This window comes from Ohtaekwangia koreensis (genome assembly GCF_900167975.1).
Taxonomy (GTDB): domain Bacteria; phylum Bacteroidota; class Bacteroidia; order Cytophagales; family Cyclobacteriaceae; genus Ohtaekwangia; species Ohtaekwangia koreensis.
In genome coordinates, this window is record NZ_FUZU01000002.1 from 1333941 (window position 1) to 1389734 (window position 55794).

At 40.4% G+C, this 55794-nt stretch carries 64 protein-coding genes (2 of these 64 running past the window's edge); 27 read left to right on the forward strand and 37 right to left on the reverse strand.

Annotated elements, in window-relative coordinates; genetic code table 11:
• From B5Y40_RS18860 to B5Y40_RS18900, 9 genes are all read right to left on the reverse strand, one after another.
• A protein-coding gene (locus B5Y40_RS18860; protein ID WP_079688338.1) for a TonB-dependent receptor crosses the window boundary here: on the reverse strand, positions 1-1362 show its beginning. 1395 nt of this gene lie to the left of the window's left edge; the window shows 1362 of its 2757 coding nt (coding positions 1-1362); the start codon lies at positions 1360-1362; the stop codon falls past the left edge of the window.
• A complete protein-coding gene (locus B5Y40_RS18865; protein ID WP_079688339.1) occupies positions 1359-2084 on the reverse strand; it encodes a hypothetical protein in 726 nt (241 codons plus the stop codon). The genes B5Y40_RS18860 and B5Y40_RS18865 overlap by 4 nt, the downstream gene beginning before the upstream one ends.
• 242 nt (positions 2085-2326) lie before the next feature.
• On the reverse strand, positions 2327-3553 hold the full coding sequence (locus tag B5Y40_RS18870; protein WP_079688340.1) for an RNA polymerase sigma factor: 1227 nt from the start codon (positions 3551-3553) through the stop codon (positions 2327-2329).
• A gap of 43 nt (positions 3554-3596) precedes the next feature.
• Positions 3597-3950: a YciI family protein gene (locus B5Y40_RS18875; RefSeq protein WP_079688341.1), complete on the reverse strand. Its 354-nt coding sequence runs from the start codon at positions 3948-3950 to the stop codon at positions 3597-3599.
• A 94-nt stretch (positions 3951-4044) separates the two neighbouring features.
• Complete coding sequence (locus tag B5Y40_RS29400; RefSeq protein ID WP_143785820.1) at positions 4045-4242, reverse strand: hypothetical protein; 198 nt, start codon at positions 4240-4242, stop codon at positions 4045-4047.
• A gap of 135 nt (positions 4243-4377) precedes the next feature.
• The gene (locus B5Y40_RS18885) at positions 4378-5469 is read right to left on the reverse strand and encodes a DUF695 domain-containing protein (RefSeq protein WP_079688343.1); all 1092 of its coding nucleotides are present in this window, start codon (positions 5467-5469) and stop codon (positions 4378-4380) included.
• 246 nt (positions 5470-5715) lie between these two features.
• Positions 5716-6138: a DUF6326 family protein gene (locus B5Y40_RS18890; RefSeq protein WP_079688344.1), complete on the reverse strand. Its 423-nt coding sequence runs from the start codon at positions 6136-6138 to the stop codon at positions 5716-5718.
• A 7-nt stretch (positions 6139-6145) separates the two neighbouring features.
• Complete coding sequence (locus tag B5Y40_RS18895; protein WP_079688345.1) at positions 6146-6847, reverse strand: DUF4386 domain-containing protein; 702 nt, start codon at positions 6845-6847, stop codon at positions 6146-6148.
• A 208-nt stretch (positions 6848-7055) separates the two neighbouring features.
• On the reverse strand, positions 7056-8030 hold the full coding sequence (locus B5Y40_RS18900; protein ID WP_079688346.1) for a hypothetical protein: 975 nt from the start codon (positions 8028-8030) through the stop codon (positions 7056-7058).
• A gap of 518 nt (positions 8031-8548) precedes the next feature.
• Between B5Y40_RS18900 and B5Y40_RS18910 the strand changes: the two genes are divergently transcribed.
• Both B5Y40_RS18910 and B5Y40_RS18915 read left to right on the forward strand, forming a co-directional pair.
• Positions 8549-8941 carry a hypothetical protein gene (locus B5Y40_RS18910; protein WP_143785821.1) on the forward strand — a complete coding sequence of 131 codons (393 nt, stop codon included), beginning with the start codon at positions 8549-8551 and terminating at the stop codon, positions 8939-8941.
• Between the two features lie 46 nt (positions 8942-8987).
• Complete coding sequence (locus B5Y40_RS18915) at positions 8988-9383, forward strand: hypothetical protein (RefSeq protein ID WP_079688349.1); 396 nt, start codon at positions 8988-8990, stop codon at positions 9381-9383.
• Positions 9384-9488: 105 nt separating this feature from the next.
• Here the strand turns inward: B5Y40_RS18915 and B5Y40_RS18920 are convergent, their stop codons facing one another.
• From B5Y40_RS18920 to B5Y40_RS18935, 4 genes are all read right to left on the reverse strand, one after another.
• On the reverse strand, positions 9489-9881 hold the full coding sequence (locus tag B5Y40_RS18920) for an ACT domain-containing protein (RefSeq protein WP_079688350.1): 393 nt from the start codon (positions 9879-9881) through the stop codon (positions 9489-9491).
• Positions 9878-10306: a hypothetical protein gene (locus tag B5Y40_RS18925; protein ID WP_079688351.1), complete on the reverse strand. Its 429-nt coding sequence runs from the start codon at positions 10304-10306 to the stop codon at positions 9878-9880. Before B5Y40_RS18925 ends, B5Y40_RS18920 begins: the two co-directional genes overlap by 4 nt.
• Positions 10307-10350: 44 nt before the next feature.
• Entirely contained in the window at positions 10351-10890 is a 540-nt protein-coding gene (locus B5Y40_RS18930) for a DUF4240 domain-containing protein (RefSeq protein WP_079688352.1), read from the reverse strand.
• 97 nt (positions 10891-10987) lie between these two features.
• Positions 10988-11965, reverse strand: a complete 978-nt coding sequence (locus B5Y40_RS18935; RefSeq protein WP_159453736.1) for a DUF4272 domain-containing protein — start codon at positions 11963-11965, stop codon at positions 10988-10990.
• Between the two features lie 374 nt (positions 11966-12339).
• On the opposite strand from B5Y40_RS18935, the gene B5Y40_RS18940 reads away from it, so the two are divergent.
• The 4 genes from B5Y40_RS18940 to B5Y40_RS18955 all read left to right on the forward strand — a co-directional run bounded on the left by B5Y40_RS18940 (position 12340) and on the right by B5Y40_RS18955 (position 15602).
• The gene (locus B5Y40_RS18940) at positions 12340-13752 is read left to right on the forward strand and encodes a type III secretion system effector protein (RefSeq protein ID WP_079688354.1); all 1413 of its coding nucleotides are present in this window, start codon (positions 12340-12342) and stop codon (positions 13750-13752) included.
• An 11-nt stretch (positions 13753-13763) separates the two neighbouring features.
• Positions 13764-14357 carry a hypothetical protein gene (locus B5Y40_RS18945; RefSeq protein ID WP_079688355.1) on the forward strand — a complete coding sequence of 198 codons (594 nt, stop codon included), beginning with the start codon at positions 13764-13766 and terminating at the stop codon, positions 14355-14357.
• Positions 14358-14453: 96 nt separating this feature from the next.
• Positions 14454-14708, forward strand: a complete 255-nt coding sequence (locus tag B5Y40_RS18950) for a hypothetical protein (protein WP_079688356.1) — start codon at positions 14454-14456, stop codon at positions 14706-14708.
• Between the two features lie 312 nt (positions 14709-15020).
• Entirely contained in the window at positions 15021-15602 is a 582-nt protein-coding gene (locus B5Y40_RS18955) for a hypothetical protein (protein ID WP_079688357.1), read from the forward strand.
• 321 nt (positions 15603-15923) lie between these two features.
• Here the strand turns inward: B5Y40_RS18955 and B5Y40_RS18960 are convergent, their stop codons facing one another.
• From B5Y40_RS18960 to B5Y40_RS18995, 8 genes are all read right to left on the reverse strand, one after another.
• Positions 15924-16811: an alpha/beta fold hydrolase gene (locus B5Y40_RS18960; protein ID WP_159453737.1), complete on the reverse strand. Its 888-nt coding sequence runs from the start codon at positions 16809-16811 to the stop codon at positions 15924-15926.
• A gap of 95 nt (positions 16812-16906) precedes the next feature.
• The gene (locus B5Y40_RS18965) at positions 16907-17470 is read right to left on the reverse strand and encodes a dihydrofolate reductase family protein (RefSeq protein ID WP_079688359.1); all 564 of its coding nucleotides are present in this window, start codon (positions 17468-17470) and stop codon (positions 16907-16909) included.
• 161 nt (positions 17471-17631) lie between these two features.
• Entirely contained in the window at positions 17632-18045 is a 414-nt protein-coding gene (locus B5Y40_RS18970; RefSeq protein ID WP_079688360.1) for a YybH family protein, read from the reverse strand.
• A gap of 221 nt (positions 18046-18266) precedes the next feature.
• Positions 18267-18821, reverse strand: a complete 555-nt coding sequence (locus B5Y40_RS18975) for a toxin-antitoxin system YwqK family antitoxin (protein WP_079688361.1) — start codon at positions 18819-18821, stop codon at positions 18267-18269.
• An 838-nt stretch (positions 18822-19659) separates the two neighbouring features.
• On the reverse strand, positions 19660-20157 hold the full coding sequence (locus B5Y40_RS18980) for a hypothetical protein (RefSeq protein WP_143785822.1): 498 nt from the start codon (positions 20155-20157) through the stop codon (positions 19660-19662).
• Between the two features lie 356 nt (positions 20158-20513).
• Entirely contained in the window at positions 20514-21011 is a 498-nt protein-coding gene (locus tag B5Y40_RS18985; protein ID WP_079688363.1) for a hypothetical protein, read from the reverse strand.
• Positions 21012-21212: 201 nt separating this feature from the next.
• Complete coding sequence (locus B5Y40_RS18990; protein WP_079688364.1) at positions 21213-21995, reverse strand: hypothetical protein; 783 nt, start codon at positions 21993-21995, stop codon at positions 21213-21215.
• A 518-nt stretch (positions 21996-22513) separates the two neighbouring features.
• Positions 22514-22936 carry a helix-turn-helix domain-containing protein gene (locus B5Y40_RS18995; protein ID WP_079688365.1) on the reverse strand — a complete coding sequence of 141 codons (423 nt, stop codon included), beginning with the start codon at positions 22934-22936 and terminating at the stop codon, positions 22514-22516.
• A 134-nt stretch (positions 22937-23070) separates the two neighbouring features.
• On the opposite strand from B5Y40_RS18995, the gene B5Y40_RS19000 reads away from it, so the two are divergent.
• Positions 23071-23376, forward strand: a complete 306-nt coding sequence (locus B5Y40_RS19000; protein WP_143785823.1) for a hypothetical protein — start codon at positions 23071-23073, stop codon at positions 23374-23376.
• A 234-nt stretch (positions 23377-23610) separates the two neighbouring features.
• Here B5Y40_RS19000 and rny read toward each other — a convergent pair whose 3' ends face one another.
• From rny to B5Y40_RS19045, 9 genes are all read right to left on the reverse strand, one after another.
• Positions 23611-25182: a ribonuclease Y gene (rny, locus tag B5Y40_RS19005; RefSeq protein ID WP_079688367.1), complete on the reverse strand. Its 1572-nt coding sequence runs from the start codon at positions 25180-25182 to the stop codon at positions 23611-23613.
• 66 nt (positions 25183-25248) lie between these two features.
• The gene (locus B5Y40_RS19010; RefSeq protein ID WP_079688368.1) at positions 25249-25536 is read right to left on the reverse strand and encodes a cell division protein ZapA; all 288 of its coding nucleotides are present in this window, start codon (positions 25534-25536) and stop codon (positions 25249-25251) included.
• A gap of 23 nt (positions 25537-25559) precedes the next feature.
• The gene (locus B5Y40_RS19015; protein ID WP_079688493.1) at positions 25560-25856 is read right to left on the reverse strand and encodes a hypothetical protein; all 297 of its coding nucleotides are present in this window, start codon (positions 25854-25856) and stop codon (positions 25560-25562) included.
• A gap of 115 nt (positions 25857-25971) precedes the next feature.
• A complete protein-coding gene (pheT, locus tag B5Y40_RS19020) occupies positions 25972-28386 on the reverse strand; it encodes a phenylalanine--tRNA ligase subunit beta (protein WP_079688369.1) in 2415 nt (804 codons plus the stop codon).
• A 110-nt stretch (positions 28387-28496) separates the two neighbouring features.
• The gene (locus B5Y40_RS19025; RefSeq protein ID WP_079688370.1) at positions 28497-29117 is read right to left on the reverse strand and encodes a DUF1684 domain-containing protein; all 621 of its coding nucleotides are present in this window, start codon (positions 29115-29117) and stop codon (positions 28497-28499) included.
• Positions 29114-30394, reverse strand: coding sequence for a serine hydrolase domain-containing protein (locus B5Y40_RS19030; RefSeq protein WP_079688371.1), 1281 nt, complete (start codon positions 30392-30394; stop codon positions 29114-29116). The genes B5Y40_RS19025 and B5Y40_RS19030 overlap by 4 nt, the downstream gene beginning before the upstream one ends.
• A 126-nt stretch (positions 30395-30520) precedes the next feature.
• The gene (gene radC / locus B5Y40_RS19035) at positions 30521-31225 is read right to left on the reverse strand and encodes a RadC family protein (RefSeq protein ID WP_079688372.1); all 705 of its coding nucleotides are present in this window, start codon (positions 31223-31225) and stop codon (positions 30521-30523) included.
• Positions 31226-31386: 161 nt separating this feature from the next.
• Entirely contained in the window at positions 31387-31641 is a 255-nt protein-coding gene (gene rpsT, locus B5Y40_RS19040) for a 30S ribosomal protein S20 (protein WP_079688373.1), read from the reverse strand.
• Positions 31642-31707: 66 nt separating this feature from the next.
• The gene (locus tag B5Y40_RS19045) at positions 31708-33342 is read right to left on the reverse strand and encodes a M1 family metallopeptidase (RefSeq protein WP_079688374.1); all 1635 of its coding nucleotides are present in this window, start codon (positions 33340-33342) and stop codon (positions 31708-31710) included.
• Between the two features lie 56 nt (positions 33343-33398).
• On the opposite strand from B5Y40_RS19045, the gene B5Y40_RS19050 reads away from it, so the two are divergent.
• Positions 33399-34382, forward strand: a complete 984-nt coding sequence (locus B5Y40_RS19050) for a zinc dependent phospholipase C family protein (RefSeq protein WP_079688375.1) — start codon at positions 33399-33401, stop codon at positions 34380-34382.
• Positions 34383-34404: 22 nt separating this feature from the next.
• On the opposite strand, the gene B5Y40_RS19055 is transcribed toward B5Y40_RS19050, so the two are convergent.
• On the reverse strand, positions 34405-34695 hold the full coding sequence (locus tag B5Y40_RS19055) for a hypothetical protein (protein ID WP_079688376.1): 291 nt from the start codon (positions 34693-34695) through the stop codon (positions 34405-34407).
• A 476-nt stretch (positions 34696-35171) separates the two neighbouring features.
• Positions 35172-35696 carry an SRPBCC family protein gene (locus B5Y40_RS19060; protein ID WP_159453739.1) on the reverse strand — a complete coding sequence of 175 codons (525 nt, stop codon included), beginning with the start codon at positions 35694-35696 and terminating at the stop codon, positions 35172-35174.
• Between the two features lie 107 nt (positions 35697-35803).
• Between B5Y40_RS19060 and B5Y40_RS19065 the strand changes: the two genes are divergently transcribed.
• The 3 genes from B5Y40_RS19065 (at position 35804) to B5Y40_RS19075 (ending at position 37208) form a co-directional block, all read left to right on the forward strand.
• Positions 35804-36274: a DUF4199 domain-containing protein gene (locus tag B5Y40_RS19065; protein WP_079688378.1), complete on the forward strand. Its 471-nt coding sequence runs from the start codon at positions 35804-35806 to the stop codon at positions 36272-36274.
• Positions 36275-36366: 92 nt separating this feature from the next.
• Positions 36367-36837 carry a DUF4199 domain-containing protein gene (locus B5Y40_RS19070; RefSeq protein ID WP_079688379.1) on the forward strand — a complete coding sequence of 157 codons (471 nt, stop codon included), beginning with the start codon at positions 36367-36369 and terminating at the stop codon, positions 36835-36837.
• Positions 36834-37208, forward strand: a complete 375-nt coding sequence (locus B5Y40_RS19075; RefSeq protein WP_079688380.1) for a VOC family protein — start codon at positions 36834-36836, stop codon at positions 37206-37208. Before B5Y40_RS19070 ends, B5Y40_RS19075 begins: the two co-directional genes overlap by 4 nt.
• Here the strand turns inward: B5Y40_RS19075 and B5Y40_RS19080 are convergent, their stop codons facing one another.
• Positions 37209-38525 carry an alpha-L-fucosidase gene (locus B5Y40_RS19080; RefSeq protein WP_079688381.1) on the reverse strand — a complete coding sequence of 439 codons (1317 nt, stop codon included), beginning with the start codon at positions 38523-38525 and terminating at the stop codon, positions 37209-37211.
• A gap of 61 nt (positions 38526-38586) precedes the next feature.
• Here B5Y40_RS19080 and B5Y40_RS19085 point away from each other — a divergent pair, with 61 nt between their 5' ends.
• From B5Y40_RS19085 to B5Y40_RS19095, 3 genes are all read left to right on the forward strand, one after another.
• Positions 38587-39882: an aminopeptidase P family protein gene (locus B5Y40_RS19085; protein WP_079688382.1), complete on the forward strand. Its 1296-nt coding sequence runs from the start codon at positions 38587-38589 to the stop codon at positions 39880-39882.
• Between the two features lie 12 nt (positions 39883-39894).
• Complete coding sequence (locus B5Y40_RS19090) at positions 39895-40701, forward strand: DUF4198 domain-containing protein (RefSeq protein ID WP_079688384.1); 807 nt, start codon at positions 39895-39897, stop codon at positions 40699-40701.
• Between the two features lie 116 nt (positions 40702-40817).
• Positions 40818-41225, forward strand: a complete 408-nt coding sequence (locus tag B5Y40_RS19095; protein WP_079688385.1) for a RidA family protein — start codon at positions 40818-40820, stop codon at positions 41223-41225.
• A 6-nt stretch (positions 41226-41231) separates the two neighbouring features.
• Here the strand turns inward: B5Y40_RS19095 and B5Y40_RS19100 are convergent, their stop codons facing one another.
• Positions 41232-42506 carry a metal-dependent hydrolase family protein gene (locus B5Y40_RS19100; protein ID WP_079688387.1) on the reverse strand — a complete coding sequence of 425 codons (1275 nt, stop codon included), beginning with the start codon at positions 42504-42506 and terminating at the stop codon, positions 41232-41234.
• A gap of 29 nt (positions 42507-42535) precedes the next feature.
• Positions 42536-42940, reverse strand: a complete 405-nt coding sequence (locus B5Y40_RS19105; RefSeq protein WP_079688388.1) for a hypothetical protein — start codon at positions 42938-42940, stop codon at positions 42536-42538.
• Between the two features lie 106 nt (positions 42941-43046).
• On the opposite strand from B5Y40_RS19105, the gene B5Y40_RS19110 reads away from it, so the two are divergent.
• Positions 43047-43637, forward strand: coding sequence for an acyl carrier protein phosphodiesterase (locus tag B5Y40_RS19110; protein WP_079688389.1), 591 nt, complete (start codon positions 43047-43049; stop codon positions 43635-43637).
• 49 nt (positions 43638-43686) lie between these two features.
• Positions 43687-44052: a hypothetical protein gene (locus B5Y40_RS19115; protein ID WP_079688390.1), complete on the forward strand. Its 366-nt coding sequence runs from the start codon at positions 43687-43689 to the stop codon at positions 44050-44052.
• Here the strand turns inward: B5Y40_RS19115 and thiL are convergent.
• Together thiL and mce are read right to left on the reverse strand one after the other, a co-directional pair.
• A complete protein-coding gene (gene thiL, locus B5Y40_RS19120) occupies positions 44049-45095 on the reverse strand; it encodes a thiamine-phosphate kinase (protein WP_079688391.1) in 1047 nt (348 codons plus the stop codon). The two genes, B5Y40_RS19115 and thiL, sit on opposite strands and share 4 nt — an antisense overlap.
• A 132-nt stretch (positions 45096-45227) precedes the next feature.
• Complete coding sequence (gene mce, locus B5Y40_RS19125; RefSeq protein ID WP_079688393.1) at positions 45228-45638, reverse strand: methylmalonyl-CoA epimerase; 411 nt, start codon at positions 45636-45638, stop codon at positions 45228-45230.
• 78 nt (positions 45639-45716) lie between these two features.
• Between mce and B5Y40_RS19130 the strand changes: the two genes are divergently transcribed.
• From B5Y40_RS19130 to B5Y40_RS19180, 11 genes are all read left to right on the forward strand, one after another.
• Positions 45717-46127, forward strand: a complete 411-nt coding sequence (locus B5Y40_RS19130) for a hypothetical protein (protein WP_079688394.1) — start codon at positions 45717-45719, stop codon at positions 46125-46127.
• Positions 46127-46453, forward strand: a complete 327-nt coding sequence (locus B5Y40_RS19135) for a HesB/IscA family protein (protein ID WP_079688395.1) — start codon at positions 46127-46129, stop codon at positions 46451-46453. The genes B5Y40_RS19130 and B5Y40_RS19135 overlap by 1 nt, the downstream gene beginning before the upstream one ends.
• Positions 46410-47048: a redoxin domain-containing protein gene (locus tag B5Y40_RS19140; protein ID WP_079688396.1), complete on the forward strand. Its 639-nt coding sequence runs from the start codon at positions 46410-46412 to the stop codon at positions 47046-47048. The genes B5Y40_RS19135 and B5Y40_RS19140 overlap by 44 nt, the downstream gene beginning before the upstream one ends.
• 5 nt (positions 47049-47053) lie before the next feature.
• Positions 47054-48349, forward strand: coding sequence for a cytochrome c (locus tag B5Y40_RS19145; RefSeq protein ID WP_143785824.1), 1296 nt, complete (start codon positions 47054-47056; stop codon positions 48347-48349).
• Between the two features lie 128 nt (positions 48350-48477).
• Positions 48478-50262: a translation elongation factor 4 gene (lepA, locus tag B5Y40_RS19150; RefSeq protein WP_079688398.1), complete on the forward strand. Its 1785-nt coding sequence runs from the start codon at positions 48478-48480 to the stop codon at positions 50260-50262.
• A gap of 16 nt (positions 50263-50278) precedes the next feature.
• Positions 50279-51166, forward strand: a complete 888-nt coding sequence (locus tag B5Y40_RS19155) for a bifunctional 5,10-methylenetetrahydrofolate dehydrogenase/5,10-methenyltetrahydrofolate cyclohydrolase (protein ID WP_079688399.1) — start codon at positions 50279-50281, stop codon at positions 51164-51166.
• Between the two features lie 37 nt (positions 51167-51203).
• Positions 51204-51830: a 7-carboxy-7-deazaguanine synthase QueE gene (locus B5Y40_RS19160; RefSeq protein WP_079688400.1), complete on the forward strand. Its 627-nt coding sequence runs from the start codon at positions 51204-51206 to the stop codon at positions 51828-51830.
• Entirely contained in the window at positions 51785-52801 is a 1017-nt protein-coding gene (locus tag B5Y40_RS19165) for an aminodeoxychorismate synthase component I (RefSeq protein WP_245840634.1), read from the forward strand. Before B5Y40_RS19160 ends, B5Y40_RS19165 begins: the two co-directional genes overlap by 46 nt.
• Positions 52785-53381, forward strand: coding sequence for an aminotransferase class IV (locus tag B5Y40_RS19170; protein ID WP_079688403.1), 597 nt, complete (start codon positions 52785-52787; stop codon positions 53379-53381). The genes B5Y40_RS19165 and B5Y40_RS19170 overlap by 17 nt, the downstream gene beginning before the upstream one ends.
• 54 nt (positions 53382-53435) lie before the next feature.
• A complete protein-coding gene (locus tag B5Y40_RS19175) occupies positions 53436-55355 on the forward strand; it encodes an OmpA family protein (RefSeq protein ID WP_079688404.1) in 1920 nt (639 codons plus the stop codon).
• A gap of 211 nt (positions 55356-55566) precedes the next feature.
• Positions 55567-55794, forward strand: partial view of a SusC/RagA family TonB-linked outer membrane protein gene (locus B5Y40_RS19180; protein WP_079688405.1) — the beginning only. 2892 nt of this gene lie beyond the right edge of the window; the window shows 228 of its 3120 coding nt (coding positions 1-228); the start codon lies at positions 55567-55569; the stop codon falls past the right edge of the window.

The following is a 55794-nucleotide window of genomic DNA, read 5'->3' on the forward strand; positions in this document are numbered from 1 at the left end:
CAGCTTGAAACGGTCTCTGCTCATATAGCCTGAGATATACACATTGTTGTCATCATTTATTTTATGACTGATGCTGGCATTCAGATCGTAGAAAGATGCATCGCTGTTTTTAAGCTCTTTTGTTTTTACACGATCGAGAATCCAATCCGAGTATGTAGAGCGAACTCCTAACAGGAAGGAAGTTTTATCTTTTATGATCGGGCCTTCAAGACTAAATCTTCCGGTTATAGGACTGATCCCCCCGGAGCCTGAAATCTTTTTAAGATTCCCTTCGCGCGTGTGTACATCGAGTACAGAAGAAAGTCTTCCACCATATTCAGCATTGATGCCGCTTTTATAGAGCTCTACATTTTTAAGAACATCGGGGTTAAAGGTTGAGAAGAAGCCAAATAAATGCGAAGGGTTATATACCGTTGCGTCATTATAGAGGATCAGGTTTTGATTGGTGGCACCGCCACGAACATTCAACCCCACCGTGCCTTCACCTACAGTTTGTACTCCGGGGAGTGTAAGTACTACTTTCATGATATCCGTTTCACCTAACGCGAGCGGCATTTGCTTCATGGTTTTGATATCAAGCTTTTCCATTCCCATTTGCATGCCGGTTACCCGTGCATCGCGATCAGACTCTACTACAACTTCTTTCAACGGAGTAATATCTTCATCAATTTCAATGTCCAATCTTCCGTTGTTATAGAGCATGATTTGCCGATGTGTATTTTTCATGCCTATACTTTTTATCTTCAGAATGTGCTGCCCCTTCGGGAGCGTAAGCGAGTAGTGCCCAAACTGGTCAGTAGAGGCACCAATCATCGGGTTCTCGACAAATACAGAAGCTCCGATTACGGGCTCTCCTGATTTTGTATCGCGTATTGTACCTGCCAGTGTTGCTTTACCTTGCAGGTTATCACTCTTTGGCCCGATGTTATATAGTTTTTCTTCAGCCAGCTTTTTCTTTTTCTCCCGTTGCTCGAAGTCCGTATAGTCAAATGTAGCAGTAGGTCTTGCGGTGACATTTCCTTGTCCAAAGAAATCGAGCGGAAGCTCCGTGAGTATCTGCCGCTCGCGGGTAATGTAAATATTGTCCTGATATATATTATAGTGAAATTCCGTATCAGCAAAGATCTTACTTAATACACTGGCCACTTCTTCATTGGACACCGAGAGATTAACAACAAGGCTGTCTGTCCACGAAGGATTGAACGCGAGACGATAATTCGTCTGCTCTTCAATTGTAGTAACAACTTGTTGAAATGTAGCGGACGTAAATTCTGCGGTAATGCGCGTACTTCGCTGGCTGAATGCAGTGGCTGTCAGCAGGAATATAAAAATGAAAAGGAGAGACGGTAATTTTCTAGTCATGGGTTTGTCTGGCTACGGTCATAGAATTCAGCTAACCTGGTAATGTATTGTTCACGATTCTTACGAAACCGTATTTTACTTTTATTCATATACTGACTGACTTCCCGCTTCCGATCACCAAACACGTCCAATACAGATCCTTTACTCTTTACATGAAAATATATATTGTTTTTGTAGATATAGTATCGTGTTTTCTCTTCGAATGTGTGAATGATTTCCTGCGATGAGAGCGTTTCCTGCAACAGTTTGCTGTGCCGGGCATATACTTTTGTTTTTCCATCGTATAATAATTCATAGAAGCCGGGGGAAATAGTAGTATCGGGCTGATTAACGAATTTCTTGCCGGGCAATGTGAAGTATGTGATCTTGTCCTTGATCAGCTTCATAATACTGCTGCTATAGTATGTTTCAGTAAGCAGTTGGTCGGTGCTTATATCGTATAGCAGCGGTACGTTTTCGTACAAGTATCCATCATAGAATACAGTTCCGTACACCCAATCGTCAGTGGCAAAATAGGGGTGTTCATCTTGCAGTGAGCGATATTCAGCATAATCGCTTCCGTTGTAAAGCTGTCCTTGTCCCTGAATAGCGTTGGTGTAGAACTTAACGGCATGGCTAGTGGCCGCAGCCACAAAGGAAGTATCGCTTTTGAAGGGTTGAGACCATGCTGCCGTAGCTGCCAGCAGCAGCACAATAGACAAACAGAGTGCGAGGTTTTTCATCAATGGGGGTTTGATATTTACTAAAATATATTTTTAATAAATAAGTATCTACACCGTTTGAATAAAAAGTGTATTGCATTATTTTTTGGACAGTTCAAATTGCTCGTGTCAGAGCTGGATGTCTCCAGAGATGTCGATGATTTTAAGGATTATGTCCGGTGTATATAGGATAACGTCCTATTATTCAGCAAATCGTACGGAACGTTGAACTCGGAAGATATTATAGCGCTCCCTTTGGCGGGTCAGAGATCATCAATCTGTTTTTTAATCGTCAGCTTGTCAGTTTGGGTTTTCGCCAACGTATAGGCTGTCTCAAAATTGAGCCTGGCTTTTTTTGTATCGACATCTTTATAGAGTTCGCCAAGCAGCATGAAATAGAAATGGTTGTCTGTTAATTTTAACTTTTCAGCTTCAATGATCGCCTCTGCTTTGCCATTCGCTTTCGATAATGCAAATGTCCGGTTGAGGGCTGCAATAGGCGAGTACTCCAACTGCAGCAATTGATTATATAGTTGCAGTATACTTTCCCATTTTTCTTTTGTATCGGCTTTGATCGTATGCCAATAGGCTATGCTTGCTTCTATGTGATACTTGGACAGCGTATTGCCGTGAGACGCTTGCTTAAGATAATATACACCCTTCGCTATGAGTTCGTAATTCCATAAGCTTTCATCCTGATCCTGATATAAAATAATTTCTCCCTGTGTATTTTTCCGGGCAGCAAATCGTGAAGAATGAAAGCACATTAAAGCAAGTAAAGCATTTACTGACGGAAGGTTGGTTTGCTCGTTGCCAAGAAGTATATAGGTCAATCGCATGGCCTCCAGGCAAAGATCTTCCCGCAAAACGCTATCCTGGCTTTCGGAATAATAGCCTTCGTTAAAAAGTAAATATAGTGCTGTGAGTACGGTGTCTAACCGCTTTGGAATTTCATCTTTGGAGGGAAATTCGATTTGAATTCTTTCAGTACGTAATTTTTCTTTCGCCCGAAAGAGTCTTTTGTTGATAACCTCTTTGCTGGTTAAAAACGCATTGGCAATTTCATCGATACCAAAGCCACACAGAATACGAAGTGATAAACCTATTTGGGATTCAATGGGGATAGCCGGATGGCAGATTGCAAATAACATTTGCAATTGACTATCCGTAATGTTCTTTTCTGATAGGTCGATTTCTGTCTCTATACTTTCGGATGAAGTATCTTTTAACTGGTCGGCAATTTTCTCCGCGAAGATGTGATTGCGCGCGATGTGATTTTTGGCTTTATTTTTTGCAACGAGATATAGCCAGGCCGTTGGATTTTCCGGAATGCCTTTATAGGTCCACGTTTCCAATGCCAACACAAATGTATCGCTGGCCATATCTTCTGCCACCTCGAGGTGCTCAATACCAAAACGTTTACAGATCACAGCGGTGATCTTGCTGAACTCTGTTCTGAATAAGTGTGGTATTAATTCGGGCTGCTCCATAGAGAAAAAGCGTCTCTGTATTTACAGAGGCGCTATATAGTTCTTAGTGAACACCATCACCTTTTGCAATTCTCCTTACCTCAACACTATTACCTTCGCCTTGTAAAACAGGAGAACCCTTAGCAAATTCAACCGCTTCGTCAACGGAGTTTGCTTTCACAATAATATACCCGCCAATGGTTTCCTTGATTTCACCAAAGGGACCGTTGGTAACAACATTGTTCGGCCTTACAACCCGGGCATCATCAAATGGTAAACCATTGCCTCCGCTAAATTTGTTTTGGGCTGCAATGCCACCGATCCAGTCCATGGTTTGTTTCATCCAGGCCTGGATCTGTTCCGGTGAAGCCGTTTTTTTACCATCCTCGTGTCTGAAAATTAAAATGAACTCTTCCATTTTTTTGATATTTAGTTATTGAATGTTTTTGAAATACACCCTATAACAAATGAGATTTTGGAAATTGGACATCGTGAATCGAAAATGTTTTTTATTACCTTACCAGGTCCTCAATGACAGACCATTCTTGATAACTCATTCCACATTCCTTGATCGCTTCCTTTGCAAGGTCAAGTCCGGTTTGATCGATAGTAAAACTAATTTCGTAGATATTCTCTAACAGATTTTCAAGGCCAACCCCATGCTCGTTATACTCCACGAGTTCGCGCGTACTAAAAATAAATTCTCTCATTAGTTCTTTCTCCGTCTTTTGATACCCAATAATATCTCTGTCAGAGCGGCGTTGTGCCAACAATTCAATGTGACTTACAAATTTCTTTGTAGCTATTTTTTCTTTGTATCCAAACATATAATACAACTGCTCTTTTCAATTTACATTGAATCGCTTAAACGTTTGCCAGTATTTATCCTTATAGATCTCGAAGCTGATATTTTGGTTGGTTTCATTGCGTTGTATTTGGTCCATTACCTTCGAGGGTTTTCGAAAGTCTTTGCAGGCAAAATATATCTCGCGAACACCATCGGCAGTCTGTCGCGCTATATTCAGATATCCTTCAAAATCTTTAAGTTCACTTGTAATTCGGTTTTCGATGCCTTCCAGGTAATGATAAGTTTCCTGATCGGGCATCCCGTGATTGTTTTCTCCGTTATACTTTATTTCGATATTTAAAATCCAGGGATGTGATGCCTTGGAATCCCACTGAAGTATATCTGTATTGACTATTGCTACCAGCGGCTTGCCGTTGTTTAGTTCTGCTTCAAGTCCTGAGTAATTATCATTTTCAGTATCATACCGGAGGCCGTCATATTTTTCAATAAATTCTTTTTCACGCCAGATTAAAAAATCCTTTAGTTTCTCAACGGGCACAAGGTCCTTTTCAGCCTCTGCTTTACCTATAATTTTTAAATTATCGATCGTGGTGGCAAAATTCAATTCACCCAAATAATTATCCAGAAATATATAGGTTCCCTTAACGATCGTTTCCTTGTTTTCTTCCGTCAGGTCGTGATGTACTATAGTAATATCAATTTCATCCGGGTACTCCGGATAATCGATGGAGTAGAAGCTTATATTCTTATCATTAAAATTGCAGTCACCCATGATGAGGTTCAAGTCCTTGATGTTGAATTCAGGTTTCAGTGCTGTAAATTTCCAGCCTTCTATAGCGGGTGCAGCAGCGACAAGTTCTTCTACAAAAACAATGTGCTTTATAGCGCCCTCTACCGTAAATTTTAATTCTGCTGTATTGCTGTCAAACATACCTGCAGTAAAGAAGTATCCGTCTCTAAGTTCTTCAAGCTTCGGTGTCAGCTTGTCGAAGAAGTCTCCTTCAATATCCCCTCGCTCTTTGAGAACTTTAAAGAAGGCCTTTTCATTTTTCTGAAACCACTTCCAGAAATCGGCATACGAATTTATGGGTTCGTCTTTTTTGCTGAATAGGTTTTTGAGGAAACTCATTACAGTATTTGTATTCGTTGAAGGATTGAGAATGAAAGATTAAAATTTCTTGAATTTTCTAAGATAAGAATTATGTTTCGTTTGATGTATAGCTTCCGACCAACGAAACGTTTCGCGCGCTAATACCAGTAAATAAAATCTAAAATTTAATGGGAACATCTTGCCAAAGATTAAAACACACAACACAAGTTGTACAAACTTATTTTGTAATCCTATATTATAGCTATGCGATTTTTTTTAGAGATTTTATATCCGGGGCCATTTCCAGGCATGCCAAACGATTAGGGAAGTAACTAAGATTTCAACAATCCCCAGATAGGTATAAAAAATCATCCAGTCGCTAATTGACGTTGCCACTACTAGGATCATAATCGCGGTAAAGAATATTCCCATCACTATATTTAGCCAACGATTTAGTGTTGCTTTCAACGCGACTGATAAGAATACCATAATGGAAGGGAGCGTCATGAGTATTGCAAACATGAGTAATTTCTGCGGTGTGGTGGTGCCTACGCCAGACTTTCCATCCATCAAACTCTGTATTTTGCCCGGTACAAATAGAGCGAAGAAATCACCATAGATATAGCAGAACATTACGGCAGCCCATAATGCAGCGAGCTTGAGCTTTACATTTATCTTGACGTCTTCGAGGGTATATTTTTTCACCATGATCAGGTTAGTTTATTCCACTGGTTTTACGTGTTCTGATGCCAACGATCAGGAGCCATAGGCAAATACCGATCTCTCCGATAGCAGAGGGTAATGATATATAGGATGAAATACCAAGCGCACTATAGCCTGGAAAAAGAAAGCTGCCGGTAAATTTTATGAGATAACCGAAGCATCCTGCCATTAAAAATATACCCAGAATTTTAGGAAGGAAGCCAGACTTGAATACCAAATACCCAAAAGGGAAAAGCCAAAGGCCCCAAAATATAGAAGCAAGATCAATACCGTTGTTATAGTGTTCGAGATTTAATAATACCTGCGATTGGAGTTCGTCTGTGTTAAGTTCTTTGAGGTAATCGGCTTTACTGATTAGCGTAAGCACAGCAAACTTGTTGAGTAAATTAACCAATGATATAGGAACGCTGATCACTGCCAATATTACCATCGCTACGGCATGGGTTTTATTCACAGCGTTGAGTAACGTATATAAAACGAATGGCAGAAGTAAAAAAGCTGTATAACAAATTATACCTGCGAAAATGCCAAGCCTGAAAAGCGTTTCGGATGCTACTATATTATTGAAGGTTTCAGACGCGTTGCTCCAGACTATCAGCTTGGAAGGTACGTACAAGAGGCTAAACATGCCCGTTAATACAACAATCAGGTATAGAAAACCTGCTATTCTCGCGGTCCGCTTTTGAGGGGTCATTTTTATCAGGATTATCTATAGTGACGACCAATCGTTAAAAATGTTACAAAGCGAACTGTCGATTTGCCGTTTTTTTTTAAATTCTTGTCATTTTAATGGTATTCAATGCTCTTTGTTGGGTTGGATATAAATACTGGACCTTGACGGTGCCGGAGTGTTGCTAGATAATATATCGGTTTGTAACGGTTATACGTTGACTATATAATCATTAAAGCCCTGAAGACACTTGGCCGGATGGAGATTGTGTCCGGTACTCAAAAATCAGTTCACACTTTTTATCTTCATACGTGTGTGTAATGCTTAGCAATAGTCCTTCATCGCTATACGTATATACATCGGTGTACGTGCCATTGTCAGGACATTCACTGGATATTTCAAATGCCTTCGTTTCATAGCGAGTCATTTTACCTTGCAAATTGTATTCATATAGAGTTTGGAAAGATATTTTGTCACCCTTGGCGTTGTAGCCTGTCTCACGTAAAGGCTTCCACTGTTTGGTATATTGTGTCTTTGTTGTGAGGATTACTTTATTATCGGCGATAGTCTGCGATTCACCCGATAGCTTTTTGTCTTTATAAGTATAGGTAGTGACACTCGAGGATGACTCGGGGACATGGTTGTCATAGTAATATTGTATCGTCCTCTTTGTTATCCGGCTGCTCTTGTCGTACGTATATTTTGTAAAGTCGCTCATGATGTCGGGCATGACAATTCCTTTTGTGTTTCGCTCTTTCATTTTTATCAGCCTGTTTTTTAAATCATAGTAATAGTCAGTGATTTCAGGAGAGGAAAAATGATTTATGACTTGCTCTGTGCTGTCCAGATAGTTAAACGTTTCTCTGAATACTTTGCCAGTACCGTTCCGTTCGAACTCGTAAATGGAATGTGGCTTTCCGTTTCTGTTATAATGTGTTCTTGCAATGATTTGTCCACGCTGATTGAATTTGAATGTCATCTCTTTATAGCGGTTAAGTGACGGGTTTTCAGCGATACTTGCCTGCGTGTAAACAACAACTTCGGTGATATTCTTTTTCTTAATCAAAGCTGGGAAGAAGATTGTTTCATAATCCTCTCTGAACTGTAAAGACGAGTATGCGCAACATTCGCAGATATTCTCTTGCGCCAGGGTCGATTCTACTATAAATGAAAAGATTACAACAAGGATCAGGAGGCAGGGTTTCATGAGTGGTTAAAGGTATATGCGGATTCGTTCTATGTACAAAGAAATACTTTTTCTTTTGATTGTCGAAGTACGGTTTCGTTTTAGGTGCCAAGCTTTTAAAAGCATGGTTTGTTTTTTAAAAAGCACCTTGCTTGAAATCCCAAAGCGTGAAGGTTGATGACTCGATGAAGGCTAAGTCTCTACACCAGTAAAATATCAAGACCGCTCGCGTTAATGGGGTATTGAATATATGTACTGTGAAAAACAATTTTTTAAGATGCTTTAATTGTTAAGTATTCTATTTACGGAGTGAACGATCCGTAAATCCACCGAGGTGTCTGTTTGCGATAACACATACAGCTTTATACTTTTTTATCAATACACATATAAATCTTACAATGATGTTGATGATGGTATTTGCATGCATACAGTTCGCCTTGATTTCTGACTTTTGCGACTTGTTGAAAATATATATTATAAATGATATATATAGTATCAGCATGCAATCGCTAAACAACAGTCAGTCAAAGCATAACAACATGCAACCATACATTGATACAGAATGCGCCTCTATACGCTACGATGCAGACAACCATGCATTAGTTACCCTATGGAAAATGCCGCCTCTCCCAAGTGAATTCAGAGAGCATATGCTTGACTTGCTATCGGCGATGGAGCATTTTAAGACAGGTAAAGTCGTGGCAGACACTGCAAAAATGGGAACGCTTCATCCGGTAGACCAGGAGTGGGCATCTACTGAGTGGGCGAGTATGGCGGTGCGGGCAGGGTATTCGCACGCTGCTATATTATTGTCAAAAGATATTTTTTCTAAAATGGCAATAGAGGATACTATGAACTCGGCAGCAGATAATGTCACCTTCTCGTATTTTGAGAATATGGAAACGGCTTTGGCCTGGATAAAATCAGTTTAATATATCATCAATGCATCGTGTAAATACATTATAGATTAACAGAAATATGCAAGTTTATTTTGAAGCCGATTTTTTTATTATCAAGTATAGCGAAGCTAATCATGTTGTTGTAAATAAATGGACAACAACTCCTACCTCAGATGAATTCAGAGAAGCTATGGAAGTTTTGCTGCGGGCCATGATAGATTTTAAAGCCAGCAAGGTAATTTCTGATACTACCTGTATGGGAGCTCTTTTATTGGAAGACCAGGAGTGGGCTGCATCAGATTGGTATATGCGTGCAATAGAGGTTGGCTTTTCTTATAATGCTATAATAATATCCTCCGACTTATTTTCTGAAATGTCTGTGCAGGGTACATTGGATTCTGTAGCGGACAGTGTAACCGTTAACCGCTATTTCAGCAGCATGGAAGATGCCATGGTATGGATAAGTAAATTTTAATAACTGGTGCAAGCCTCACGGGCTTGCACCATAATGTATACAAACCCGGCTATACTATTCTCTGATATTCTCTTTTCAGTGACAATCTTTCATAACAGAGAAAAATTACTCTGAGAGTTTTGAAAGCGTTTCCATAGCTTTTGTAACATCGGGCTTTGCTACAAAAATGTGATCGTGATAATATCCGGCAACAACATTACAGCTTATTCCTTCTGCTGAAAGAGCTTTTGAAAACGCTTCCGTTAAACCCACCGCGCTGAGTGATGAATGAACTGTTAGCGTAATCCACCCTGCTATATATGAGTATGTAAGGTTGAGGCTGTCTGCTAGTTCTTTTTTAAGAATGATAGTATAACCTTCATTTTCGCGAAACATCATTACGGCATCACTGATATTTATTTTAGCAAGGTCTTGAATAACACAAAAAACATAATCGCCAGGAGTATGCACTGGTTTTAATGTCTTTAGCATTTTTACTAAATCTGTTTCGCCTGTCATTGGTTTTTGTTTTTTAGGGAACTTTGTAAAGCCATTACAAGCAAACGGAAACCCAATGAGATAGGCATAAATATTTTAATTGATTTTTTTGTTTCAAACACGGCTTCATGAAATGAGGCAATGAACCACCCGGTAGATATGCAATATACTATAAGTCCGATAATCATTGATATCAATGGTTTATAACAGGCAAGTATAGTAAGTCCTAAGGAAATCACTGCGCAAATAATAAGCATAATTCCGAGTGTAGGATCTTTATCGTCCAGTTTAATAACACCTGCAGTGATGATAAAAAAGAACAGTATAAGAAACGCTGTTATAGTAAGTTCAAGGGCTTCATTTCTAGACTTTGAATTTTTTCTTTCGCTGTCCATGCTTTTTTTCTCCTCTTCGGACCATAATTTGTCGTTAATGATATTCTTCATTATAATGTATAAGTATAGTTAGAGGAGTGGCACACTATCATTGATTAACTAAACTTCACCCAAAGCTTGGGAAGTAAGGAGGGTAATTGATCTTCAGTCCAATCGTTACCTTTTGTTGGTGGCGCACCAAAATCATAATCTAAGCCCATGGATATTGCTGTATCTCTCGGGAAAGTTTCGTCTTCTTTTTTGCCAGTCTTTAAGGAGTATGCTTTTGTGGCAACATACATTATCTCTTCAAAATTACACGTGTCGCCTTTATTCACAACGGTAGATAGATAGTCTGCGTTTTTTAACGATTCAGTATATATTGTTTTCCCTTGCCCAATCAGCCAGCAGCGGAAATATAGGTATGTATCATCCGACACGTAGCCATCAATTATTTTTTGCGCAGCCATCACTTTAAAATCATCAGCATCTATTACACATTTACGAAATGAAATCTCAAAGTCCCTGATGTCATCCAGTGAAAGTTTGGTGAGTTCAGTAGTTAAATGTCTTTCCTTTGCTGAGTCATTGCCATTCGATGCTTTAACAGCATTGTCAATAAGTATCCAGAATTTGTCGGTGTTGATCGTTTGCATAGAGTAGGTTATTGTTGTGGCTAAGGGATTGATGTTTTAGGTATATGAAATTTAGAAGGAATATTCTTACCGTTGCGTTTATATTCAAATGTTCAGGTTATGTTGATGTGTCAACATCGTCCCACAGCTCACCTGTAACAATCAAGGATTCATCTACATATTGTGTGTTCAGCCAATTCAAAACCTTGTGTCTTTCATAACTGATGATGCGGTTTATTTTGGTCTCATCTTTCTTGCCATTAAATAATAAGTCTCTGAAATAAGTAGCAGCCATCTCGTTGAGTAAGTTTTCTTCGTAAATCTCATCCAGACTTCTATACTCTAAAGTACTCAGAAAGAAAGCCAGCGGTTCGCCAAGAGCAGGAACATTCTCTTGAAATTCATCCATCGTTTTATCATCTCCTTCTATATCGAGTCGTGGCAGGGAGCTTACTTTCGTTAAACACCATGCTAATGTTATAGCAGTCTCAATATACCACGACAAGTTTTGTCGAGTTTCTTCGCTGGGAGATGGATCACTTAGAAATTCTTTCTCGCTGGGCGATACTTTATCCCAAAGATTTTCGCTTTGCAGCCAGTTGCAAACCGCAGGCCTGTCTTCCAGTTTATGTGCCAAATAAGAGATGGCATACAGAATTATCATTCTGCAACCGGCATCGTAGGGCGAATGGAGTTTTGCTTTGGAATAATCGAGATATTCTAAATGACTTACCCTATAGTTTTTTATACCATAATCAATAAGTCGTGATTCAAGACTTTTCTTTTTCGCTCGCAATACAGTATTCGCTGATTTTTCTACAGCCTCAATTTCTTCTGGCGTTTTATACCAGTCCTTATGTGGCGACATCTGGCCGCAGCCTGGACATCGAGTATCGGCCCACTGCTTTTTACAACTCGGGCATTTACCTTTTGTTTCAAAAGTATTCCACGAGTATCCACAGCCACAAGCCCAATGCTTTTCTCCATCAGGTTGCCACTCACAACGAGGGCATTGTATAATTGTTTCAGGTTTCTTTTTCCAGAAAAGCATAGGAGACGATTTATAGGCTTGTTGTAGCAATATATTTTCCTTCAAGATAACGATTTTGTTACTAAGCATTCAGAGTCCCGGAGTTGGCAGGCGCGGGAGACTCTGCGGAAACTAAAGGCAATTATCTGTTGCTACACTTGATGCCTTCTAACCATTATGTAGGTATATATATAAGCGCCTCATAACTGTAATGTATACCTATATTTTTTATTTTCACTATCTCACCATGAGACATGGTTGATGTTGATAATATATACTACTTTGGCGTAAAGGTGGAGACGAAATTCTGAATAGCTGAATAGAGTAGAGTTCTGTTGCCAGTATTTGGGCTAATGAAGCGCTGTTCCTTTTCATCCTATGGACTGTCTAAAAGCAAATGAGCAGCTAATACGAATCCATTTATACTATAAATATATATTATGAAAAAACATTTAGCTGTTTTCTTTATCATTCTTTTCCTATGGGCTTCGTCTTGCAATGAAGAGACTCCCGTTTCGAAAACTTCCCAGGAAAAAATTGTCGTTACAGATCTTGACCATGAACCAATCGCCAAAGATCTCTTATCGAAACTACAGGGCAGAGCTTCAAACGGAAGAATAAACAGCCTCGAAATTAAAGACGCATTTTTTAAATACGAAAATCCTGATAGTGGAGTTCTGAATTATACTTTCCCGCTCCCTTACGAATCTCCGGATTATTTTGAAAATATGATACTATCAAAGTATGATGACGGGTTTTATGGCTTTATATACCGCTATATTCCGGACGAAAGTTATATCAAAGGTGAATCTTTTAGAGGGACTCTCCAGCAATTTGATTTGGAAGAAAACCTGATCGGAGAATTTTCAATTCCCTTTAAACAAGATAGTATATATAAAAGTGGAAGAACACAAATGGTTAATCAATGTGTTAAAAGTATTGAGCAAAACTGTGTAACCACCTATAAAGTCGAGACTGTTACCGATTACCCCTGCCATTGTCAATATGATCGTAAGACGCAATTGAGTAGCGTGTGCACTTTTTCATTTAACATGGGAATGTGTGATGACATGATAGCTGTACCGCCGGCTGGCGGTGGTGGTACGTATGTAGCAACGGGTAGCGGACCATCTCCTAAAGCAGGTGGAGGCAATACTACGGGTACCACAAAACCCAAGACAAAACCTGTAGTAATAGTGGTTCCTGAAAACGATTTATACGTAGGAGACGAATGTGTGGCCTGCATAGAGAATTTGTTGAAGAATCCTTGCCTGAAAATGGTCGCTAAAAAAGTATTGAATCCCGCACTTGCCAGCAGTTATAATAAATTGATACAAGATATGTTTAACAAGAATGATAAAGTAAACCTAATCATTCGGGAAGGCGATGCAGAAGATATGAAGATACCGGAGAAGAAAATGGCAAATGGATGGACAGAACCTGTAGAATCACACAACGGTATAGTAGATGTTATTATAGAATTGAATACAGAAAACCTTAATGAAAATGATTCTCAGGAGTATATTGCCTCCGTTATATATCATGAAGCCTTTCATGCTATAGTGCATTACTTTGACAAGGATAAGTGGTTTTCTGAAAATACTCCAACAGACGATCATGTTGCTATTTTTTATACTTACCTCGATCTAATAGCATCAGGGCTTCAGAAGGCATATCCTAATTTGACTTTGCGAGAAGCTCAGGGATTAATTTTGAAAGGAATGATGGCTTATGAAAAGCAATGGGGCGATTTGTTTAACAAAATTCTTGATAAAAAGAACTTCACTAAGGAACAAATAGATACCATAGTAAGACGCTATGAAAATAAAACTTCTGGAACATCTTGTGATTAAAATATTACACTATGAAAAAAAATCTAATTATAATTCTTTTAACTCTGACATGTTGTTCTAAAACCACTGAAAAAGACAACTATAATCCAGAGTTTACCGCCAATGCCAGCATCGATGAAATCCACCAGAGTATTCGATGTGTTGTTTCTGAGTATGATTTTAGCGTCATCTTTTTTTTGCGGAATGATTCTAACCATAGCTGGTATAAAATGTTCTCTAGGCGGATTGGCTATTGGGAAAAAATAGAAATCCGGCAAACAATAATAGACGAAGATCAATTAAAAAAGGAACCTGATTACTATATATCAAGAGATATTACAACAAGAAAACTCTGTAAACCAGAAGAAGCTGAATCTTTTTTAAATAAATTAAAAGCCTTCAATGTATTTGAGTTACCAGAAGAAAGCGTGCTATTTAAAGATTGTAAAGATAGCGGTGTGACCGATTTAGGAAGTACATATATAGAAATAGTCGCTGGTAATAAAGTGAGAACTCTTACATATTCTGGAGCGTATGACTGTGCTGACGGAAACGAAAAAGAGAATATCTATAAAATTCAAGAGTTATTTGAAAAGGAATGGTTTGAGAATGAAAAAGGTAGATAAATCATCAATTGATTAAAAAAGGTTTTACAGAATCTGAACTAAACACACTATAGAATACCATATCAAAAGTCGGGAACTTCGTGTAATTAAATTACGATGATGAAATATTTATTTATACTCCTGACTGGTTGTCTCAAAGGCTCTAACAGCATAATTCTTCCATTCTCACCTAATGGAAACAAAAAAGATATATACCATGAAGTAAGAAACGTAGTGGCAGAAAAGGACTTTAGCGTAATTTATACTGTAAGCACTCCATACAATAATGTAGTACATAAAGTATTTTCCCTCAAGGATGACATTTGGGAGAAAATTGAAATAAGAAATGGTGTAGCTGAGGGGATTCTATAGAAATAATAATTAAAAACACAACCCTAACAAAACAATGTGAAGAAAGAGAAGGCAGGCTTTTTATAGATGAGCTTGAGAAACATCATCTATTCGAAATGAGCGATGAAGATGCTCTTTTAGACAAATGTAAAAAACTCTACAGCAAGGGTATATTTAGTGAAGGCGCTGACGCACTGACTTACATTTTCAAATAGTTTCGAAAAATAAGGTTAGGACTTTAAGTTATTACAACGTTTATGAGCGAAGTAATAGCTGCCCGGATGTGCCTGAATGGATAGATATTCTTGAAATAGAAAAATTATTTAATAAAAAATGGTATCTCAACAAGCATTAGAAATAATTAAAATTTCAATACCTATGAGAGGGTTGCCTTTATTAATTGCTTTTACGTTATCCTGCTGCTCTCAGCAGGATAATGAGTTTCCAAATTTTGATAAAAACGGCAGTATAAATGATATAGATAGATATGTAAAAGATATAGTACTGGAAAAAGATTTTAGCGTTGTTTTTTGTAGTAGGGCTGAAGCAAGTTATGGTTGGTACAAAATCTTCTCAAAACAAGGCGAGAATTGGGAGAAAATAGAAATCCGACAATGGATTTTTAATGAAAAACAACTCAGGAGTGATCCAGAATATTATATAGCAAGAGATATAACAACAAGAAAATTGTGTAAGCCAGAAGAAGCAAAATCTTTCTTGACAAAATTAATAAGTTATAGACTATTTGAACTACCGGAGGAAGATGAACTATTCGAGGACTGCAAAAACACTGGAATTGCAGATTTGGGAAGTACATACATACAAATAGTGGCAGGAGAAAAGGTAAGGAACCTCAAATACTCAGGTATGTACAAATGTGAAGGTAATGAGCGGGAAAGCATAAGGAAACATTGACCATCTTTTTAAAGATGAATGGATTGATGATTCAATGGTTGGAATAGCAGTGTATAATAAATAAGAGGTCAGTACAAGATGATCTTCGAAACAAAGTGACTTCTGAAAAAAAATGAAGTCAGAGGACTCTTATGGATAGAGCAGAGGGGGCAAAGAATTGCTAACGGATATATAGATAAGATTTCGGTAACATCTTGCAACTAACTAATGCAGCCATGAGAATTTTTCAAATCTCAATTTTGACCTGTTGCTGATAAGTTGTTCTAAAACCGATTCAAGATGGACGAAGGACGATATAGGACCTAGTGATCAAGCACAATATTACCAATTTTCAACTATATACTTTATAGTATTAATCACAGCTTTTGGATCGTCTCGTTGTATATAATGGCCGCTTTTAGGGAGATAGATAAGTGCGCCTCCTTTACCGGAGGAGTCTATTACCTTTCGCCACCGCTCCATATTTTGGTTTGACTTTACTTTAAAAAAATACTCCTGATCAAAGTCTTTGCTTCTTCTTTCGGGAGGAACGTCAAATCTTCCGCCAACCAGGAAGTAGATAGGAACGTTGGGCAGGGGTAAATTATTGATCTCGGCAAAATCGGTTCGTCTTAAATCTGCCAGAACCTGGGCTTCACTCCAAGGCCCAAAGTTCAGCGAATCAACTTCGGACTTTGTATAAAGACGGTTGTATAACATCTCGTCAATTTTCTTTTCAGGAACTCCTATAGCTCTGAATATGGAATTCCATTGTTGTTTTGTTTCTGTGAAATCAGCCGGGTCTACAAAAACAAGGGCAGCGATGTCGTTCGGATAAAAACCTGCAAAGGCTCTTATATATACTCCACCCATGGAATGCCCGACTAGAATATAGGGTGGAGAAATGTTCAACGTAGTAAGCAATGATTTCAGGTTGTCTGCTACTACCTTAACCGTTGGCATTTGATATACTTTATCTGACTTCTCTACACCAGACCTGTCGTAAGCGAACACAGGGGCAAACTTTGCTATTTGATCAATTACAGTATCCCAATTACCCAGACCAACGCCCATGCCATTTTCAAAGATAATTGCCGGAGCGTTCTTCTTCCGGTTTTCAAATCCCTTTTGGTATATATTTAAATTATGGCCATTTACTTTTATTAATTTCTGCTGAGCATGTGAAAGAAATGCCGTTAAGATCACGATCAGCGTTAAATATACTTTCATATTCATATATACTTATTAGTGCTTACCCTCTTGCATATTTTTAAATTGAAAGATCTTGCTACTCCGCAAAGAATAGATCTTTCCTCAAAGACAAATCATTTTTTTATAGGCTCATAGTATAGCACTATTTGGCCACCGCCAAGTGTTTTTGTTTTTGCAAGCTTAAGAACAATGCTATCGTTTATGTTTTTAAAGAGAGGTAAACCCTGTCCGGCTATAACAGGGTGAACACAGAGTTGGTATTCATCAAACAAATTAAGTTTTGTTAACGCTGCAATTAAACTCGGACTGCCCACTAAAATATCTTTATCCTCGCGATTGTTCGATTGCTTGAGTTCTAAAACTTCTTCCTCAAGGCTTCTCTTGGCAAGTTTTACATTTTTCCAATTTACATTACTCAGCGTGCGGGAGAAAACAATTTTTGGAATGTTCTCTATGATCACAGCAAAGTCGTCTGTGCGTTTGTTGCCGGTGGGATTTTTAACTACCGTTGGCCAGTAGCTTTCCATAAGTTGGTATGTTATCCTTCCGTATAGAAGATCGCCTCCGCTAAGTAGTAGGTCGGTATAGTGTTGATGCAGTTCGTCATCTGCAATGGCAGATGTGTGATCACAAAACCCATCAAGTGTCATATTGATTGATGCAACTAGTTTTCTCATAACTTTTTGTTTTAATCAATTGTCAAAAATTTTATGCCGGAGGAGGTCGGATTTAGGACTATATATCTTTCTCAATATAACGATTCTGCTACTTAGCATCAGAATTCCGAACGCCATTCTTATCTAGTCCCGGTCTCGGGAACTCTGAGTGAATGTTAATCTTAAAAATTCAAAATAGCCTTGAGTTCAGAATTGATAGGAGCGGAGGTGTGTTGATGAACAACTTTCCATTCATCTTTCTGTTTGATAAACCCAAGGGTAACTCTATTTTTCATGCTTCTTACAATAGCATTGCTGATCGAAATTGCTTGATAGGTAATCAAAGCACTTCCAAATCCAACATCGTTACTTTCGTGTATCTCTATCATTTCAAATATCACATTTAACTTTTCGTCTCCAAGTGAACCTAGCCAATCTTTTATAACAACAGACCATTCTTTCAGACCTGTTTGATAGCCTTGATTCCACATGTCAAAAATCACAATATTGTCGTCATATAATCCAATCATACTTTCTGTGTCCTTATCCCATGCCGATTGCTTGTAAATCGTAAAGAAGTCTTGCGGTCTTTTCATTGTGAATACTTTTATCACTTTTTGTAAATTGATGCGTATTGTGAGTGTGTGCTTCCGACAGAGTCCTCCGAGACGGGAGACTCTGCGGAGACATATTTACAATTGCCGTTAACGCTAATATATATAGGCAACGAGGGGTTCAAAATCGAGCTTGCCGTTAATTGAATGTTGAACGAAGATAAATACTTGAACTTGCACTCCCCTGATGGGTATATTTGGAGTCACCGAACAGGTTTGTCGTTTTTATATTCTACGACACTTTGTATTACACCTGCCTCACTATAATATTCCCATCGGCCTTCCTTTTTAGCTTGGTCGTTAATAATTATTTTTTTTCCCTGCTCTTTAAGTTGCCCATTGCTATATCTATTTGTGTATTCGCATGTTAGACGAATCTGACCATTAACGGTGTCTTTTTTACAATTGGTTTCACCAGTCGGTGGCATTCCCTCATATCCTAAAATTCTTTCGTCTATAACATAGCCGAATTCGTCAAAATTTGTAATTGTATAAAGTTCTTGTCCATCTTTAGAGGTCTGTCTCCATTCTCCAATTTGCCTAATGTCAAAACCTTTTTCAGTATTTTTTACGATGAGATTGCCTTTCCAATACTGTTTATACCAGTTTGATTTTCCGGAAAACCTTTTTATTAAAGTGACATTGTCTCTCAAATACGTTTTTTCTGCTTTTGAAAGTGACTTTTTAAAGTAATGTTCCTCCGCTCCACAGGAGAATACAAAAACTACTATGACTATTAATATAAATGATCGCATCATTCTTTTAGAATAGATATACAAGTATAGATATAGACTTCCCTTCGGAAATTATATGTTATAAATTTAAAGGATTCTATTGTTTAATGATGCCATCCTTAATGACATTATTTGTTTGTGTTTTTCATCTAAGTCAAAGCATATCTCCGTTTTGCGGATGTATAAAGTCCAGGCATAGTCTCCATTTCAGTGCTATATGCTCCGTACAGCTTCTTTCTCCACTCTTCTTCCACACTCTGTCCACTCCTGGTGCACGGTTGTCAAGGCGTTGGTATTTGCATAATAGGGTGCTGGGTTGGTGTTCTTTTATGAATGCCGCCCAAATATTATTGGGGTGAAGTGCAGCCCGCAGATAGGCTGCGGGCTGCCAGGGTATACTTGCGCTATAAATCAATTTTATGGCAACACCCTATGGTAACTGCAACGAAACGTGATTGGATATTTACTTTGGCCCAAAGAAGCGATGCAGCTCGGGGCTGCTGTAACGATTGAAGATAATGTGGGGTTAACCTGGTATATAGATATACCTCCACTTATTGTTTAAGGTAAGTAAAGGCAGTCATAATAACGCCCTTCATTAATTTGGCGTCATTGTCACCCGATGAACCAGCTCTGTATTTTCCGATGAATTTAATCGCTAACGTGTCCGGGAAATATGACTTCATTTATGATTTCAAATCATAATGAATCGAAGGACACTCATGTTCAAATGAAACTTTCTTTGTCATGGGTTAAGTGGCCTACAACGTTCGCATATAAAGTTTGCAGGCAGTCCAAATTAATAATTAAATCAACAATTCTGCTGGCATGATTTATATGCATTGTTGTGCGTTCGTGCCTTTCAACTGCTCTCTCCCAGATGCAAAATGAATATTTTTCTATTTGTCACAAATAAATATTCCTCGCTCATATGATCTCCCCAGTGCCATGTTCCCCAGTCTGGTAACATTTTATACACTTCTACATTTTCTTTTTTAAAAAATTCTTTTAGTAGCGAATTGATTAAGCACTCGGAGAGTAAAAATCCATTTTTCCCATGCAATCCCGAAAGATCTTTGTCACATGTCCAATTTTGAACTAATCCTTGTAAGTTCTTCTCCCAATTATCAATCTTTATAATAGATATTTTATTCAGTGTGTTCTCAAAAAAATTATCATCCGAACTATTTTTGTAATAGTTTTTGTTTTCTGTCATAAAGTCTTTGATGTTGGTCAGTACGTCACCGTTAAGGTTTCTATCAATAGAAAAAAACTGGTTGAATCCACCAACATGTGGAGTTAAAATGTCTTTTACTCTGGAAACACATTCTAGAAATCCGTTTATGTAGTCCTCTGTCATTTTTAGTCTTTTTGGCATGACGCACAACATTCTAATATAAGAATACCATTGCTATATATGCGTTTGTAGAACGGATATATTGTATCTTTTGCTGGCGTGAGTCTTATGACTTGTGCCTTGAATTTGACGGTCTTCAGACTATCTTCATTTATATACTATATGGCACAAAAGTCACCCGCATGCTGTCCTCGAGGCGAGAAACTCTGCAGATATATACCCTCACTTTTGTTGATATTAAAGTCGAAGCATAGTCTCCGTTTCGGGACTATGTGTTTTGAAATACTGTCCGGTGCTAAAGTGTGTGGTTCCGCCAGAGTCCTCGAGGCGAGAGACTCTGCGGAGACAAGGGATTTCCACTATTTTATTTTTAAGACTTGTCTGCCATAAACTGGACTATTGTATTCAATCCAATCTTTAAATTCTTTTGACTCTGTTGGTGGGTCGATTGGAACGGAATCAATCTTGTCTCCATTAAGTTTAGTTGATTCCGCTTTTAAATCGTCCTCGATTAATATGTAATCCCCTCTATTATGAATAAATGGCTCCCACATAGAGCTTTCATGTCGCTTTAATGTTTTATTTTCAATGTCTATTGCTCCCCATTGATTTTGTGACCTGAAGAAAAGAGTAGCAGTCTCTGGGATATAAAGAAAGTCTGACTCCTCAATTCCACTATCTTCTTTCCATTCGAATTTAACTCTTAAATCCTTTTTTCCATTGTCCAACGTAATTGTTGCCAATGAACAATTCGTAACTTTGTCTATGTGCTCAATCTTTTCGACACAAAGCAAATCAAAGTCTGTCGCGTCTAGATCTTTTTCGCAATTCTCAATGACTATACTTATTTCTTTCATTGTTTAATCTGTCCAGGCTGTTGCTATAACATCTTATATTGGAATATATTTCATATATATACTTTTCTTCGACAGTATTGGCTCACGCAGGTGGGAGTTGAGATTTATATACTATATCTTTATTAGGATAATGATGTCTGCTAAGCATCAGAGTCCCGGAGGCCGGTGACTCTGATGGGGCATCAAATGTTGCCGTTTGATCTAATCAAGTCTTGTATAATAAATATCCTCATCTCCCCAGCAACCGCAAGAGAGAAATTGACGGCCACACGAAGGGCACTCCTCAACATCACATTGGCTTATATGAAATTGTCCTTTCAAGCACCCACAATCGTGACATGGGTCTGAAGACCACTCGAACTTCTCTTTGCCATAAGGAATCCTTCGGTACTCTTTTCCTGCAATGATCAAACCGTTAAATTTTTGAAATTTTACGATTTCTGAAGGGATAGATTTGAAAACTTCTATTCCGTGATAATGAACAAATTCTTTTTTGAAGCTATTCATTAGCTCTCCTTCGGTTGACCATAAAGTCTTTTCTATGAAGCCGTGGAGTTCTTCCTCAATATGCTTTTTATGGAAATAATGAGCGAATTCAAAGAGTTGGATATAGACGGATTTCAGTTCAAAATGATTATAGGACAACTCATAGTGCAGGACAAGATTTCTATAGTTAATTGCTTTATTGATGAGCCGTTTTTCCTTATCGTCAATCTGTATTTTTGATATTGAGGTTAGTCTCTCCAGTGCCTGGGAAAGTGAAACGGTATTTTTAGGCTTATCTACATTTTCGTAGATCAAAATTGGGTGTTCTTTTCTCAGAACGTGTTTCATCAGCAACTCTAGTCCTTGGATAATCAGGAAGATGGTAAATGGCCAGTAAGTTGGAGCTTTTTTTGTCCTTCTATAATATCTCAATGATTCGTTAATGAATTGATATGAGTTGTCGAGAATTGAAATCGATTTTGGTTTGACTTTTCTCATCCAGCTAAAATAATTTCTTGCGTGGTAAAATTAGCTATTTTGCTTGCTTTGGTGCCGTAATGGAATATGCGCAAGCAAATGTGCAAATGTGCGGTGGTCGCTACTCTGTCCGCGCGGCACTGTGCATAACATTTCTAATATAGGAGTATTATTGCATATATTAATTGTACCTCGTGCGAAAAGGATAAGCTACAGGTATATGTTCATAATAAAGATACCCAACATTATGATCGCTATGTAACAGAAAAACGCGTGACCTAAAGAATGTATAATTCTGCTAATAGTTTTGCCTTCTTTTCGTCTATAGCTTCTCCAACAATAAAAAATACCAAGGGGTGATATTATGAAAACTGTCAAGAGAGGGAACCCTATTATCAATTCGGTAAAACTTGTCGAGCCATTTGGCACCAAGCTCACTATTGTGGATACTAACATCGAGAATAAAAACAATCCACAATAAATCTTGTAGAGCATGGCAGATTTCTTGAGATAGGCTTTACTATCTTCAGTCTCCATCTCTACCTCCCCTCCAACATCTTCTTCAACAACGCAATCTTTTCATCCTTCTCTTTCAAAAGAGATTCATATAGTTTTTTATTCTCTTCACTCAAGCGTTTATTTTCTTTTACTTCATTCCTATACTCATCAAGAGGATTGAAAGTACATTGATATTGTTGAACTGTATTATTAGAAGCGTTTTCGTAGTTGTTCTGTATGTTATAGATAACAGACTCCTCACTAAAGTTTTCAATCACTTCAGATGTTATACCCAACGCTTTAGCGATCCTTGCTAAAGTAGTATCTTCTATACTCTCACTCTGCTCCAGTTTAGAAACAGCCTGCTGGCTTATACCTAGCTGCTCGGCCAACGTTTCTTGTTTTATACCGCGTAACTCGCGCAGGCGTGCTACTTTTCTGCCAATATGAAGTTTCTCTGTCATACTCAAATGTAAAAAATAAGTTGATTAGGTAAAAAACAACGTGGTAGGGTTGTTATATACTCGAAGCGGGGGTGTGGTACATCTTTAAAGAATTGCTATTTGCGGCCGTAAATCTTGAACGTTATATGTCACATATGGATTCCCGAGTTGTTAGTGAGCGGTTGGCCGAGGCCTTCCGTCATTTTATGCTATATACGCCTCCCGATAGGGTTAATCGCTGCCTGCGGACTTTATTGATCGAATATATAGGGCATAATAAAGACTTTTTGTCGCCCGAGTTTGATGACTGGATGGATGATTTATCGTTGTTATTCAGCTTGCTGGACACGGCCGCAAAGGAAACGCGGGGATGGTACGATACGGATGACAATGAAATTCAATTGCACAAAGGGCCCGAAGAAGGCACAGAGGCGCACGAAGAAAATGCAGAAGGTATATAAAATAACATAGCCTGATATCAGGCTGTTTCGCGTAAGCTTTGGAGCCTAAATATAGCTGTGGATAAATTAAAAGACTGGCTACGTCAAGATAAACGAATAAGACAGTATATAAACAAACATGCCCCGATATTACGGGGCATGTATATATATGGGTTGGTGGCCTCATTCCAACCCTTCTCCAAAGGAGAAGGGTTTAAAAGTCCCTCTCGCCTGGAGAGGGATTTAGGCTAAGGCTTATTTCGCGTAAGCAACACTTCTCATCTCGCGGATCACGGTAACTTTTACCTGTCCTGGATATTGCATGTCGCGTTCTATTTTCTGGGAGATGTCGAAGCTCAATTGACTTGCACGATCATCGGTTGCTTTCTCTGCATCTACGATCACGCGCAGTTCGCGGCCGGCTTGTATAGCATAGCATTTCTCTACACCATCAAAGCTTAGTCCGAGTTCTTCGAGTTCTTTCAAGCGCTTGATATATTGTTCCATCACCTCGCGTCTTGCCCCAGGGCGTGCGCCGCTTATAGCATCGCATGACTGAACTATAGGTGAAAGTATACTCGTCATTTCAATCTCATCGTGGTGAGCTCCTATAGCGTTGCAGATTGCCGGGTGTTCTTTATACTTCTGCGCAAGCTCCATACCTACTATAGCGTGTGGCTTCTCCAATTCTTCAGGCCATACCTTGCCTATATCGTGAAGGAGCCCGGCACGTTTCGCTTGTTTTACATTGAGGCCAAGTTCGCTCGCCATAATCGCGCACAGGTTGGCAACTTCGCGTGAGTGTTGCAATAAGTTTTGTCCGTACGAAGAACGATAGCGCATGCGGCCTACCATACGCACTAACTCCGGATGCAGACCATGTATACCCAGGTCGATCACAGTACGTTCACCGATCTCTATAATTTCGTCTTCTATATTTTTTGTGGTCTTGGCAACGATCTCTTCGATACGTGCCGGGTGAATACGACCATCTTGTACAAGTCTGTGTAATGATAAACGTGCGATCTCTCTTCGCACCGGATCGAATCCTGAAATGATAATCGCTTCAGGCGTATCGTCTACTATAATTTCAACACCGGTAGCAGCTTCGAGGGCGCGGATGTTTCTTCCTTCGCGGCCGATTACTTTACCTTTAATATCATCGCTTTCGATGTTGAAGATTGATACGCAGTTTTCAACAGCATGTTCAGTAGCAGTACGCTGAATCGTTTCAACAACAATCTTTTTGGCTTCTTTGGTAGCAGTAAGTTTCGCCTGCTCCATAATGTCTTTGATATAGCTTGAGGCACGGGTCTGTGCTTCATCTTTCAGAGAGGCGATCAGTTGCTCGCGGGCTTCATCTGCAGTGAGCTTGGATATATTTTCAAGTACCTGAATTTTCTGCTGATTGAATTTGTCGAGCTCTTCCTTGCGTTTCTTAACGTGCTCAAGTTGAGCGGCAAGGTCTGTACGGATGTCATCAAGCTCGCCTTCCTTGCGTTTCAGGCTTTCAATTTCCTTGCTCAGAGTTTGCTCGCGTTGCTTGATCTTTTGTTCGTTGGTGATGATTACGCTCTTCTTCTTGTTTGCTTCATCTTCAAACTCGGAGCGCATCTTCAGGATCTTTTCTTTGGCTTCCAGAATTCTATCTTTCTTCAAATTCTCGGCTGCGATTTCGGCTTCTTTAAGAATAAGCTTGGCACGGTCGTCTGCATCTTCCAGACTGCGTTTCATTTTTTTTCCGGAAAGAATAGAACCGATAATAATGCTCAGTACGATGGTTGCCACTAAACTGCTGGCAATAACTATGACGTAAAAGAGAGACATAAAAAAATAAGGGTTATATATACCCCGGTATGCCGCCTTGGCTCAGAAAGGAAGGAGTAAAAGAAATTACAGAATGGATTGCGATACCAGGTGGTTGAGGTGATTTACTTTCTCGAACACGGTCTGGTCAATAACCTGGTGTGTTTCGTCCGCAGCCATTTTATCTACGAGGCAATCGAACGCTACCATAGCTAATAAATCTTGTTTGTCGTCAATCCCAAATTGTTCCCGATAAGATTTTAACTTCTCATTGATGAGTTTTCCCGCCAACCGAACCCGTTCTTCATCAGATCGCTTCACCTTCATGGGGTATTCACGGTCGGCTATCTTAATTTTTATAGAAAGTTCCTCCATCAATTTCTTACGGGGTTGCCTTTTTATCTGCTTAAGTGAGCGATGCACTTGTCAATCTCACGAATGTATTCGTCCACTTTTTTCTTTAACTCCAGAACACTTCCGTCTTCCGGGTTTAAATTATCTACAATTTTAGTGATTTTCAATTGATTATGAAAACCGTTGATTTGCTCATCGCGGACTTTAATTGCGGACTTCAGTTCCTGATTTTCAACTTTCAGGTTTTTTATTTCCTCTTTAAGATTTTTATGCTCGTTAATGAGCACCACAAGTTTGCGCTCCAACCCCGTAAGGTTAGACTTTAAGAGTTCTTGGTCCATTTCCATTCTTTTCGCTGCGGGTCTGTAGCCCTATAGCCGTTGGGTAAATTACACTTATCGTTGAGCGCTGGCATAAATACTATACCAATAAAATCCAATGCTTCATCTATACCAATTACTTTCTGATGACAGCACCTAGTTTTTCTTCAAACGCTTTTATTAACCGATTCATAGTCTTGTCAATTTCTTCATCGGTTAGCGTTTTGGTTTCATCCAGCAAAGTAAAGCCCAGTGCATAAGCCTTTTTTCCTGGTGGGATATTTTCGCCTTCATAGACATCAAACGCAATGATGTTTTTGATCAGCCGCTTTTCGGTACTTAGTACTACGTTGTTTATTTCGTTGAAGTTTACCTGCTTGTCGAGCACAAGCGACAGGTCACGCCTTACTTCAGGAAACTTTACAACTTCTTTAATTACTAACTTAGGGTTTGCCGCTTGGAAAAGCAAGGATGTATTTAGCTCCGCATAAAATATTTCCTGCTTCACTCCAAAATCTTTCAGCAACGCAGATTTTACTTTTCCGAGCTTTCCTATTTCTTCATTTCCCCTCGAAAGTTTCAAACCATATTCCAGCAACTGATCGTTAATTGTTTCCTGCTTCAGGTTTGTAACCCCGCTCTTCTGCAAGATATTCTGTACGTGCTGTGCCAGGTCGTAATACGAAACAGGCTGCGTTTTATGTCGCCAGTTTTCGGTTTCAACGTTACCGGTGATGTATAGCACCAGGCGTTCTTCCTCGCGGTACTTGCCACTATCTTTATAGTATATTTTACCGAACTCGTAAAGCTTCAGATCTTTTTGCTTCCGGTTTATATTATAAGCGCAAACCTCAAGTCCTGTAAACAGTAAAGTCTGGCGGAGAATGCCCTGCTCTTCACTCAGCTTGTTCAGTATCTCAACAGGCTCGCCTTTAAACGTAAGCTTATGTTTCTGTTGATAGGAGTGATTCGTCAGCGAGTTCGTCCAGATCTCATAGAAACCATTGCCGGCCAGTAATTCGCCAATGCTGCGTTTATACTTGTCGATGCTTTTTACAGGGAACTCCGCTACATAATCGGTACCTGCTATATCTGAAAGCTCAATGTTGTTGAATCCATAGATGCGCAAGATCTCCTCAATGATGTCTGCCTCTTGTAATACATCTACACGGTAGGGTGGAACCGATACTGTGAATGAATCTTCTTTCTTTTCTGTGATCTGTATATCCAGGCGCTCGAGTATACCAAAGACTTCTTCACGCGGAATGATTTTGCCGATCAGTCTCGCTACATGTTTATCTTTTACTTCGATCGTTCTATTCTCAATTTTAGAAGGGTATATATCTACGATCTCTGAAGAGATTTGTCCACCGGCAATTTCTTTTACCAATAGAGCAGCACGCTTCAATGCGTATACAGTGATGTTGGGATCGGTGCCACGTTCATAACGGAACGATGCATCTGTCTTCAACTGGTGATGAAGCGATGTTTTACGGATATAGTCGGCAGAGAAATAAGCACTCTCCAGGAATATATTCTTTGTGTTTCCGGTGATCCCGGATTTAGCGCCTCCGAACACCCCCGCTATACACATACCTTCTGCTGCATTGCAAATCATGAGGTCGTTCGCGAGTAACGTTCTTTCTTTGTTATCCAGGGTTGTGAATTTAGAACCAGCTGGTAATGTTTTTACAATTACTTTTTTGCCGGTAATCTGATCAGCATCAAATGCATGCATCGGTTGCCCGAGTTCATAACAGATGAAGTTTGTTATATCAACGATGTTGTTGATAGGGGTGAGGCCTATGGATAATAAACGATTCTTTAACCAGTCGGGTGAATCTTTTACAGTGATCCCTGTGATTGTTACACCTGAGTAACGAGGACAAGCTTCTTTGTTTTCAACTTCAACCGGTATAACCAGGCTTTGATTATCGCTTTTGAAATGATCAACCGATGGCCATTGTATAGATCTTTGTTTCGATGCTTTTATATCGCGGGCAACACCCACGTGCGATGTAGCATCTGCGCGGTTGGGTGTAAGTCCTATTTCAAGTATATAGTCAGATTGAATGTTGAAGAACTCAGCAGCCGGTGTTCCGTTTGGTACATCGGTAGTAAGAATCATGATGCCTGCATGACTTTCTCCCAAACCGATTTCATCTTCAGCACAAATCATCCCTTCAGATTGTTCTCCACGAATTTTTGAATTCTTTATCGTGAAAGGTTCTCCTTTGCTCGGGTAAACCGTTGTGCCGGGTGTAGCTACGACTACGCGTTGGCCTGCAGCTACATTGGGAGCACCACAAACAATTGGCAATATTTTTTCACCGCCAACATCTACGGTCGTAACCGAAAGTTTATCTGCGTTGGGATGTTTCGCACAGGTTAATACTGTGCCGATCACCAAACCTTTCAAACCTCCTTTTACCGTTTCATGCTCTTCTACTTTTTCTACTTCCAGTCCGGTAGATGTTAATACTTTTCCAATCTCCTCTGCTGATTCAGGGATGTCGATGTATTCTTTCAGCCAATTGTACGAAATGGTCATAATGCTATCTATAAAAAGAACCCGGATAAAGCGATCCGGGCAAATGAATAAGACCTCAAAAATAAGGGTTTAGCTGAAACTGACTAAAGCGAAAGATTAAAAAAGGTGGATCAATTATGATAAACCTTTTCGCCTGCGCGGATGGCAACTTTCAAAAGATTTTCGGGTGGTGGAAAAGGGCACGAAAATTCTTCCGCGTAAGCGCAATATGGATTATAGGCCATGTTGAAATCCAGTGTGATCGTATTGCTGCCTTGCACTTTTTCAACATCGAGATAACGGCCTGCGCCATACGTTTCTCCCGCACTGGTTTCATCTCCGAACGCCAAAAATAGTTTGCCACGGAACGGGCCCGTATCGATCATCTCCAGAATGAGGAGTTTGTTATGATATCCGTTGAGATCGAATTCCGCGTAAGCGTATTCAACATACTGTTGCTCTTTTCCATCACTCGTACTGAGCAGCACAACTTTTTTGTTTGGTATAGCGGTTAGATCAGCTGTGACTTTATACCGGATGTCGATCGGGTAATATTTTAGTCCCTGGAAGGTTTCTTTTTTATTTGCAAAAGGCGACTCCTTGGAAGTACGCATGAATTGGTCTTTCTCTTCACGCTCCTGTTCAATCTCCTTGATATAGGCTGTCTGGTCCTGGCTGCCTAAGAAAGAGTATAGCAAACTGATCATGACGACAACGATAATGACGAGAATGAAAATGTTTTTTTTCTTCATGGTGTAGGTGCAGGTATATTATTCCTGGTAAGGGTTAGGCGTTTCCGGTTGTCGTATGCAAGGATAGAATCACGATGTGCTCTGAACATATTTAAAAATACAGGTATACCGGTGTCGGCTACAACGCCCGGTGCATTGGACAGCAAACATATAGCGATGTGATCTTTCATATTCACAGCAACTTCACTGCGATATCCATTCACATATCCGCCATGGTATACCAAGGTGTCATCCGGGTAGTATAGTATTCTCCAGCCTAATCCATAGTATGAATTGCTGTAGCGATGTGTTCGTCCATAATTTCTGTTCTTGGAAGGAGCATTTACCTGTGGCGTGAACAGTTGGTTCAGGGTTTCTCGCGAAATAACATCTTCACGGTTTCCGAGCAGAGCAATCATCCAGTTGGCCATGTCTGAAATACTGGCATTGATTCCGCCAGCAGGCGCTACGTTGTAATATGTATTGTTGATGCTTGCTTCCTTCCATTGCCCGCGTCTCATGGTATGAGGCTTGGCAATATTTGGATTGGTAATTAAGCTGGTATAGTTGGTTGATGCAGTGTGCATGTTCAGTGGTGTAAACACGCGCTCCTGTATCATTTCATCGTACGTTTTTTTTGTGGCGACATGAATCACTTCGCCAATAAGGCTATAGGCTACATTCTGATAACTATATTGTTTCCCCGGGGGATTCGCTACGTTGACATCTTTCAATTTATCGAGTAACGATTGAAGATCTATACCTTCCTCCACCAGGTTGGTATACGTGTGATAGGGCAGTCCGGTAGTATGTGAAAGTACATTACGAAGGGTAAGAAGCTTCGTATACTCTGGTGACTTTAGCTGAAATGCAGGAAGGTATTTTATTACCGGGTCATCCCACGCCAGTGTGCTATCGGCAACCAGTGTTCCGGTAAGAAAGGCAGCAAAGCATTTTGATACCGAAGCAATCCTAAAGACGGTATTGATATCAATGGAGTCATTTGTTCCATGCGTTTTTACACCAAAGCCTTTTATATATACTATAGAAGAATCTTTTACAACGGCAATGGCTGCACCCGGTATGCCTGAAGTCTGCAGAAGTGTTTCCATTTCACGTTGATAGTCGCCCATGAGACTTGTAAACTCCGGGTTTATATAAGGCGTGACCTTTACCGTTGGAGGTGGCGAAGCAGGAGTTTTAGTTCGTGTCTCTTCATTGTCCTTCCACACTTGTGCCAGCAATAGGGGCAAAGTAATTACGAGCAGAACAATGAGTAGAGAGCGCTTCCTTTTCATTTTTTAACCATCAAACTTAGAAACAAGTATGGAAACGTAAAAACTTATGCCTCTACTTGTACACCAGTGGAAACTCCACCGCTAAGTAATAATGGTTAAAAACGGAAGATTATTGTGCCGGATACATTAAAGCACGCCTTCGTCTGCAAAACTGTAATAGCGTTGATTGGCAATGATCAGGTGATCAAGAATTTGTATGTCGAGCAGCTTTGCACCCTCTTTCAATTTTTTTGTAAGAGAATGATCGGCAACGCTTGCCGACAGATTTCCGGAAGGATGATTGTGCGCGAGAATTATACCGCTGGCAAGTTCATCGAGGGCTAGCTTGAAAATTATTTTTGGATCGGCCACTGTTCCTGCCACACCACCGATACTGATTCTTTGTTTTTTCAAAACAATGTTGGCGCGGTTTACGAGCACGATCCAGAATTCTTCGTGTGGTATATCCAGCAGTTCAGATTTCAAAACATCGAACGCATCTTTCGAGCTTGTGATTTTAGGTTTCTCATCGGCATCCAGGTTTTTTCTTCTGCGTCCTAATTCAAGCGCTGCAATAATGGTGATCGCTTTGGCTTCACCGATGCCTTTTATTTTAACGAGATCTTTAATGGTGAGATGCGCTAGCCGATGCAAACTGTTATCAGCAGAGAGCAGAATTTTTTTAGCAAGATCAACAGCACTCAAGGTGGTTGTTCCCGATCCCAGCAGGATGGCAATCAGCTCGGCATCAGAAAGTGATGATCTGCCTTTTAAGATTAATTTTTCACGTGGACGGTCTTCGGGCGACCAGCTCTTTATACCAAGAGCTTTCTCTTCAATATGCATGTTCATACAACGGTTTTGCACGAAGATATAGCAGTGCTGCTGTATCTTTTCATGTTTTGATTTTTATTTCAAAAACGATGAAAATATAAGGAGGTGTACGTACAAAAAGTAAAACCCCGCTTTTCGAGCGGGGTTCAGGTATACTTTGAACTGCTAAGAATAAATTCTTAAGCGAGTTTGTTTACAAATCTTGTAAGCTTCGACTTTTGATTCGCAGCTTTTTTCCAATGAATGATATTCTTCTTCGCCAATTTATCGATCATTGAAGAAACTTCTTTCAAAAGGTTAGTAGCTTCTGACTTCAAAGTAGAAGACTTCAGTCTTTTGATGAATGAACGCGTAGTCTTGTGCTGGTAGCGGTTTCTTACACGCTTAATCTCATTCGCACGGATTCTTTTTTCTGCTGACTTATGGTTTGCCATAGTTCGTTTTCAAATAAGGACTGCAAAGGTAAAGGGATTTCCTGAATATGCAATGCCTGACTTCAATCAATTCTTTAATTTTCCCTCGTATAATAAGTTCGTATTTGGATCAAGCTCTATTTTCGAAGGTTTTTGAGCGATTTTAAGACTGAATTTATTTGATTTTTTATCAAGCCTGACCAATTCAACTTTTGTTAAAAGATGGCTTTCGTCATAAATTCCTATTTCTAAGGGCACATTAAAGATATCGTTGGGCTGGGTTTGATTAATAGAGACTGCGATTACTTGGGCTTTTGCATCGTACGTCCAACTCCATTCTAAAACAGGGTGCCCTGGTTTGTAAAGCCATTGATTGAAAAAAAGATCGAGATCTTTTCCGGAAGCTTCTTCCATTATGGTTTTGAAATCTTCGGTGGAGGCGTTGCTGTTTTGATAGTGTCTATAATAGTCCTGAAGCCCTTGCCAGAACGCATCATCACCAACTTCTGATCGCAGCATGTGGAGCACCCAACTTCCTTTTTGATATGAATTGGCGCTTAAAATTTCAATCAGGTCATCCGGCAGAGCCGAGAATACAATGGGAAGTTTCTTCTTCTGATAGAAGTCGATCACCTTCTTCCGATCATCGCGAAGATCTTTTGTCATTCTGTCGCGGCCGTAAGTGAACTCGAAGTATAGATGTGTTAAGTAGGTTGCAAAACCTTCGCTCAGCCACACATGATGCCAATCCGTTTCAGACGCGGAGTTGCCAAACCACTGATGTGCTATTTCGTGAGCAACCAACGGCTCAATCTTGCTTGCATTGCCGGCTGCTTCTGCTCCTGTAGCCACTGAATTTTCGAAATAGAAAATGTTGCTTGCATTCTCCATTCCGCCATACCGGGTTTTGGATTGGACATTGGCGAGCTTCTTATAGGAGTATGGCCCTATATGTGTGTGAAAGAAATCAAGAATCTTGGGTGCATACTTATAAGAGTCAAAACCTTCTTCTCTATTTTGAGGATATACCCAGCTCGTAACTTCAAAGCCACTTACAACACCTGTCTGGCGAACCGCGAAACGTGCAGCACCAATGACCATCACTTTTGTAGCGAGCTCTGTTTCTTCATGCCAGTGTGTGAGCTTTAGGCGATTGCCGAGATAACTTTCTTCGAGTTTAATTCCGTTGCCGATCACCTCATATTTAGGAGGTGCTGTTACGATAAAGTCAACAGCAGCTTTGTCGGAGGGATGATCGATTGTTGGAAGCCAGTGATGGGCGCGGTCAGGCCAGTTGTCGCCAAAGAAAGTACGATCGCCATATTTATTTTTGGAGATAATCAGTCCATCGCGGGGAACTCCGCTATAGGTAATATTAATCTCAGAAAGTGTTGCTGCAGGTATAGCAGCGGGAAGTATAATTTTTAGTCTGTCATTCTGATGGAGGAATTTTACGGGTTTATTGTCTGCCGTAATCTCCGTTACTTCCATGCCAGAACCACTTCCATCTTTATTCACGAGATCGAGCTCAAATTCATTCAGCGATTTTTTAAAGAGAATGGTAATGGTGGCTTTGCCCTTTATGACATCGATGGAATCATGAAGCGTTAATTCAAAGACATACTTTTTGATGTCGATGTTTTCATTCTTCGGGTAATCTTTACTATAGATACTTCCCGTAACGAGTATAAGTATACCAATTGTAGCAGCCAGGTTTTTCATCACAATTTGATTTTTTATGTAACTTGCCTCTGCAAGTATAATCTTTTCTCCGTTGTATGTTAAAGTTGTCAGCTATTTACCGCTATAGCAAGCGGCTTGGTTTAATCGGTATAATTTTCCTGTTTGGTGGTTGGGGATTTTTTGGCCACCAGCGCATTAACCGTCTCGCAGTATTCACGCTGCCTCCTGAAATGATCGGCTTTTATAAAAAGAACATTGGCTATATCACCGAGGCTTCCGTCAATCCTGATAAAAGAAGATTCTCCGTTGTAGATGAAGCTGCACGTCATTATATAGACATTGACCATTATGGCGACAGTGCCTTGTATACATTACCACGCTACTGGAATGATGCTGTTACTAAAATGACAGAAGATACGTTGAAAGCGTACGGTGTGTTGCCATGGCATATCAACCGAATGTACTACTCCCTGAAAAATGCTTTTCTGATTCGCGATACTGAAAGGATATTGAAGCTGTCAGCAGAGCTTGGTCATTATATAGGCGATGCGCATGTACCCTTGCACACTACGGAAAATTATAACGGGCAGATTACGGGCCAGGAAGGTATACATGCGTTTTGGGAATCACGTTTACCGGAATTGTTTTCAGATGAATATAATTTCTTTACCGGGCGAGCGCAATATATACCGAACCCACAGTTGGCTGCGTGGAAAGCTATTGAAGGTTCTCATCTTGCTGTAGACTCTGTACTTATGGAAGAGAAGAAACTGGCAGCTTCCTTTGGCGAACATCGTTATTCTTTTGAAACAAAAGGGAGACAAACGTTAAAGGTATATTCGCGTGAATACGCTTTGGCGTACCATAAAATCTTACAAGGAATGGTAGCGCGAAGAATGCGTGCCGCTATAAAGCTCACGGCAGACTTCTGGTATACGGCTTGGATAGATGCCGGTCAGCCCGACTTGAGTGAGTTAATCTTCTATGCGCCTTCTCAAGATGAATTGAAATTGAGGAGGAAGGAATTGGAAGAACAAAACGCCGCGCCCGAAATCAGAACGCGCGCACATGAAATTTAAAGAGAGATTTAATATAGTATATCTATATAGACAAAAGTTCTTCTGCTATATCGCTCCATTCTTCTTGTATTGATACGGTAGGAATTTTGCGATTGGCACGACTATACCAATACGATGCGTTTCCTAAATCGCCTTCCACCCGATGCAGGTAAGCATGGATCCAGGAGCCGTCCTTTGTATGTATATCCTGCGCAATGTTGTGTGCCGATTCCCAATCACCTTTCCCTTCAAACCAAAGTGCTTTCAGAAGATCGCTGATGCCTACGGGAGGCTTTATATCATGAAGTGAGTTTTTGAATTCGTCCAATGTCATATCCGAAAAGTAAAATGCTTAATGTTTAAAAACAAAAAGCTCGGGGCTTAAAGTGGAGAGTCTGAGATGTGGAAGCAGTAAATATCTCCCGCAGATTTCACAGATTGCCGCAGACAAATGCATTTTAAGTCTGCGAGGTCTGCGGGAAAAAAATGATTGAAGAAAGTATATTCTACACGGTTACGCTATACTTTGAATTTTCCGTTTAATCGAAGGCTATTCATTTCACCGCCAAACATCGGTACCCCCATCCACCGCATGAAAGGGTTCATTCCAGTGCTATATCCGAAAGTAAAATGCTTAGTGTTTAAAACAAAAAGCTCAGGGTTAAAAAAGGCAGAGATGCGGAGGCTGAACGTATGAAATATTATCTCCCGCAGATTTTCACAGATTGCCGCAGATAATGCAATTAAAAAGTCTGCGATAATCTGCGAGATAAAAAATTGGATTGAATAAAGTATATCTACACGGTCGCGTTATTCTTTCGCTTCCGCTATTTCTTTAATCTTGTTCAGGTTGTAATCGAAGGCTTTGTTCATTTCACTTTCAAACATCGTTACACCCATCCATCGCATGAAAGGGTTCATTCCGAATTCTGTTGAAAAGCCCATCGTTACTTTTGTACTATCATTTACAGGTTCGAAAGTATACCAGCTTTTCGCGGTGCCCTGCTCCATAAAATCAAGATCAGCTTTAATCATAGACGAAGGTTTGCTCTCCGTTATAATGAGTTTCCCTTTACCCATGTCTTTACTATCCCAGCTATACCATGCACCTGTGCCCGAGCGCTGTTCGCCATAGGTCGTTTTAAGGGTGGGATCAAGTGTATTCCAGTACGACCATTTTTCCCAGTGCTCCAGGTTGTTGATCTCTTCGAAAGCTGCTTCGGGAGAAGCGTGCATCGTTAAGCTCCGTGTGACTTCGATCTTTGATGGAAGAAAGAATCCAACAATGATCAATAATACAATAATGCCTAAAATGCCGAGCAATATCTTCTTCATGGTTTTATAGGTTTGGCTATAAAGGTATGGCAAAATAGTTATTGGAAACGTTTGCATTTGTCATAAAAAATCGAAAGATTTATATATACCTAACGTACTGCTACAATATGAGTTTGCTATCTAACCCGAATCGCATTCCGGAGAACTATGGTCTGCGTATTGCTGCTGCCTTGATAATTTATTTTATCATCATGAAGATGGTGGGTCTTAGTCACCATGTCGAACTACGTTTAATAAACCTCGTGATCTTGACAGGAGGTGTATATTACGCGCTCAAGAAATTCAAATCAACGCATACTGATAGTCTTAACTATTTCCGAGGCCTTGTAACCGGTGTTGCAACGGCTGGTATAGGTTCACTCATCTTCGGTATATTTCTGTTCTTCTATATGAAGCTTGATACAGACATGATGAAGTCTATTGTGGATAACGAACCTATGGGGCGTTATCTGAATGCCTATATAACAGCTTTCATTGTAGTGTTGGAAGGATTCTTCTCAGGACTGTTAGTAACATTTGTGTTGCTGAACTGGGTGGCTACCGATGAAGTAAATCAGCCCGTAGGCAAGTCGAGCTAACGGGTATATTGTTCCTCATGCCTTAGTCATGCAATGGGCTGGCTGCGGGCACAATATTTTTGGGTATTCATGAAATCATCATTTTGAATTCTATGAATATCTGGAACAGACCCACCCGTATCCCGGAGATATATGGAAGTATCATTGCCCTGGGATTGATAGTATATTTCTTTTTAATGTATGCACTCGGACTGCTTGAAGTAATCGAGTTACGATTATTGAATTTGCCGATCATGTTGGGAGGTGTATACTTTGCCTTGAAGCAATTTGCACGAACACATGACGGGCACTTAAATTACTTCCGTGGGTTAGCCGTTGGTGTTGCGACATCCTCTATAGGAGCTGCAACGTTTTCACTCTTTCTTTTCTTGTTTCTAAGATTTAACAATGGATTTATGCAGTATATAATTGAGCATGAACCTATGGGGCCTTATCTGAATCCTTACATTGCTTCGTTTATGGTGCTGTTGGAAGGCGTCTTTTCAGGGCTCTTCATCACATTTGTTTTATTGAACTGGGTACGCAGTGACCAGGTAAACGAACCATCCGGTACTTCCTCATGAAAATCCCCGAAGGACATCAAACCATCATGCCGTATATTATAGTGGAAAGCGCAGAGAAGTTTGTCGCCTTCCTGAAAAGGGTATTCGGTGCAAGAGAAAAGTTTGTCGTGCATCAGCCGGATGACGGAAGCATTATGCACGCAGAATATACTATAGGAGCATCCACTGTGATGCTGGCAAACTCAACCACAAATTACAAAGCTTGTCCTGCAGGGCTATATATCTACGTTGAAAATACCGATGATACTTTTGAGAAAGCCACCAAAGCGGGAGTAACCGTGATTGATAAACCAAGCAATAAAGAATATGGCCGAACCGCTGGTTTCAAAGACGAGTTCGGCAATACCTGGTGGATTGTGACGCCACTATAGTTACTTCAGTTCCAACTCAACGATGGTATCAATTTCATCCAGCTTTGCCTTCGGTATTTTTAAGATGATACCGAACTCAGCATTCTCTGTGAATTTCACAGCACTCTTATCTTTGAACAGCTTGGCTGATTTTATTTTCTTACCCCACGATGGAATGATCAACGATTCATCTTGCCAGTCAAGAATATGTATATATACTTTATTTCCCTTTTGAGTGGTAACACCCCAGTCGCGCGCAGACAGCGGACCCCCGCGTGTTCCGTAGATAGTCTCTCCGTTCGCGGCTAGCCATTCGCCCATCAGTTTAAGCTTCTCAACATGCTCCGTTTGGATTTTTCCATTGGGCATTGGGCCTACATTTAGCAGAAAGTTAGCGCCGTATCCCGCAGCCTTGATCAGATATTGAATGAGTTCCTTTTTGCTTTTATGACCTTGATCTTTCAGATTAAATCCCCAGGAATAATTTATAGTTTCGCAGGTTTCTTTCGGCAAGTCACCAATCTTTTGTTCCGGGGAAAAGCCCGTTGTGTTATGACCGGGAAGATCTTTTTCGAACATCTGAAAATCTTCACCATCGTAGGGTGCAACATGATGGTTGTTGCCAACAAGCGCTGCAGGTTGAAGCTTGTGTATAAGCGAGTATGTTTTCGATAATCTCCAGTCAGCATCCTTTTTATCCCACAAGCCATCGAACCATATACCTGCTACATCTCCATAGTTCGTTAACAGCTCCGTTAACTGCGCGTCCATATAATCCAGATACTTAAACCACTCACCACTTTCCGGTCGGCCGGTCCAGCTGCCTCCCGTTTTCCCTCTCGGAAAATAGTCAGGATGATGCCAGTCTAAATGTGAATGGTAGAAGAAAAGTTTAATGCCTTCCTTCCGGCATTCCTCGGCAAGCATCTTCAACACATCTTTACCGTAAGGCGTTTTCTTTACAATGTTATAGTCAGAGACTTTACTATCCCACATAGCAAACCCATCGTGATGCTTGCTGGTGATGGTAATATACTTCATGCCTGCAGCCTTTGCAGTTTGCACCCAGGCCTTGGCATCAAATTCCGTAGGATTAAAAAATGCAGGAATCTTCTCGTATGTCTTGATCGGAATTTGTTGCTCATTCATTACCCATTCTCCATCACCCAACACGCTATAAACTCCCCAATGAATAAACAACCCAAACTTTGCATCCTGAAACCATTCACGGTTCTTTTTATTTTCGGGTGTCGGTTCATACTTTTCTTGTGCGTTAACAAGACAAACTGAAAATAAAATAAAGAGAATAGTCTTACCAAGATGGTTTATTGGCTTCATGTAGTTTTGGTTAAATTGCACACTTACGGATTTTAGAACTAGCGAAAGTAACAAATACAATATGAGATATAAAAGTATTGACAAAGAACTCTTTGAAACGAATCGTAAGAACTTAGTGAAGGAATTGAAATCAAATGCGTTGGTGGTGGTGAACTCAAATGATATTATGCCAACCAACTCCGATGGTACAATGCGCTTTCGTCAGAACAGCGATTTGTTTTACCTCGCAGGCGTTGATCAGGAGGAAACTGTCCTGGTGCTATATCCTGACTTTCATGATAAGAAATATAGGGAGGTTCTTTTTCTGCGTGAGACCAGTGAACTTATTTCGGTATGGGAAGGTCATAAGTTAACGAAAGAAGAAGCCCGCGAACAAACCGGTATCGAAACTGTATTGTGGGTTTCTGAATTTCCCAAGGTGTTCAATATGCTTATGGTGATGGGGGATGTTGAGCATGTATACCTGAACACAAATGATCACTATAGGGCTGAAGTGTCTGTTGAATCCCGTGAATCCCGTTTTGTGAAATGGTGCCTGGAAAAATATCCACTGCATCGCTATGAGCGCCTGGCGCCTATCATGCATAGACTTCGAAGTATAAAATCAAAATACGAGCTGGACTTATTGCAACAAGCGTGTGACATTACAGAGAAAGCGTTCCGAAGAGTATTGAAATTTGTGAAACCCGGAGTAATAGAATATGAAATTGAAGCCGAGTTTGCACATGAATTTTTAAGAAATGGTTCACGTGGTTTTGCCTATGAACCGATCATTGCTTCCGGTGCGAATTCTTGTGTACTCCACTATATTGAGAATAATAAACCTTGCGGTGATGGCGATGTATTGTTGTTGGATGTGGGAGCCGAATATGCAAACTATAATGCCGACTTGACCCGCACCATACCGGTGAACGGTAAATTTACAGAGAGACAGAAGCAGGTATATAATGCTGTGCTACGCGTACAACGTGAGGCGTTTAAATTGTTGAAGCCGGGAGAGAAATACTTTGAATATCATAAGGAGATACAGAAGATTACAGAGAGTGAATTGATTGGGTTAAAGCTCATCGATAAAAAAGATGTAAAGAATCAGGATAAGGATAAGCCGCTCTTTATGAAATATTTCATGCACGGCACCGGGCATCAACTTGGTCTTGATGTGCACGATGTAGGCAACATGTATCACAAGATGCGTCTGGGCCAGGTATGGACAGTAGAGCCTGGTATATATATACGTGAAGAAGGATTCGGAATCCGTATTGAGAATAACGTGGTGATTGAAAAAAATGGTGTGTACGATCTTATGAAGAACACTCCTGTGGAGGTTGAAGAAATTGAAGAGATCATGAACAGCTAACTATATAGAGGTATGAACAGAATCAATAAACGATATACTGCATTGGCGCTGCTGATGTTACTGGTCTCTGTTGTAACGGCGCATGAATTCTGGATGCAGCCGTTGAAGTTTATATACTCCATTAGTGAGAAAGCGAAGATAAATATAGTGGTAGGTGAAAATTTCATGGGCTTGCCAATCGATTTGAAGCGGGAGCGGATTGAAAAACTAGAGCATCATCGCGTATCTGGTTTCTCTGATTTGAAAGCAACGACTGTAGAGGGAAAGAAAGATCACCTTGAACTTGAATTAAAAGAAGAAGGCACGCAGGTTATCGCGATGCAAACTATGCAGACGTATATTGAGATGGAAGCGGATACGTTTAATGCTTACTTGAAAGAAGATGGTTTGGATGAAGTATACGCAGCACGTGAAAAAGCAGGAAACCTTGATAAACCTGGAAGAGAGTTTTACGCACGGTATACAAAACTGCTTTTGCAGGTGGGTGCGAAAAAAGATGACACCTATAAAAAACCGATAGGCTTCCCGATCGAAATCATCCCGGAGAAAAATCCATATACCGTAAAGCCAGGCGAATCTATACGTTTCAAAATCCTGTGGAACAAAAAGCCGTTGTTCGGTGCGCGCGTAAAAGTCTGGAACCGGAAGGAAGGGCTCACTACACTTCAGAATATATACACTGAACAAAATGGCACAATTGAAACGCGCATCAGCAGCAAAGGCTCGTGGATGGTAAGTGTAGTATATATGGTTCCGTCAAAAGATCCAAAAGCAGAGTGGAGAAGTTACTGGGGTAGTTTGGTTTTTGGTGTTGAGTAGAGAAATAGACATAGAATGAATAAGTTACTTTCTGTTTTTGCTACGTTGATTTTAAATCTGGCAATGGCTCAAGAAACTTAAAAGCACACTGCTGGTAAAATTTAAGAAGTTTAACAATGCTATATTCTGATAAAGCTCCCGAACCAGTCGGTGCGTACCCGCACGCTAAAAAGGTTGGCAACCTGCTTTTTCTTTCAGGTGTTGGTCCGAGGAAAAAGGGATCAAAGGAAATACCGGGTGTTACACTTGATGCGGAGGGAAATATAGCAGCCTATAACATCGAAGAGCAGTGCCATGCTGTATTCGAAAATGTTAGATTGATACTGGAAGCATCTGGTTCACGCTGGGAGAACCTGGTTGATATAACCGTGTTTCTCACCAACATGAAAGATGACTTTGCTACATTTAATAAAATCTACGCTACCTATTTCAAAGCGAACCAGCCGTGTCGCACAACAGTAGAGGTAAACGCACTGCCAACGCCTATCGCTATTGAATTGAAATGCATCGCTACGCTGGAGTGAACAGGTCTATTTATATACTACGCCTTCTTTCATTACGAAGCTTACCTTCTCCAGCGTTTTTATATTCTTGAGTGGATTTTCATCGGTGGCCACTATATCTGCAAACTTGCCAACTTCAATGGTGCCGACCTTGTCTGTCATGCCTAATATACCGGCATTAACAATGGTGGCCGATTTAATCGCATCGATGGGAGACATGCCTGCCTCCACCATATACGTAAATTCTTTGCCGTTATCGCCATGTGGAAATACACCGGCATCTGTCCCGAATGCAATCTTTACTCCGCGCTTATAAGCTTTGTTAAAAGTTTGCTGAATCATGGGGCCGATCTCCAATGCTTTTGGTACTACTAACGGATGATAATACCCGGGCACCTTTGCTTGTTCTGCTACAAATTTTCCGGCAGATATAGTCGGCACATAGAAGGTACCTTTCTCAATCATCAGGTCCATGATTTCTTCCGTCATTTTAGTGCCATGCTCAATGGTAGTGATGCCCGCTATAATTGCGCGCTTCATTCCTTCAGCACCATGTGCATGTGCAGCCGTATGCATATTATAGTCTTTCGCGGTCTCGATAATTGCTTTTAATTCTTCGTCTGTGAACTGAGGATTGCTGCCATCTTTCGCAATGCTCAGTACCCCACCCGTTGCAGTAATCTTGATCATGTCAGATCCATCCTTATACCGTTGTCTTACCGCTTGCCGAGCATCTTCAACACCGTTTACCACACCTTCTTTTGGACCGGGATCGCCCATCAGATCTTTTCGATAACCATTGGTAGGATCGGCATGACCACCTGTAGTCGCGATGGATTTCCCTGCAGTGAAAATTCTGGGCCCCGTTACCAATCCCTGATTGATTGCATTGCGCAGCGCTATATTTACTCCGGAGCCACCAAGATCACGCACCGTTGTAAATCCGGCAAGCAGAGTCTTCTTTGCAAATACGGTTGAGCGAAAAGCTATATCTGCATCATTCAAGGTAAAGCGTTGGAGGTTCGCATCTTTATTCGTTTCACCTTCGAGGTGTACGTGCATATCGATCAATCCGGGGAGCACTGTTTTTTTGCTGAGATCGATAAGCTTATCGGCACTTGCTGGTTTTGTAAAGCCTTTTTCCACCGAGGTGATCTTATTGCCATCGATGATCACCGTCATCTGCGACTGAACATCGTTTGTTTTTCCATCGAGCAAATTACCACAGTGAATAATAGTACGCTGCGAGGAAGCATTGAAAGCAATGCATGCCATGCAAAAGATAAGGCAAAGCTTTTTCATAGGGTTAATGAGGTTTGGGTTAAAAAAGATCAGGCTTGTGTCGACAAATATTTATCAGTTTTATTTTTTAGTTCAGTCATTTCAGATTCGCTCATATTCCCTACTTTAACTTGCAGGAGAAGGTCGAACATTACCTGTTGATCGTAGCCAAGTTTTATAGCGATCTGCGAGCAGAACATCATCTCTTCTTTATACATCCGCTCATCAATTTTCATAAGCTGCACGAGACTGAATATATAGTTAAACTTTTGATCGTTGGTAAGATTTTCGGGAACGATCAGCTCGTGTCGCTGATCAAAGAGCGGTGTTATTTCGTCCGGATAAAACCCGTTGGCTCTGCCGATATTTAGAATATAGTATTGTTCACGTTCGGCTACTTTGCCATCGATCTGCGCCAGGCTGATCAGTAATTTCATTTGATTGAGTACGGCCATGAAGGGGAGTTAATCGTTAATGCTAAATGTGCGTACAGTGCAGTAAGCCTGTAACACAAATAAAATCATCTTAAACTTAATACAAATAGCAATACCTTTATAACTGATGAACTTTCTTGCACATCTTTATTTGTCCGGTGATAGCTCCGATATTATGATCGGTAATTTCATTGCAGATTTTGTGAAAGGGAAAAGTTCGCTTCAACAATTTGATTCTAAAATTGTAAAGGGCATTGAGCTACATCGGTCGATCGATGAGTTCACGGATAAACATCCGGTTGTAAAGCAAAGTAAAGACAGACTTCGCGCAACATATCGCCACTATGCCGGTGTTATAGTAGATGTTTTTTATGATCACTACCTGGCGAAAAACTGGAGTAACTATCATGATGCACCGTTGGCTGACTTTGCTGCAAAGGCTTACGCTACCATTCAACAACGCGATTCAGTTTTGCCTGCTGCAGTAAAGCAGATGCTTCCGTATATGATTCGTGGAAACTGGCTGGTGCATTATGGTGAGACGGAAGGCATTCACCAGGCGTTAACCGGCATGTCGCGCAGGACGCCCTATGAGTCGCATATGGATGAAGCAGTAGTTGATCTGCGAAAGTATTACGATGAATTCAAGAGCGAGTTCGAAGTGTTCTTCCCTGAGTTAAAAAATCATGCAAATTTTTTTTTGCAAAGCCGCCAGTAGATGAAGTATAGCGGAAGGTGCTATTTTTGCACTTTACTCAGAAATATATATGCATAACGATCCGGAGCTCAGCGGAAAATACCTTGGAACCATCTCACAGGATTTTGTGAAAGTAGCAGACGCTTTGAAAGAAGCTTCTTACCAGATTCGCAAGGCAGGTTTTGAATATCCTATTTTTCCAATCTGTAAGGAGCCACAACCTATAGGGCAGTTGCTTTTTGATCAGATCCAGAACGGCACGGACTGGAATTACTTCGCTTCTTTTGTAGATGAATTTTTGCAACGGGGCATCATCGAAAAAGATAAGCATGAAGATTTTGAAAAGGCCTATAAAGATCCTGATGAATTCTGTTGCTTGTTTGTGGTAGACAAAGAGTTTACAAACTTTTTGTTTATACCATATCCGGAAGATTAAGTCTGCGGATCATTTGTAAAGTGGTTCCATCCTTGCGCTTGCAACGGTACCACTGTACCCTGTTTGCTCAGCATGATGTTCTGGTCTTTTTTATCGTGCATATACCCGATGCTGTGTATATCCGGATGGTTCTTTATTTTCTCGTAGTCGCTTTGTTCAATGGTAAAAAGCAACTCGTAATCTTCACCGCCATTCAAGGCGCAGGTAATCGGATCGAGTTTAAAATCTATAGCAGTTTCGAATGTTACCTGATCAACCGGAATTTTATCTTCAAAGATTCGAATACCAACACCGGAGTTTTTGGAGATGTGGAAAAGCTCAGAAGCTAGTCCATCCGACACATCGATCATCGAAGTTGGTTTTACTCCGGCTTCTTCCAAGTCAAAAATAATTTCGGTGCGCGCATCGGGTCTTAACTGACGACTCACCAGGTATTCATACTTTTCAAGATCCGGCTGCATGTTTGGGTCAGCTATATATACTTCCTTCTCCCGCACCAATACCTGCAATCCCATAAAGGCTGCGCCAAGATCACCCGTTACACAAATTATATCATTTGCTTTTGCTCCATTTCTATAGGCCACCTTATCTTTCTTAACACGCCCGGTAACACTAATCGAAATTATTAAACCGGAAGTAGAAGATGTAGTATCGCCACCTACGAGGTCAACTTTATAGTTCGTGCAGGCAGCTTTAATTCCCTGGTATAGGGCATCTATAGCTTCAACTGAAAAACGATTTGTCAAGGCAATACTTACCGTAATCTGTTCTGCTTTGCCATTCATCGCAGCTATATCCGAAACATTTACAGCCACAGCTTTATATCCCAAATGTTGAAGCGGCATGTAGGCAAGGTCAAAGTGAATTCCTTCCACCAGCATGTCCGTTGAAATCAACAGGTAATCATCACCGGTATCAATCACTGCAGCATCATCGCCAATGCCTTTTATGGATGACTTATTCTGAAGGGTGAAATTTTTACTGATCCGGTCGATGAGTCCGAACTCACCCAGTTGACTTATTTCTGATCTCGTTTCGCTCATACTTCTATTTGAAAACGATCACTATAATTGATTCGCGTGATCGTTCATTCTGCAAAAGTAAGATTATGCCCGAATATCAGCGATCCACTACTTAATTATATAGCAAGTATTATACTTTGAAAAAATCCATTGCTATGAAGCGTCCTTGATTTCCTCGCACAACTCTATTAATACTCCTTGTGTAGATTTAGGATGCAAAAAACAAATTCGTTTATTGTCTGCGCCTTTTTTAGGCACTGGGTTGATAAGCTGGAATCCCTTGTTTTGGTATTCTTTGATTCCCTCTTCGATATTTTTCACTTCAAATGCCAGGTGGTGAATTCCTTCCCCGCGCTTCTCAATAAATTTGGCAATGGGAGAATCTTCACGCGTGGCTTCCAGTAGTTCGATTTTTACCCCCGAAAGTTCAAAAAAAGAAGTTCGCACACCTTCGGAGGCCACCTCTTCGATTTTATAATGTTCGGTGCCTAGCAGCGCAGCAAATAACTTGTTTGCCTGCTCAATGTTTTTTACGGCTACTCCGATGTGTTCCAGTTTTTCCATAATTGTTACCTTTGTACCTCAAAGAAGAAACTTTTTCTCAGAATCGGAAGTTTAGCCTTTGAAAAACTTACTGAAAAGATGGTTGAAGCCCTCAGCGAAATGCATGTAGAAGCTGCCCGCATCCAACAAGAGATACAAGATCATCTCGGGTTGCGTTCGGCTGATATTGTGTTTGAATTCAGTACGCTGGATGGCAAGGTCAAGCTTGACTTGATCACCATCAATCCAAAACATAACCAGGCATTTTTATTGCACAGTGAAACCGGTAGTGATAAGGTAGACGTGTTAAAGAAAATGTTACGGTATGTGCAGGACTATAAAGAAAAAGAAAATTCATATACCATCCAGTGGGTTGCTAAAGGTGAAACGGAGTTGAATACTTCGTACTTTCGTGCATCCAACATTATGGATGCCTTACAAAAATTATACTATGGTCGTGATATGAATACGATCACCGTGTTTAGTGTAGTACTTAATCCTATTTCGTGATGATACAGGTAACTGATAAAGCAAAAAACAGACTCGTTGCACTTCGTTCAGAAGAAGGCAGAACTCCGGAACATAACGTTCGTGTTTCAGTAAAGGGAGGAGGATGCTCCGGGCTGATGTATGATCTTGGATTTGATGATACGATCAACCCTGCCGATCAGGTGTTTGAAGATAAAGGCATTAAAATTCTGGTAGATAAAAAGAGCTTGCTGTACTTACTTGGTACAACACTTGATTTTACAGATGGACTTAATGGCAAAGGATTTCAATTCATAAATCCGAATGCCAGCCGCACCTGCGGATGTGGTGAGAGCTTTGCCGTATAGTACACGTATATATTTGCGCGTATCATCCTGTAATGTGAAATTTTTAGCGATTGCTTTAGTTGTTCTCATAAGTTGCCTGTTCTCGGGTAGCAATCTGCTTGCACAAAATCCAGCGGAGAGTAGCAAAACAAATTTAGAACAATCGCTTACTGCTATAGTCTTTCTGGCAGTTGATTGTCCCATCAGTCAGAAGTATGTAGGCGAGCTAAAACATATTGATAGCCTGTTTCAATCAGCCGTTACGATCAAAGGTATACTTCCCGGAAAGCTGAAACAGGAAGAGGTCGATCAGTTTATCAATGAGTATAACATTGATTTCCCAATTACTGTAGATCGTGAATATGAAATGGTGAAGAAATACAACGCCACCATCACACCAGAAGTTTTTCTGATCGATAATCAAAATCATATATACTATCAGGGAGCGATCGACAACTGGTTCTTCGACCTCGGGAAATACAGACAACAAGTTACCCAGCATTATCTTATTGACGCCATTCATGCAGCATTGGAAGGAAAGTCTCCTGCTATAAGCAAGACGGAGAGTGTTGGGTGTATCATACAAAGACCATCTTCAAAGAAGCACCCAAAGTGAAAGGTATGATTAAAATTTTCAGTGCTCTTTTGCTGATGTTGTCGTCTACATTTGTTTCCGCTCAAAAGAAAATTACATACTTTGAACATATAGCACCGATCATTCAAGAGAGGTGTGCGCCATGTCATCGGCCCGGAACTGCTGCGCCTTTTTCACTTCTTACCTATGAAGATGCAGCCAAGCGTGCCAAGATGATTGGACGAGTTACCGGTACGCGGTATATGCCGCCTTGGAAAGCAGATCATTTATACCGGTCATTTGCAAATGAAAAGCGGTTGACTGAAGATGAGATAGAGCGGATAAAACAATGGGTCGCGGATGAAGCACCTCGGGGCAAAGAGCCGAAGTCAGGAAAAGTAAGAAATACAAATATAGCGGCTTCTCCTGCGAAGGCAGCCGATGCGATACTCCAGGTTCACAGACCATTTATAGTTGCGGGCGATTTAAAAGAAAATTTTACTCTTTCTGTAATACCATTTGATTTTGATCATGAACCTAACGTTGAGTCCATAGAGTATATATCTGATAACCTCAAGCTTATTCACCACGCGAACTTTGGCATCTACGCAGTAGATCCTTCAATCGACATCAGCAGGGATACGGTTTCTATAAATGCTAACAATCTATCCACCTATGCAACACGATTGACACAGTTAACTCAAAACCTGGTATACTATAATGGTTGGGTGCCGGGATCTACACCTATTACTTTTTCGAAAGGGCTTGGTTTTAAAATGCCGAAGCACGGTGTCATCGTTCTTACAAATCACTATGCACCATCATCTGTACAGAAAACAGAGCGATCATCATTGCAGTTTTATTTTTCAAAGACTGCTGTTGAAAGAACTGTTAATACGTTAAGTATTGGTTCTGGAGGAGTAGGGGAGATCACACCATCGCTTATGATTTTTCCGAACGAAGTAAAAACATTCCACATCCGGATGGAGATTGTTGAGCCGCTATCATTGCTATATGTCTGGCCTCATATGCACCTGATCGGTAAAAAATTTACAGCATACTATTCTACTGCAGCGCATGATACCGTGCCGCTCGTGCGGATTAACGATTGGGATTTCAATTGGCAGGAAGCTTACAAGTTTAAAAAGCTGATGAAAATACCGAAGGGAGCTGTGTTGACGATTGAAGGTATATATGATAATACGGCCCAAAACCCTCACAATCCCAACTCACCGCCCATGATTGTTTTCTCAGACGGGTTAATGGGAACAAAGAATGAGATGTTAAGCCTGATTCTTGTTTATTTGCCTTACAAGGAAGGCGATGAAAATATCGACTTGTAAAATAGGTTCACCAGGCATTTCGGTCAGCTCAGTTGTTCAGATTTGTAGTCTTAAACCTCCCTGGTTTACAGTTTAATCCGCCAATAATTCCTACTTTTGCATTCCTAAATTTTGAGGAACAGACGGGAATGGAAAACATCCGCAATTTTTGCATTATAGCCCATATTGACCACGGAAAAAGTACGCTGGCCGATCGATTATTGGAATTTACAGGCACTCTGAACGAGCGTCAGATGGAAGCTCAGGTTCTTGATAATATGGATCTTGAGAAAGAAAAGGGCATTACGATCAAGTCGCATGCTATCCAGATGAACTATAAACTTGATGGCAAACAATATATTCTGAACCTGATCGACACACCTGGTCACGTAGATTTTTCATACGAAGTTTCCCGTTCAATTGCTGCCTGCGAAGGAGCACTCCTGATCGTGGATGCAAGTCAGGGTATTGAAGCACAAACTATTTCGAATTTATACCTGGCACTAGAGCATGATCTGGAAATTATTCCGGTGCTCAATAAGATCGATCTTCCTCATGCCATGCCTGAAGAAGTTACTGATGAGATCGTAGAACTTATCGGTTGCAAGCGCGAAGATGTAATTCACGCCAGTGCAAAAGAAGGTAAAGGAATTGAAGAAATTCTGAAGGCCGTTGTGCACCGTGTACGGGCTCCGAAAGGTGATCCAAACGCTCCGCTTCAGGCGATGATCTTCGACTCTGTGTTTAATTCATTCAGAGGGATTGAAATCTATTTCCGTGTGTTCAACGGAACGATGAAAAAAGGACAAAAAGTAAAATTCATAAGTACCAACAAAGAATATAACGCTGACGAAATTGGCGTACTGAAACTTGATCAGCAACCACGAACCGAAATGGGTGCAGGCAATGTTGGGTATTTGATATCAGGTATTAAAGTAGCGAGTGAGGTTCATGTTGGGGACACGATTACAAGCGCTGCCAATCCCGGAGAATCATTAAGAGGATTCGAGCAAGTTAAGCCCATGGTGTTTGCGGGTATATATCCTGTGGAAACATCCGAGTTTGAAGAGCTGCGTGCCTCCATGGAAAAACTTCAGTTGAATGATGCTTCATTAGTATGGGAGCTTGAAACATCGGCTGCCCTTGGCTTTGGTTTCCGTTGTGGATTTTTAGGCATGCTACACATGGAGATTATTCAGGAGCGGTTAGAGCGCGAATTTAATATGACGGTGATCACCACCGTACCTTCCGTTCAGTTCAAAGCTTTCCTCACAGACGGAAGTGAAATCAGCATTAACGCTCCTTCCGAAATGCCTGACCCTACAAAACTGAAAAGTATTGAAGAGCCCTATATCAAAGCACAGATTATTTCGAAGTCAGAATACATAGGGGCGATCATTACATTGTGTATAGAAAAACGTGGCATTATTAAAAACCAAAACTACCTGACAACAGATCGCGTAGAGATGTCATTTGAAATGCCGCTTTCTGAAATTGTATTCGACTTCTTTGATAAACTGAAATCTATTTCCCGCGGCTATGCTTCCCTCGATTATCACCTCATCGGGTTCCGTGAATCGGATATGGTGAAACTTGATGTGATGTTGAACGGTGAGAAAGTAGATGCATTGAGTGCTATTGTTCATAGAGGGAAATCACAGGAGTGGGGCAGGAAGCTTTGTGAAAAATTGAAAGAACTTATACCACGTCACATGTTTGAAGTTGCTATACAGGCAGCTATAGGACAAAAAATCGTGGCGCGCGAAACCATCAGTGCAATTCGTAAGAACGTGATTGCAAAATGTTATGGTGGTGATATATCGCGTAAGCGTAAACTTCTTGAAAAACAGAAGAAAGGTAAGAAGCGTATGCGTCAGATTGGAACTGTGGAGGTTCCGCAGGAAGCTTTCATGGCTGTACTTAAACTTGACTAGAGCATTGGAACCGGATATGACAGAGACAACGACCTATACACTTATCGATGGCAAGAAGGTAGCTTCGGATATAAAAGAAGAGATCGCCCAGAAAGTAGCTGAGCGTAAACAAGCCGGAAAGAAAATTCCGCACCTTGCAATTATCCTGGTTGGTGATGATGGCGCGAGTCAGACGTATGTTGATAATAAAGTGAAGGCTTGCAAGTCGGTTGGGTTTCACTATACCATGATGCGCTTTGCTGATACCATCAGTGAAGAAAAATTATTGAAGCACATCGATCACGTAAACAACGATGATGATGTGGATGGATTTATAGTACAGCTTCCGTTGCCACCGCATATATCTGTAGAGCGTGTTACTGAAAAGATTCGTTCAGATAAAGATGTAGATGGATTCACCAATCATAATTTCGGAAGTATAATTTCTAAAAAACCTTTGTTGATGCCTGCTACTCCCTTTGGAGTAATGGAGTTATTGCGCAGGTATAACATCGAGACTGAAGGTAAACATGCCGTGGTAGTAGGAGCAAGCCGGATTACAGGTGCACCGCTCAGTATGATGCTGACAGAATTAGGTCATGCAACGGTAACGATTTGTCATAAGTATACGAAAGACCTGGCAACCTTCACGCGTGCCGCAGATATACTCTTAGTGGCAGTCGGCAAACCTGGGCTTATCACAGCAGAGATGGTAAAAGAAGGAGCTGTGGTAGTGGATATTGGAACAACACGTGTAGAGGGACCACAGTATCCGAAAGGCTGGGCTATAAAAGGCGATGTTGACTTCAAAGCTGTGGCCCCGAAAACATCCTATATTACGCCAGTGCCCGGTGGTGTTGGTCCGATGACTATTGCATCGTTGCTGTTCAATACCTTGCGCGCTACTGAATTACAGAATCCATAGATTCTATCCGGGTATATGGTATATTTGCCCACGTCCAATGCCTGAAACAATAAACGAAACGTTAATACAAGCACTTCCTCTGATGGAGGACTTTTATACCATTCAAGGGGAAGGGTATTATCAAGGCTCTGCGGCTTACTTTCTCAGACTTGGGGGATGTGATGTAGGATGCGTGTGGTGTGATGTAAAAGAATCGTGGGATGCTTCAGCCCATCCGTTGGTTACAGTTCAGGAAATGGCCTCACGTGTAAAGAAGAGCGGTAGTCCAATCGCTGTGATTACAGGGGGTGAACCTGTAATGTACAACCTAACAGCACTCACGGCTTCGATAAAAAGTGAAGGTATACGAACACATATTGAAACATCAGGAGTATATCCATTGACAGGGACATGGGATTGGGTTTGCTTTTCTCCCAAAAAATTCAAAAATCCTGATCCCTCTATTTTTGAAAAAACTGACGAGCTAAAAGTAATTATATATAACAAAAGTGACTTCGGTTGGGCTGAAGATTTTGCATCGAAAGTTCGTTCCTCGTGCCAATTATACCTTCAACCCGAATGGTCGAAAGAAAAAGAAATGGTTCCGTTGATTATCGATTACGTGAAAGCCAACCCGCAGTGGCAAATTTCGTTGCAAGTACACAAGTACATGAATATACCGTAACGATGACGTTATCAACATTTACCGATCAAATGAATATATGGGGACAAGCTGAAGTCCCTTTTTTGTTTATGGTAGATTTTGAAATGGAGAAACCGTTACTCTTCAAACTGGATGAAATAGATAGCACTAAATTTCTCTTCGATATAAATGGATTCTCCAACGCATCCGCGAAAGCGAAAATACAAACAACGCAGATAGAAGCTTTACCGACTCCATTTTCAGAGTATAAAAAGAAATTTGATATAGTATATAACAGCCTCGCGTATGGAGATTCTTTTCTTACAAACCTCACCATAAAAACACCGGTTGCCTTACACACATCTTTGAAAGAGTTGTTCTATCAAAGTCATGCAAAGTATAAATTGCTGATGGAGGATGAGTTCCTGGTGTTCTCTCCAGAAACGTTTATTCAAATAAAGAGTGGAAAAATCTTTTCCTATCCAATGAAAGGCACCATTGATGCTTCCTATCCCAATGCACGCGAAAGGATTTTGAATGATGAAAAAGAAAAGGCTGAACACACAACCATTGTTGATCTAATAAGAAATGATCTTAGCCAGGTAGCGATGCATGTAAACGTAAATCGTTTTCGCTATATTGATGAGATAAAAACAAGTAACAAGAATTTGTTGCAGGTTAGCTCAGAGATTGCCGGTGATTTGCCTGAGGATTATAAATCGAGGTTAGGAGATATAGTGGTAAAGCTACTTCCGGCAGGTTCCATTAGTGGAGCTCCAAAGTCGAAGACGCTTGAAATAATAAGAAAAGCGGAGGGAGAAAAACGTGGGTACTACACAGGTGTTGTCGGATATTTTGACGGGGCCAACGTAGATTGTGGCGTGATGATTCGTTTTATTGAAAATGAAAGTGGCACATTTTTTTACCGCAGCGGTGGAGGGATCACCACACAAAGTATTGTAGAATTGGAATACCAGGAAACCATCGACAAAGTATATGTCCCTGTTGATTGAATCGATTAAGTTATTGGATGGAACGTATTATAATCTATCACATCATGAGCAACGGATGAATCGTTCGCTCAAAATGCTTTGTGGGTTTGATGAGCATTTTGATCTCGAAGGTCTGTTATCGAAAGTTGACCGGCCCGATCAAGGGCTTTTTAAATGCCGTATTATTTATGACGACACTTCACGTGAAATAGAATTTCAACCGTATCAGTATAAGAAGATTCAAAGCTTACGCGTGGTAGAACACGACCGGATATCTTACGAATTTAAATATACTGATCGTAAAGTAATCAACCGTTTATTTGAACTTCGTAAAGATTGTGACGATATTCTTATTGTAAAACGAGGTTTTATAACAGACTCATCATACTCGAATATTGTATTTAAGAAAAACAGCCATTGGGTTACACCCTGGTCTGCTCTTTTAAAAGGAACGCAACGTCAGAAATTAATTGACCAGAATATCATCCAGGAAGACGATATCCGGCTTGAAGACATTAAATCTTTTGAGTCTTTTAAACTTATTAACGCCATGTTCGAATTTGGTGGTGACGAGATTGACGTATCCAACATAGTTTTTTAGTTTTAGGCTGAAATCGTGATCATGCATCACAATTTATTAATGGATAATTTTTAGATGAATCGCCTTCTCATTCTTTTTTTTATACTGGTTGCCCTACCGGCCATTGCTCAGGTTCAGTTAAGCACTAAATCTAAAAAAGCAATTGAGCTATATATGCAGGCTGATAACTACCGTGTACGCGGACAATTCGCCCAGGCTATTAGTTTGCTGAATCAAGCCATTGATAAAGACGAAGATTTTGTGGAGGCCTATTATCGGTTGGGCTTGGTATATATGAATATGAAGAACTATACCGATGCTTTGAAGAACTTTGAGAAAGGGCTCTCCTTAACTAACGATCTTCGAAAACAAAAAGTATTCTGGTATGATATGGGCGAATGCTATGTATCTATAGGGGAGTACGAAAAGGCAATGAAAGTACTGAGTGCCTTTGTGAATAATGAGACACAAAACAAACCGAAGATCGACCGTGCAACCGTACTCTTTAAGAGCGCAGAATTTGCATACAAGAATAAAGACAACGCTTCTCCCTATAAACAAAAGCCGTTAAGTGACACTGTGAATTGCTATGTTATGCAATACTTCCCGGTGCTCACTGCTGATCAACAACAACTCATTTTCACACGAAGAGTTAGCAATGATCCGAATGCAGATGAGGACCTTGTAATATCAAAAAAGAATTCGCAGGGTAAATGGACCACTCCGGTTTCTATTTCCAAGAATATAAATACCCGCCTGAATGAAGGAACATGCGCTATTTCTGCCGATGGAAGGAACCTGATATTTACTTCATGTATAGGCCGTGAAGGTATAGGAAGCTGCGATCTATATGAAAGTAAAAAGATTGGCGATGACTGGACCGAGCCTAAAAATTTAGGTCCGAATGTAAATAGCGTTGCGTGGGAATCACAACCCACATTGTCTGCGGATGGACGGACACTATATTTTGTCTCTGATAGAAGAGCAGGATTTGGTCGGAGAGATATATGGGTGTCAACACAAGACGATGCCGGGAAATGGATGAAAGCTGTAAATGTTGGTAAGCCTATCAACTCTGCGTTTGACGAAATCTCGCCCTTTATCCATGCGAATAACAAAACGTTATATTTTGCATCAAATGGACTTCCTGGTTTTGGAGGGTATGATCTCTTTTCAGTAGATAAGGATTCAGCAGGATGGTCAGCGCCTAAAAATATAGGAGCTCCGATCAATACTCACGAAGATCAATTCTCATTATTTATTACTGCCGATGGTAACAAAGGATACTACTCTCAAGAGGAAAGTGTAGGAGCCGGTGCTACCCGAAGCAGAATATTTGAATTGTTAATTCCGGAAGAAAGCCAGGTAAAGTATAGGAGTAACTATGTAAGTGGCGTGGTTCGCGACAAGAAAACCCGGCAGGTTTTAGCCGCGAAGATCGAGCTTATCAATATATCAAAGAATGAGGTAGAGTCGTTAGTGGAATCTGATTCTGTCACCGGAGAATATCTGATCGTATTGACGCAGGGTGCAGACTATGCACTATATATAAATAAGAAGCACTACCTGTTTAAGAGTTTGCATTTCAATTATTCTGAGTCATTCAATTTAGAGCCTATTGTATTAGATGTTGATTTGGAAAAAGCTTCCATCGGATCGACCGTTGTATTGAATAATATTTTCTTTGATGTAGATAAGTATGAATTGAAGGACAACTCCATTACGGAGCTTAGAAAAATTATCCGCTTCCTTACTGAAAATCCGGAAATCCGGGTCGAAATAGGAGGACATACTGATAATTCAGGATCCACAATCTATAATAAGCAGCTTTCAGAAAAGCGCGCCCTCTCCGTTTACAATTATCTTATTGCTAATGGCGTGTTAAAAAGCCGACTCACCCCCAAGGGGTATGGCCCAGATCAGCCTATAGCCCCTAACGACACCGAGCCCTCCCGTAAGCTGAACCGGAGAATTGAGTTCAAAATCATCAAGTAAGCCTGTTAATCTGTTAATCAGGCTTTTTGTCGCATATTTGAACATTGTCAAGGCAAGCACAGCCATCAATCTCTTCAATCTTCTACCATTTGATACGTTAGTATTTTTAATGTTAAAATACTTAATTTCGGGGGACTCACCTTTCGAGAGTTATTATTTTGTTATAAGTTTGGTCGCACATTTAAATTTTCATTAACCTAAATTTTACAGTATGAAGAGAATTCTACTCGTATGCTTAACAGCGGTGTTAGCATTCGCCAGCAGCGAATTGTGGGCACAGGAGCGAACGGTCTCCGGTCGGGTCACCTCGGCTGAAGACGGATCCGGTCTTCCGGGCGTAAACGTTGTGGTAAAAGGAACAACCAATGGTACAGTAACAGATGTAAATGGTAACTATACATTACAGGCACCTACAACAGGTGGTGTTTTGGTGTTTACA

Excerpts from the sequence above, each read along its gene's own strand:
- B5Y40_RS18865 (WP_079688339.1), bottom strand. The coding sequence starts at position 2,084 with ATGAAAAACCTCGCACTCTGTTTGTCTATTGTGCTGCTGCTGGCAGCT.
- B5Y40_RS18870 (WP_079688340.1), bottom strand. The coding sequence starts at position 3,553 with ATGGAGCAGCCCGAATTAATACCACACTTATTCAGAACAGAGTTCAGC.
- B5Y40_RS18875 (WP_079688341.1), bottom strand. The coding sequence starts at position 3,950 with ATGGAAGAGTTCATTTTAATTTTCAGACACGAGGATGGTAAAAAAACG.
- B5Y40_RS29400 (WP_143785820.1), bottom strand. The coding sequence starts at position 4,242 with ATGAGAGAATTTATTTTTAGTACGCGCGAACTCGTGGAGTATAACGAG.
- B5Y40_RS18885 (WP_079688343.1), bottom strand. The coding sequence starts at position 5,469 with ATGAGTTTCCTCAAAAACCTATTCAGCAAAAAAGACGAACCCATAAAT.
- B5Y40_RS18890 (WP_079688344.1), bottom strand. The coding sequence starts at position 6,138 with ATGGTGAAAAAATATACCCTCGAAGACGTCAAGATAAATGTAAAGCTC.
- B5Y40_RS18895 (WP_079688345.1), bottom strand. The coding sequence starts at position 6,847 with ATGACCCCTCAAAAGCGGACCGCGAGAATAGCAGGTTTTCTATACCTG.
- B5Y40_RS18900 (WP_079688346.1), bottom strand. The coding sequence starts at position 8,030 with ATGAAACCCTGCCTCCTGATCCTTGTTGTAATCTTTTCATTTATAGTA.
- B5Y40_RS18910 (WP_143785821.1), top strand. The coding sequence starts at position 8,549 with ATGCAACCATACATTGATACAGAATGCGCCTCTATACGCTACGATGCA.
- B5Y40_RS18915 (WP_079688349.1), top strand. The coding sequence starts at position 8,988 with ATGCAAGTTTATTTTGAAGCCGATTTTTTTATTATCAAGTATAGCGAA.
- B5Y40_RS18920 (WP_079688350.1), bottom strand. The coding sequence starts at position 9,881 with ATGACAGGCGAAACAGATTTAGTAAAAATGCTAAAGACATTAAAACCA.
- B5Y40_RS18925 (WP_079688351.1), bottom strand. The coding sequence starts at position 10,306 with ATGAAGAATATCATTAACGACAAATTATGGTCCGAAGAGGAGAAAAAA.
- B5Y40_RS18930 (WP_079688352.1), bottom strand. The coding sequence starts at position 10,890 with ATGCAAACGATCAACACCGACAAATTCTGGATACTTATTGACAATGCT.
- B5Y40_RS18940 (WP_079688354.1), top strand. The coding sequence starts at position 12,340 with ATGAAAAAACATTTAGCTGTTTTCTTTATCATTCTTTTCCTATGGGCT.
- B5Y40_RS18945 (WP_079688355.1), top strand. The coding sequence starts at position 13,764 with ATGAAAAAAAATCTAATTATAATTCTTTTAACTCTGACATGTTGTTCT.
- B5Y40_RS18950 (WP_079688356.1), top strand. The coding sequence starts at position 14,454 with ATGATGAAATATTTATTTATACTCCTGACTGGTTGTCTCAAAGGCTCT.
- B5Y40_RS18955 (WP_079688357.1), top strand. The coding sequence starts at position 15,021 with ATGGTATCTCAACAAGCATTAGAAATAATTAAAATTTCAATACCTATG.
- B5Y40_RS18960 (WP_159453737.1), bottom strand. The coding sequence starts at position 16,811 with ATGAAAGTATATTTAACGCTGATCGTGATCTTAACGGCATTTCTTTCA.
- B5Y40_RS18965 (WP_079688359.1), bottom strand. The coding sequence starts at position 17,470 with ATGAGAAAACTAGTTGCATCAATCAATATGACACTTGATGGGTTTTGT.
- B5Y40_RS18970 (WP_079688360.1), bottom strand. The coding sequence starts at position 18,045 with ATGAAAAGACCGCAAGACTTCTTTACGATTTACAAGCAATCGGCATGG.
- B5Y40_RS18975 (WP_079688361.1), bottom strand. The coding sequence starts at position 18,821 with ATGATGCGATCATTTATATTAATAGTCATAGTAGTTTTTGTATTCTCC.
- B5Y40_RS18980 (WP_143785822.1), bottom strand. The coding sequence starts at position 20,157 with ATGACAGAGGACTACATAAACGGATTTCTAGAATGTGTTTCCAGAGTA.
- B5Y40_RS18985 (WP_079688363.1), bottom strand. The coding sequence starts at position 21,011 with ATGAAAGAAATAAGTATAGTCATTGAGAATTGCGAAAAAGATCTAGAC.
- B5Y40_RS18990 (WP_079688364.1), bottom strand. The coding sequence starts at position 21,995 with ATGAGAAAAGTCAAACCAAAATCGATTTCAATTCTCGACAACTCATAT.
- B5Y40_RS18995 (WP_079688365.1), bottom strand. The coding sequence starts at position 22,936 with ATGACAGAGAAACTTCATATTGGCAGAAAAGTAGCACGCCTGCGCGAG.
- B5Y40_RS19000 (WP_143785823.1), top strand. The coding sequence starts at position 23,071 with ATGGATTCCCGAGTTGTTAGTGAGCGGTTGGCCGAGGCCTTCCGTCAT.
- rny (WP_079688367.1), bottom strand. The coding sequence starts at position 25,182 with ATGTCTCTCTTTTACGTCATAGTTATTGCCAGCAGTTTAGTGGCAACC.
- B5Y40_RS19010 (WP_079688368.1), bottom strand. The coding sequence starts at position 25,536 with ATGGAGGAACTTTCTATAAAAATTAAGATAGCCGACCGTGAATACCCC.
- B5Y40_RS19015 (WP_079688493.1), bottom strand. The coding sequence starts at position 25,856 with ATGGACCAAGAACTCTTAAAGTCTAACCTTACGGGGTTGGAGCGCAAA.
- pheT (WP_079688369.1), bottom strand. The coding sequence starts at position 28,386 with ATGACCATTTCGTACAATTGGCTGAAAGAATACATCGACATCCCTGAA.
- B5Y40_RS19025 (WP_079688370.1), bottom strand. The coding sequence starts at position 29,117 with ATGAAGAAAAAAAACATTTTCATTCTCGTCATTATCGTTGTCGTCATG.
- B5Y40_RS19030 (WP_079688371.1), bottom strand. The coding sequence starts at position 30,394 with ATGAAAAGGAAGCGCTCTCTACTCATTGTTCTGCTCGTAATTACTTTG.
- radC (WP_079688372.1), bottom strand. The coding sequence starts at position 31,225 with ATGAACATGCATATTGAAGAGAAAGCTCTTGGTATAAAGAGCTGGTCG.
- rpsT (WP_079688373.1), bottom strand. The coding sequence starts at position 31,641 with ATGGCAAACCATAAGTCAGCAGAAAAAAGAATCCGTGCGAATGAGATT.
- B5Y40_RS19045 (WP_079688374.1), bottom strand. The coding sequence starts at position 33,342 with ATGAAAAACCTGGCTGCTACAATTGGTATACTTATACTCGTTACGGGA.
- B5Y40_RS19050 (WP_079688375.1), top strand. The coding sequence starts at position 33,399 with ATGTTAAAGTTGTCAGCTATTTACCGCTATAGCAAGCGGCTTGGTTTA.
- B5Y40_RS19055 (WP_079688376.1), bottom strand. The coding sequence starts at position 34,695 with ATGACATTGGACGAATTCAAAAACTCACTTCATGATATAAAGCCTCCC.
- B5Y40_RS19060 (WP_159453739.1), bottom strand. The coding sequence starts at position 35,696 with ATGAAGAAGATATTGCTCGGCATTTTAGGCATTATTGTATTATTGATC.
- B5Y40_RS19065 (WP_079688378.1), top strand. The coding sequence starts at position 35,804 with ATGAGTTTGCTATCTAACCCGAATCGCATTCCGGAGAACTATGGTCTG.
- B5Y40_RS19070 (WP_079688379.1), top strand. The coding sequence starts at position 36,367 with ATGAATATCTGGAACAGACCCACCCGTATCCCGGAGATATATGGAAGT.
- B5Y40_RS19075 (WP_079688380.1), top strand. The coding sequence starts at position 36,834 with ATGAAAATCCCCGAAGGACATCAAACCATCATGCCGTATATTATAGTG.
- B5Y40_RS19080 (WP_079688381.1), bottom strand. The coding sequence starts at position 38,525 with ATGAAGCCAATAAACCATCTTGGTAAGACTATTCTCTTTATTTTATTT.
- B5Y40_RS19085 (WP_079688382.1), top strand. The coding sequence starts at position 38,587 with ATGAGATATAAAAGTATTGACAAAGAACTCTTTGAAACGAATCGTAAG.
- B5Y40_RS19090 (WP_079688384.1), top strand. The coding sequence starts at position 39,895 with ATGAACAGAATCAATAAACGATATACTGCATTGGCGCTGCTGATGTTA.
- B5Y40_RS19095 (WP_079688385.1), top strand. The coding sequence starts at position 40,818 with ATGCTATATTCTGATAAAGCTCCCGAACCAGTCGGTGCGTACCCGCAC.
- B5Y40_RS19100 (WP_079688387.1), bottom strand. The coding sequence starts at position 42,506 with ATGAAAAAGCTTTGCCTTATCTTTTGCATGGCATGCATTGCTTTCAAT.
- B5Y40_RS19105 (WP_079688388.1), bottom strand. The coding sequence starts at position 42,940 with ATGGCCGTACTCAATCAAATGAAATTACTGATCAGCCTGGCGCAGATC.
- B5Y40_RS19110 (WP_079688389.1), top strand. The coding sequence starts at position 43,047 with ATGAACTTTCTTGCACATCTTTATTTGTCCGGTGATAGCTCCGATATT.
- B5Y40_RS19115 (WP_079688390.1), top strand. The coding sequence starts at position 43,687 with ATGCATAACGATCCGGAGCTCAGCGGAAAATACCTTGGAACCATCTCA.
- thiL (WP_079688391.1), bottom strand. The coding sequence starts at position 45,095 with ATGAGCGAAACGAGATCAGAAATAAGTCAACTGGGTGAGTTCGGACTC.
- mce (WP_079688393.1), bottom strand. The coding sequence starts at position 45,638 with ATGGAAAAACTGGAACACATCGGAGTAGCCGTAAAAAACATTGAGCAG.
- B5Y40_RS19130 (WP_079688394.1), top strand. The coding sequence starts at position 45,717 with ATGGTTGAAGCCCTCAGCGAAATGCATGTAGAAGCTGCCCGCATCCAA.
- B5Y40_RS19135 (WP_079688395.1), top strand. The coding sequence starts at position 46,127 with ATGATACAGGTAACTGATAAAGCAAAAAACAGACTCGTTGCACTTCGT.
- B5Y40_RS19140 (WP_079688396.1), top strand. The coding sequence starts at position 46,410 with ATGCCAGCCGCACCTGCGGATGTGGTGAGAGCTTTGCCGTATAGTACA.
- B5Y40_RS19145 (WP_143785824.1), top strand. The coding sequence starts at position 47,054 with ATGATTAAAATTTTCAGTGCTCTTTTGCTGATGTTGTCGTCTACATTT.
- lepA (WP_079688398.1), top strand. The coding sequence starts at position 48,478 with ATGGAAAACATCCGCAATTTTTGCATTATAGCCCATATTGACCACGGA.
- B5Y40_RS19155 (WP_079688399.1), top strand. The coding sequence starts at position 50,279 with ATGACAGAGACAACGACCTATACACTTATCGATGGCAAGAAGGTAGCT.
- B5Y40_RS19160 (WP_079688400.1), top strand. The coding sequence starts at position 51,204 with ATGCCTGAAACAATAAACGAAACGTTAATACAAGCACTTCCTCTGATG.
- B5Y40_RS19170 (WP_079688403.1), top strand. The coding sequence starts at position 52,785 with ATGTCCCTGTTGATTGAATCGATTAAGTTATTGGATGGAACGTATTAT.
- B5Y40_RS19175 (WP_079688404.1), top strand. The coding sequence starts at position 53,436 with ATGAATCGCCTTCTCATTCTTTTTTTTATACTGGTTGCCCTACCGGCC.